The organism is Dyadobacter sp. 22481, from assembly GCF_052044875.1.
GTDB classification, from domain to species: domain Bacteria; phylum Bacteroidota; class Bacteroidia; order Cytophagales; family Spirosomataceae; genus Dyadobacter; species Dyadobacter endophyticus.
The window spans coordinates 1,900,705-1,958,375 of record NZ_JBQENV010000002.1 but is presented as its reverse complement, the minus strand read 5'-3'; the positions used below and the strand labels follow the sequence as shown (position 1 = coordinate 1,958,375).

The window sequence follows — 57,671 nt, the reverse complement described above, 5'->3', positions numbered from 1 at the left end:
CACCAAGGATGAATGGGACAGCTTCACCTTCGGCCTCAACGAATTGGGCAAAATCGCCAGCGACCGTGGTATGAAACTGGCTTTTCATCACCATATGGGCACTTGCATTCAAACTATCGAAGAGACAGACCGGCTGCTCAACGAAACAAACCCCGACCACGTGTATCTCAATTACGACTGCGGGCATTTCCACTTTGCAGGTGAAGACCCCGTGGCCGCGTTGCAGAAATACATTGGCCGCACGGCGCATATTCACCTGAAAGACGTGCGTCCGAACGTGCTGCAACGCGTGCACGACGAGCGTCTGAGCTTCCTGACGGCCGTCAAAAACGGCGTATTCACCGTACCCGGCGATTCTGAGGGCTGTATTGATTTCCCATCACTTTTCGCCATCATCAAAGAAAGCAACTACGCCGGCTGGATCGTCCTCGAAGCAGAACAAGACCCTGCCAAAGCGAACCCGCTGGAATACGCGATTATCGCGAGGAATTTTTTCAGAGGATTAACGGGGATTTAAGCACCCATTCCATTGTAAATCGCCATTGGTCCGGCAGGTAGTTTTGGATTTTTCAGAACCCGCCGAATCAATGGCGAAAGTTTTGTTAGTTCAAAATAGGTATTGCTTGGCATATTCAGGATCAGAACTGTAATAGTTGAAATAGAAAAATTCTGTTGATACCGGATGTTTTTGTCAAATGTCAGTAGAACCCGGAATCTCGCAGTGTTTGCCAGAGAAAGCAACGCAAAGTCCTTCAAACCATTCTAACCCATTTCCCTCACCGTACGAACTTTGTGTTCTGGGAATCCTGCTTTAATCTTTTGGGCAAATTTTGATCCAGTAACAGCTTCATACAACTGCTCGATGTGCTTCGATGACAGTAGCTTGTTCGCTGCTTCGAGTAACGCTACCGCTTGATCCCTTGTAACAGACGGGAAGTCATCCAGAAAATCATCGAGCGACACACCTGCTTCAAGGTGATCGAAAAGCGAGTCGATAGGCACCCTGGTTCCGCTGAAAACGGGCTGCCCACTCAATATCTCCGGGTCGATCGTGACAATCTCATTAATTCCCATATTCTTTTTACGTTCCATCTTGAAAAAGGTAACGACGTTGTAGTAACAAATTAGCAAACTTTTCGCGTTAAGCATTCCCGCCACCGCCACATTTCCCTCCCTGCCGACGTAACAGCATTATATTACCGAGTAACCAATATTGAAATACGGCCTATGGCAAATCAGTTTACGCTTTACTTTTAAACTGAACACTATGTTAAATTTCAAACGATTATATCTTCTCTATGTCCTGATCTTTGCGGTGGTGGCGGTGGGTTGTAAGGACAAGGACGTCGCCCCTGCCGTCCAAACCCTCGATTCTACCACCACGGCGGATAATCCCGATATTAACAGCTGGCTTTACGACGTCATGGACGATGCCTATTTCTGGTACAAAAACCTTCCGGCCAAAACCAGCCTCGACAACAGCATTGATCCGCATGACTATTTTGAAAAACTGGTATACCAGCGTGCTACTGTCGACCGTTTTTCGGCGGTTACCGACGATATCGATGCATTGCAGGACGAGTTCGATGGCATCAGCAAGATTTTCGGGATCAGCTATTCGCTGTCTTTTACTGATAACGGCAAGTCCAACATTGCCGCTTTCCTGAATTACGTGGTCAAGGGCAGCCCGGCCGAAATTGCGGGGCTAAAACGCGGTGATATTCTCATGAAAGTAAATGGGACACAGCTCACTTCGACCAACTACACATCACTCCTTAGTGGTAACGAAACCGCCACATTCACGTTGGGAGAACTTTCCGGTTCTGCTATTGTGGCAGGTAGCAAGACTGTTACTATGACCAAGGCACAGGTAAGCGAAGACCCCGTCCTGTTCTCGACAGTCATTTCAAAGCCAGCTTTGGGGAAAACGGTTGGTTACCTGGTTTACACCCAGTTTGTACCTGGAACCGACACGGATAAGTCGAAATATGACAATGAATTGCGCCAGGTCTTTGCGGATTTCAAAAGCAAGGGAGTGAATGAGCTCGTACTCGATTTGCGGTTTAATCCGGGAGGTTATCTCAGTTCGGCCGAAACGCTCGCGTCGCTGATCGGCCCGGGTGTTTCGAGTTCCAAAATATTTTACAAAGAACAATGGAACGACAAATACACCGCCTACTGGCAAAAAACGCAAGGGGCCGGTGCATTGAATTACACCTTTCTGAACGAGCCGAATAATATCGGTGGAAATTTAAGTCGGGTATTCGTGCTGACGTCCAATGGGACGGCATCCGCCAGTGAGTTGGTAATCAATGGCTTGAAGCCCTATATGAGTGTGATCAGGATTGGGGAGCATACTGCCGGCAAAAATTTATTCGGTCAGCTGATCAGCGATGACCAGAAACGTTGGAAATGGGGTGTTTACATTATGCTGGGTCAAACTGCCAATGCTAATGGCGAATCTGACTACGGCACTATAAACGGCATGACGCCCGATTATGAAGTCGAGGATTCGACCGTGCCCTATCTGCCTTTTGGTGATGAAAATGAAACACTGCTCCGCAAGGCATTGGACGTCATGGGCATTCCGGCCCCGGACGGCCAGCGCCTGGCTGCGACCACGAGCGTCGAGACGTTCCGCAAAATGCTTCACGACGACCTTCAAACGAAGGAAAACCGCATGATCCGCCGCGGAAACGTAAGAGCAATCCCTCAATAACTCTCACATACATATGGTTGTCTGGACCGGGCCTGCATTTGCGGGCCCGGTCCGTTTCGTGGCCGTTCCATCAAAAAAGCGGTCAGCTGGCATCGTTTTAGTTGCTTTTACTGTAATTTTGATTCCAATTTTTACTCACGTTCGGCACGCAGGCATGATATGAAGTTGAATGCTTTACATATCCTTTTAATTTTCTTCTCTTTCCTGCATTTTGCCCACGCGCAGACCGGCAGACACACTTATCGTTTTAAAAACGAATTCACCGTAGCGCAGCCCGAATGCGGCCCGAACCTTGTACAAGCGCAAGCGGCGGGCTCATGTGCAAGCGGGACCACGGCAGGTCGGTTTCTCGAAGAGGTGTTGCCTTGTGGCGGAAGACGGGCGGTGTATCACAACAATAGAAACTGGGGGCTGATGTATCCGAACACCGAAGGCCTCGTTTCAGAATCCTACACGATCCAGCTTTACCTGAGAGTAACAGACTGGGGTGAAAAGTGGGCCAGGATCATCGATTTCTCGAATGGTACCCGTGACGATGGTATCTATTTTAAAAATACTCCCGGAAGTACCGATCGCTGCCTGGATTTTTATCCGAACGGCATCATCGGAACCTGCCCCTATTTCAACACTTCCACCTACTATTTGCTGACTTTCACCCGTGATGGCGCGACAGGGCAAATGGAGGTGTATGTTGGTAATAACCTTTTTGCAACGTATATCGACAATAACAAAAATTATGTCGGCAAAGCCGGGGTACCCATTTACCTCTTCCGTGATGATAATGCTGTGACCTGCGAGTCGGGGGAGGCAAATTTTGCCTACATGGCCTTTCATGGCAAACACTTTTCAAAGGCCGATATCGATAAGTCCGTCTCGGATATCTGCTTCGAGGCCAGTATCAACTCATATGCTGATTTTTCCATTTCCCCTAGTCCGGTCTGCGGCCCCGATAGAAATGTGGAAGTGAGATATACGGGGTCTATTCCTTCACCCGGCACAGGTTACGATTTTAAATGGGACTGGAATGGAGCAAGGGTTATTTCGGGCTCCGGGATGGGGCCCTATCTGTTGAACTGGGCGGATGGCGGTACGAAGAATGTTACGCTTACCGTCATCAGTCAGGCGTGCGGTAACAAGCTGGACAACCGCAAACAGATTGTCATTAGTAATCCTTCTCTCACGACCGAGGTCACCTCCGGCACCTGCGATACCGGGACTGACGGCACGATTACCCTTACAGCTTCGGATGGCGTCTTACCCTATCAGTATTCCATCGATTCGGTCAGTTACCAGGCATCCAACATATTTTATGCACCGGCAGGTCATTACAGGGTGTTTGTAAAAGATGGCAATGGCTGTACCACCGCGCAAAATGCCGATGTGTCGTTCACCAGCGATATTACCGTTCGGACAATGCCTGACACCACTATTTGTGTCGGCCAATCGGTGACGCTGGCCACTACGAGCAACGGTCGGACGTTTTCCTGGGTACCACAAAACGGACTGGATAATCCCGGCGCGCTGGAACCGGTTGCCGCACCGGAAGCTACCACGCAATATATCATTACCGCTACCAAAGGTTTTTGTACTCAGACGGACACCGTTCAGGTACGTGTTTCACCCAAAATTGAGGTGAATGTGACGCCCGACGCTTTGATAGAGTATAATGTCCCTTTTCAGCTGAATGCGACTTCGCCTCAGATCCGCAATTACGCGGGCGCCACGTTCCTATGGACTCCAGCCGACGGACTCAGCGACGCCAGTATTCAAAGCCCTATCGCCGTTTTGAGGGAAAATCAGCAGTATACGGTCGACGTGACGTCCGAGCAGGGCTGCAAGGGCTCCGGCCAGGTGAAACTTTCCATCAAACGCCAGGAGAGTATTATTATTCCAACTGCATTTTCGCCCAATGGCGACGGCAAGAATGAAATGCTGGTACCGGTAGTGAACGATATCGCTACGATCCGGTATTTCCGTATTTACAATCGCTGGGGGCAGCTGGTGTTCTTCACCGACCAGCTAAACACCGGCTGGGATGGTACTTTCAAAGGCAGCACCGCCGTTTCAGGAACTTATGTGTGGCAAATCGAAGGTGTTTCGACAAAAGGGAAGGTGATTAGCAAGCAGGGGGCCGTGGCGTTGTTGCAGTAAAGAGGTGACGCCAAATGGTCCATGGTCTATGGTCATTTTGCAAATCGACCGCAGACCATGGACCATGGATTGTATTGCTTTACCGACTTATCCAGCTAAACTCATATTCCAGATCCGGAATGCGGGTACGGTCGGCTATTCTTCTGAGGCGCGCCGGAAGCGCCATGAGGTAATCTCTTGCTTTTTCCGCTTTTTCATTGATGTCACGCACAGAACCTATATTCCATTCGTTGAGCAGATCTTCGAGAATATCGATATAGTCCAGCGTTGTGTAAACGCCCAGGCGTTGCGCGGCGTCTGAGAAATGGGAGAATGTTTCGCCCATTTTCACACCGGTTTCCCGCATAAAATGCGCCGGCATCACGATTTTTTTCCTCATCATATCCTCCAAAGCCAGCAACAGCTCCGATGGATCGACTTCCAGAATCCGGTTTACAAAAGTTTTGTAAGCCTTTGCATGGCGCATTTCGTCGGAAGCAATTACCCCACATATTTTCGACAAATGCGGGTTACCAAATTTCTTCGCGAGTGTGGCCGTACGGCGGTGCGAGACATTGGTGGCAAGTTCCTGAAACGAAGTGTAAATGAAGTTTCGGTAAGGATCACGGTCGGTGCCGATATCGAAACCGTCGGCGATCAGGTATTGGGTAGAAACTTCCATAGCGCGCATGTTCACGCGGCCGGAAAGGTACAGGTATTTGTTGAGCAGGTCGCCGTGGCGATTTTCCTCGGCTGTCCAGGCACGTACCCATTTCACCCAGCCCGATTCAGGCTCGCCGACCTGGTTTACGCCGATCACGTCCATCAGCCAGGATTCGTAAGTTGGCAATGCCTCTTCCGTAATCGTGTCCCCGATCAGCACGGCAATGTAGTCATAAGGCAGATCACGGCAACTTTCCTGCAAAAGCTTCACTTCATGTAAAAAATTCTCCCTTGTTGCATCAGGCAGAAAGTCAGAAGGTTGCCAGTTTTCATCGATCGGTTTCAGGTATTCCGCAATAAGGCCGTCGAGGTCCTTGCCTATATGTTTCATTACTTCAAGCCTTTCGGCTGAAAGCGTAATATCCATTTGTATGTTGATTTAAACACTATTGACTATTTTACAAATAACGTGAATTATACGTAAGTTTTGAATGACAATTGTCATTTCACGCCCTAGAATTTGGAGTAACCAAAACAGATTTCGACTATTTTTGCAAAAAAAATAAGAATGAAAAAAATCCTCGATTACGTTCTGAGTACCCTCTACCTGATCCATTTCGGCCTCACACTCTTAGTTTTTCATGTCATACAGGTCATCGCATTCAACGTCTTTGGCAAAAAGGCGCACAAAGTGTCGGTCGACTGGCTTAATTTTTCTCTCACTTTCGGGCTTCATCTGACCGGTGCAAGTATCAAGCTCAAAAACCTTGCCCGGCTACCCGACGGCCGGCCTCTGATATTCATCGCCAACCATCAGAGCAGTTACGACATCTCGCCTGTTTACTGGTATATGCGAAAATATAGCCCTCGATTTGTTTCCAAAATTGAGCTGGCTAATGGTGTTCCCAGCATTTCCTACAACCTGCGCAAAAGCGGCGCGGCGCTCATCAACCGCAAAGACGGGAAACAGGCCATTACCGAAATCGCCCGCCTCGGCAAACTGATCCAGGATGAAAAGGCATCGGCAATCATATTCCCCGAGGGTACCCGCACCGCCAGTGGTAACATGAAACCATTTCAGCCTGGCGGCGTCGCTACCCTCTTGAAAAGAGCTCCCGATGCGCTCATCGTGCCCGTGGCCATTAACGGCACCGGCGCGTTCAACCCCAAAGGGATATTCCCGCTGAAATCTTTCGCGAAGCTCAGTTTCACCGTGCTGCCGGGTATCGAGCCGGCTGGCAGGAAGGCGGAAGAAATATTGAATGAAGCTCAGGAAGCCATTCGTGTGGCGATCGCTGGCTGATTTTCAAATGGTTAAAAACACTTCATTTTCGCTTAACAATCGTTAACAATCCCCATTTAAACCTCTGCGCCAGGTAGCCCTCTAACCCACGAAACTTAAAACTTTTGGGTTATGAAAAAGATACTTTTTGCCGCAGTGGTTCTCGCATTAGGATTCACCAATGCTTCCGCCCAATATGGTCCGCGTTACGATCGTGACGGCTACCACGACGGTTACAGTCGTGAAAGAATGTCGGACATCAACAGACTTCAAAGAGAAGCACGACAAAATATAGCCAATGGTGTACAATGGGGCACGCTCACTTCCCGTGAGGCCAACATGCTCATGAACCGTTACGAGAACATCCAGGACAAAGAACGGCATTTCGCCCGTCGGGGCCACCTGTCGAACCGTGAGGAAAGAATACTTCGCAACGACCTGCACGAGCTGATGTCGGATACCCGCCGCCTCAGCCGCGACCGTGATCGCTGGTCACGCGATGGTCGTCACAGAGGCCGATTCTAAGATATTGAAGGTTATAGTTGAAGGTTTAGGGTAATGCAAAAAGCACCGGGACGTTGGCCCGGTGCTTTTTTATTCGTTTTTGAAATACCTTACCAGTTTCACATGCGATTTTTCGAACCCTTCGCGCTGGTAGAACCTGTGCGCCTGCTCACGTGTAGCGCGCGAAGTGACCTCCATTTGAATAGCCCCCTCCTTTTTCGCGAATGCGGTAACATGCTCCATTAATACATTTCCAACTTTTTGCGAGCGGTACTCTGGCTCTACATACATTTCCTGTATTTCTGAAACCAACGCGGCATGATGCAGCAGCGGCTGAATATGACAGCTCACTATGCCAATCGGCTTCCCCTCGTGTTCGGCAAGGAAATAGGTAATGTTCGGGCTTGCCATGTTACGGTTGAAGGCCGCGTCGAATCCCAGCCGGTCGAGGATCATGTTTTCGAGGCTGCATATCATTTGATAAATGACCTCACGATCGGCCAGGGATGCGCGACGGATAATTACTGGTGCCTGCACGTGGATAACGGGTTGAGTTGAGCGGCGCAAATTACGCCGGGCGACGGGCAAAGGCAAGTGTATGGGTTATTTGTCTGGTCATATTAGCGGCCCTCGATCATTTGCCCGATCCTGATATTTATATTATTTTAATATTCGGTTACAAAATTTAAATTAGATTTGAAAAAACATCAATCCAGATAACTATGAGGCAAATTGTGCTGGCATTTGCGCTGATCATTTCTTTTCAAAGCCACGGTCAAATTACATTCATCGACAGTAATACTTCGTGGAGCCAGCTTTCAAAACAAGCAAAAGAACAGGACAAGCTTGTTTTTATTCACTTTGAAAACAGCGAATGCGTTCAATGCAACGAGGTCGCTTCCATGGGTTTTGGTAAGGAAATTCTTAAAAAGACATTTGACGAAGAATTTATCGCTATCCGCTGCAATGTAGGCACTGCCAACGGGCGAAATCTTGCACAAAAATTTAGGATTATGAGCTCGCTAATGTCGCTGTATGTGGATTCGGACGGCAACATACTGCATGTAAATAATGGTTCCACCGGCGATTCCTATACCTATCTGAATGGCGCCAAACTTGCACTCGACCGGAAAGGTAAAAAGCAGTTGCCCGATTATGAAAGAGAATACAAAGCGGGCGTCCGTGCTTCGGCATTTATGAGGAAATATATGGTTAAAAAGCAGGAATCGTCTATGGCGATCGATGATTTGCTCGACGAATATGTCGCCTCGCTCCCCACCGATTCACTTAGTAATTTCCAGACTGTCAAAGGCATATTTGAATTTTTTCCTGCTGTAAACAGTCTTGCCTATCAAACCATAAAAACCAAAACCCCGAAATCAATAACCGACAGCATATTCAACTCTGCCAAACCCAACGACCGCAAAGCAATGAATGAGGGTATCATTGAAAATTCTTTCCGGATTGCGGTGCAGAAGCGGGACAATGAAATGGCTCAACAAATCGCTGAGTTTGCAAGGGAATCACAAGGCAAAGACCGGTCGAAAGGTGAAATCGATTCCGCGAAATGGATGACTAAATATTACCACCGAACCGGCGACACACGAAAGTATTTTGAAAGCGCTATAAAGCTCGTTGAAACCAAATACATGCCGCTAACCATCGATTCGCTCGACGCAATGGACGACGCTGCATTTAAGGCGCAGCAGCACTTTTTCATATCCAAACGTGGCAAGTCGGACCGCGGCGCAGTGGTAAGATCCATGGCAATCGCGCCGCCTTCTCAGTTCATTTATCTCGAGATGAATGAACATGCCTATCAATTTTACGAATTAACACGAGACAAAGAATTGCTTGAAAAAGCATTGGCGTGGTCGAAAAGATCGTTGGATTTATCAAACGAAAAAAGGAAAAACGGCCATACTCCATATCGGTTAGGCGACCCGAACTTTATTGACACTTACGCACACATCCTTTACAAACTGGGCAGAAAAGACGAGGCCATCGAGTGGCAAACCAAAGCCGTGGAAGCACAGAAAGTTTCCGGTATGGCCTATGAGTCCTTTGAAATACGCCTCAACAAAATGAAAGAGGGCAAATTGTAGGGCACGTGTACCTGTTTTTCACACTACACAAACGCACTTTCACCCGTAATAGCCCGCCCGACGATCAGCGAATTGATTTCTTTCGTGCCTTCGTAGGAATAAATGGCTTCGGCATCCGCTACGAAACGGGCAATGTCATATTCGAGTAATATCCCGTTGCCCCCGAAAAGCTCGCGCGCATGATCGACGATCGAGCGCATGCGCAGGGTGCAGAACACTTTGGCGAGCGAAGCATGTTCATCGGCCAGATCGCCCGCGTCCTGTAATTGGGATAACCTGTAAACCATCGTTTGCATGGCGGTAAGGTCGCCCAGCATCGTTACCAACAGGTCTTGTACTAATTGAAAACCGGCAATCGGGCGTCCGAACTGTTTTCTTTCCATCGTATATTTCAAAGCCAGCTCATACGCGCCGCGCCCGCACCCTACCGCCTGCCAAGCTACGCCCGCACGCGTCATCCGCAGAACGTTGGCGGTATCCTTGAAAGAATTCGCATTTTGAAGGCGGTCGGCCTCCGGTACCCGGCAATCCGTCAGGGTGATCAATGCATTCTGCACCGTGCGCAGCGCCATTTTATCCTCCATTTTCTCCGCTTTGAAACCCGAATTTTGCTTCCTAACGATAAAGCCTTTCACTTGGTTGTCGTCCAGATTCCGCGCCCAGATAATTGTAATATCCGAGAAGGTGGCATTACCGATCCATTTCTTCTGACCGTTGATCACCCATTCGTCTCCTTCCCGTTTGCAGGTGGTGGTGAGTCCGCCCGCAACGCCCGAGCCAACTTCCGGCTCGGTAAGCCCGAACGCACCGATCAGCTCCATACGTTGCATTACAGGTAACCATTGCTGTTTCTGTTCCTCCGACCCACAGAGATAGATAGAGCCCATCGCCAGGCCGCTGTGGACACCGAAGAATGTTGAGACAGAAGAATCGATACGTGCCATTTCCATCGCTATGAACCCTTCCAGCAATGCCGAACGTCCGGCGCAACCATATCCGTGGTAAGTAAGGCCGCAGATATTCAGCTTGGCCATCAACGGAATGATATGCATCGGAAACTGTGCATTGTTCCAGTAATAGTTAGCGATCGGCTTGATTTCCGTTTCCATAAACTCCCGCACTTTGAGCTGTATTTCGCGTTCCTCCGGGCCGAGGGTCGATGTTAGTTCATAGAAATCTCCATTCACAACCGGCGGTGCTTTCTTCTTGCCTGAACCAGCCTGCATGAATTTCAGCATTTTACCAAGGTCCTCTTCACTCATTTTGGAAACGATACCCATCAACTGGTTGAGATCAACTTTCCGGGACAACCTGGCAACGGCTTCGATATCGATGGATTGCAGGAGGTTGCGTATTTGTGAAATGGATTTGAAAAGGTTCATACCGTTTGCTGGATTGTGATTTGATAAAGAGTCGGCCCATGACGGGGTTCTACTGCACCAATCTAAAAAAGTAGAGCTGCCGGGAATGAAATTTGCAGGTATCCGCCTAAACCTGAAAAACCATGAAAACACAACTCAATAATGTGGAAGGCGGCTCACCAAGCCAGGGCGGACCGAAAAGCAAATCGAAACAAAAAGATGATAGCCGGAAACCTTCCGGAGTCCTCAAACAGGAATCCATCGAGAAATCCGAAAAGGTTAACATGACCCAGAAGAAGGGCTACAACGAGACGCCGGAAACTGTTCCGGTGAAGGGCAAAAAGGCCTGATCGTACTTTATTTCATAGATGCTTCCAATGCGGCTGCCAGGTACACAAAAGGTGCATTCCAATTGATGGCGATCTCATTGGAAGCGTAAGAGCATTCATTGTCGGTAAATGATTCGTCCGCAAACTTGTTGGGATAACCGGCGCATTTGTCCTGCTGCCCGGGGTTGGGCCCGCCGGAAAGCAAGCCGGGAATCGGGTCTACGATTCCGTCGGCAATGGAGAGTCGCTGGTGTGGGTGCATTACCCTCTTAGATCCCGAACCTGTCAGGAAACAATAGCCTGTCGCATTGCGGCCGAGCAGGTAATCGAGGTTGCCGAGCGCTGCGTTAATATATTTCTGGTCTTTGGTCAATCGGTGGGCTTTCAGCAATGCAATACCCTGATTTGCAGCAACCGAGCTGCTACCCCAGGCATAGTCCTTTGCAATTTTGCCCATCACCGTGTTATAAGGCTGTTTTTCCAGATCGACGAGAAGCTGATCGGAATAATTCAAGACACTTTTCCGCAAAAGGCCAGACTGCTCAGCAGGCAACTTTAATTTTTCAGCGGAGCGAAGCAATGTATAGTAACCCAATGTTTTCACCTGACTCCAGGTAGGCGGCGCCATTGGTTGCTGTAATTCCAGGTCGATATCTTTAATATACTCCGGCTTGCCTGTACTCGCATACATTTCACAGGCGGCCCAAATCCATTCGTCTTTTACCGAACGGTCACCATAGGCTCCCGTAACCACATCCGGATCGAACTGCTTGTTCATTGCATCCTGATTGTACATCACCGCCGCATGCTTTTCAGCCCATTGCCAACCCTTCACTGCGGCAGTGGTGCATGAATCGGCCAGGCCGGGAAATTTATTGTTGAAATTTTTGAATATACGTGAAGCCTGCGCCATTACTGCCACCAGATCGAGCGTCGCTGCGGTGCCTTTCTGCACCACATAACGGGGATTTTTCGCAGCAACAGGCATTATCATTCCGTCAAAACGAGGGTTGGTGAGCTTGTGATACACGCCTCCATCGACCGGGTCCTGCATCGTAAGCATCCAGCGTAGGTTCCAAACCACCTCGTCCAGCAAATCGGGAACACCATTGTCGCTCTCCGGGATATTCGTATTGAAATCTTCGAAATAAAGGGGATAATCCTCGTACAACGACAGCAGGGTACCCATGGTAATGCCCGAATTGACAATGTATTTATTATAGTCTCCGGCGTCGTACCAGCCCCGGGTGGAAGCTATCAAGGTATTTTCGGGCCGTCCATCCGAAACTGCCGAAGCGTGGACCAGCACTTTGTTGTCGGGATGGCCGGCTAGCCTCGCCCACTTTCCAGCATACTTTTCGGGGAGATCAATGGAAGCGCGCTGATAGTAGAAGCCTTTCAGGGCAGCCTTCGCTACATCCCTATGGACTTGCTTACCGATATTGAACCTGGCCGATCTCCCCAATCCCGCTATTTCAATAACATAGGAACCGGGCTTCCTAAGACCACTAAAATCAGCCAGGCGGGTGTGCTTCCCTGAATGCTGACTGGTACGAACATTGCCCAGCTTGCCTTTTAAAACCGTTTTCCCGGTTTTGGCCTCTTTCACTTCAAATGCATCGGCTTCATCCGACACAACAACAGCCACTTTCGGCGCTGCCGGGTAAAACCCGATCTGATTCAATCGTATGGCGTCCGAATGCTGCTGCGCCCGCACGGGCGAGAAATACAAACCAAAGGCCGCGAGCGACACGGCCACATGCAGGAATAACTTCATGTATTCTTTTAAATGTTTACCTCAATCCTGCAATTCTTTTACAGGATGTTCAATGTTGGTGCCAGTGATCACCAGGCGGTGATACTCGCCCCACCGGCGGAGTTCCTCAATCAGCGGTTCCAGCGATTGGGCATGTCCCGTGCGCTCGTACTCGATTATCGGTGGAAACGAATCGTATACTTTTCGCTCCACCAGCAGGTTCATTTCCAGTTCTTTCAGCTCCTTCGACAGCATCCGCGGCGTAATATTCGGAATAGCATTCTGTAATTCCATAAACCGCTTGTGCCCGAGGCTCATCGCGATGAGGATCGAAATTTTCCATTTCCCGCTGATCACATCCAGTGCATCCCGCACCGGCAATATCATTTCCCGGCATTCCGGGTGATTTTCCTTGAAATTCTCTTTCATATTGTCACTCCTTCAAAACATAAACGATGTCCGTCAAAGGCATTTTAGCCGACGTTCTTCGGCCCCACGGCGTCGTAAACCACTACTTTTTCCCACAGATGGGAATATTGCTCAATGAATTCGAGATGGATCGGGTGCGTCTGGTAGATTTCTTCCTCAATGATATTTTTGAAAAAACACATCCAGGAAATCGTGTAATCTTTGACGATCACTGAGCGATTGGTAACCGCCGGCTTTCCGATATGTACATACTGTATCGTCGGAACCTTGGCCAGCTTGTGCAATCCTTCCAGTAACTGTGCCTCATGCTGGGCATTGTTAGGTTCTTTGAGATAAAAGAAAACATGGTGGATAAACAGCTCCTTCACTCTTTCCGGCCCGGCGGTAATACCAGAAACAGAGGCGAATGAAGCCAATCCCGCATTTTGCAGGAACGTTCTTCTTGATTGTTCTTCCATGAATTGAGAGCAAAAACAGACAACGGAGGTTTTTCCGCATTTCAACTTCAAGGATAACGCTTATTTACCCATTATCAAAATAGTTAACATGTCCTAAAATCCATCTTGAACTAATCTAATAAAAGTTAAAATTATTTACACATTTCAGTTCAGGTAAACCATTTAAGTAAGAGTCTTTCTACTTGAAACTATTCCATTTGACCTATTATGAAAATCACAAAACGAGACCTTGTCGTCGCTTCAATCTCTGTTTGCTGCACATTGAGTTGCATCGTTGCACGCCCTACGGCCAGTATTCTCGAATCATCAATTTTCGACTGGAACAACATCGCCGTCAGGGCGACGGCCACCGGATCCGTAAGAACCTTTTTTCGTTCTCAAACAGCTACGACAGACGAACTCGAATGCCACGTAACGACATTGAACCCCGGTGAAGCATCGCATCCGCCTCACAAACATCCGGAAGAAGAAGTGATTATTGTGAAGGAAGGCACCGTAGAGGCGCTCGTAAATGGAGAAAAAAAGAAAGTGGGGCCCGGCTCCGTCATTTTCCAGGCGTCCGATCAAATGCACTCGATCCGCAACGCGGGCAAAACACCAGCGACTTACCATGTGATCAGTTGGCATTCGCCCGGGACGATGGTGAAGTAGTTATTTCTTTTTGAAGAGGTGCTCGGAGACGGGCTGTTTTTCGAGAAGCCAAATACGCCATTCGTACTTCTGCTGGAAAAGCGATAAGCCAATTCATCAAGCTGGTCATACTCGTAACGTTCAAGGTTCATACCGACAGATTTCAGGGTAAAAAAATAGCCAGCGAAAAGTCGCTGGCTACCCTTTCAATCTGCTATGATACAAACTATTCCGTCTTCGCGTACGCAGCTGCGAGGTCGTTCAGGGTTGCATCTTTCAAATGCTCTGACGCAATTACCAGGCGGTAACGGAACGTCGTCGATTCACCTTTTTTCAGTTTGAAATTGAGTGTTTCCTTTCCGTCACTGAGTGCTTTCATTCCCAGCGGATTCACGGCGAACAGTCCGTAACCTCTCGCATGCCAGTAAGCCGGGTAACCGACGTTCTTAGGATGGTCGATCATCGCGACGCTGATGTTTTCGTCCTTGATCTTGCCCGTGAGGTTACACCAGATCGCACGTTTGCCCCAAACTGTTTCACCTTCTATTCCATTGCTGTTGCGGTAGTTGCCGGTAATACCCTCATTGTTCAATGCAGGTACTTTGGTAGCAATACCGCTCGCGTCGGTGAAGATCTCAGGCTTGTTCGAAGGCAGTTCGAGCTCGCGCGCTACGCGGATAGCGTACATCCCGTCTTTCACGTCGGGCATGCTCACTTCCGGTAAAACAGCCGTCAACGTCGTCGAACGGTCGATAATGCGGGTTTCGCCTTTGCCGCTGAAAGTGTATTTGGTTACTTCTTTCAGGGTTAGCGTACCGTCTTTATCCACCCAGTCGGCGGTTACGGTGAGCTCACCTTTGTCTTTTCCGCTTTTTACGGAAGTAATGCCGGTATGGATAATCGTTCCGTAAGCACGTTTTTCGTGGTTCACGGCATCGGAATTGTTCCAATAGTCGTTTCCGTTCACATCTTCATAGTTGAGCCAGATACCCACGTGGTGCGGGTGATCTACGCGCTCGCCTGCACGAGGGTCCAGTGGCCAGCCACGGGTGATCACCGTGCCCCTGGCCGTCGCTACCGGGTACAGGACGGCCTTTTTCAGCGTTTTTTCGCCGGGGTAATAGTAAGCCGTAAATGGCTTCCCGTCGATTTTCACTTCCACTTTTTTGTCCTTGTCATTCCGGACGAGATCAACCTTCTGCGCAAAAGCACTGCCAGTGCCTACAAATGCGGCAGCTGCCAATACCAAAGCAGTATGTTTTAAATTCACTGTCTGATCTTTTAAAATGTTAGCTAAGCACGATTTCCTTTTTCTTCGGATCCCAGTTCACACGTTTTCCGGTATGCAACGCCTGGGTAGCCATAATGTTCGCTACCGAGTGGTTGAAACCTACGCGGGCAGGCGCATTCGTTTCCTTGCGGCTGCGGATACACTCCATCCAGTTGCGCATGTGCAGCGACGTCATCGGATCGGCACCGGTGTTGGCGTCAGTCGCGATTTTATCGCCGGTTTTCAGGGACATTTCAGGAAGCAAGTTTGCCTGCAAGCCCATTCCTTTCGCATCTTTTTCCTTTAAGCCGCCTTCAGAAGTGATCTTGTTCGTGTCGAGGTTGATCATCCCGCCATTTGAGTAGTAGTATTCCTTCACGCCGCCTGCTTCGTTGTTGAAACGGGAAGAGTAGATCACCTGGAAACCTTTGCTCTTGTCGTCCACGGGACCGTACTCGAATGCCGCACTGAAAGTATCGACATTGGTGCGGCCGTCTTTCCAGGTGTAGATCCCCCCGTTGGCAACCACATTGCGCGGCGCGTCAAGGCCTGAGAACCAGTGTACGGTGTCGATCTGGTGGGCCATCCATTGTCCCGGAATACCCGATGAATATGGGTAGAATAACCGGAATTCAAGGTAGTAGCGTGGGTTCCATTCTACTTTCGGACGGTTCATCAGGAAGCGGTCCCAGTCGGTATCCTCTTTGCGGATTTGTGAAACGAGCTCCTTCCGTCTCCAACGGCCTGGCTGGTTCACATTCCAGGTCATTTCAACCGTAGTAATATCCCCGAATTTACCCGATTTGATATATTCGTAAGCCGCCCAATAGTTGGGAGCACTGCGGCGCTGCGAGCCTACTTGTACAATCTGTTTAGAACCTTCCACCGCTTTCAAAGCTACTTTTGCATCTTCAAGGGTTTCCGCAAACGGTTTTTCAACGTACACGTCACGCCCCGATTTTACAGCTTCCGCACAATGCAAAGCATGCTGAAAATCGGCGGTACTGATGATCACCGCGTCCACATCCTTGCGTGCGAGCAGCTCTTCGTTGTTTCTTGCCTTTACAAATTCACTGGCTGCATAGGGTTTCCCCTTCATGAATGCCTCCGCTTCGTCGCGGCGACGGTTCCACAGGTCGGAAACGCCCATAAACTCAAAGTTCAGTTCCTTGGCGTGATCCGAGAAGGAAGGTGCCAGCGAGCTGCGGAAACGGTCCGAGAAACCGATGATACCTACCCTGACGCGATCATTAGCTCCCACGATACGGCGGTAGCTGGCCGCACTGAAAGCATTGGTGCCTACTGCGACACCCGCAGAAGCCAGTGCTGCATTTTTAAGAAAATCCCTTCTACTGGTCATGATATTGGATTTGAATAATGTTGACTTTTTGACTGCTTTTGAGGCCGATTTACGGGCAATCGTTTCTAAATGTCGAACGCCCGTCTATCTACTGTATTTTTTTACGCTTTTTCCGCCGATTCGGGCTATTTGATTTCCTTCACTTTCAAACTGCGGAAAAACACATTATCCCCGTGATCCTGCAACAGCAGGTTACCCTGTTGCGACAAGCCGAAACCCTCGAATTTCGCAAATTTCGACCCTGCCACGAATTCTTTAAACTGCGGGGAGCCACGCACATATTCCACTACTTTATAGCCGTTCAGAAAATGCTGCACGGTGCCATCTTTCTGCACGACAATACGGCCCTGGTTCCATTCGCCGATTTTTTTAACTGCATTCCTCGGCCGATCCGCCGGGATCACGTCGTAAAACGAAGCAATGGTACGGTTGCCATTTTTGCCGAGTTTCGCATCCGGGTGACGCTCGTCGTCGAGCACCTGATATTCGCAGCCGATACCCGATTTGCCATTGGAATTGAACTTCTGGTCTACAAAATATTTCACGCCGCTGTTGGCACCTTCGGTAAGCTTAAATTCAAATTCATATTCGAATGCGGGGCCATAGAGCTTGCGGGTAACAATATCGTTACCGGTTTCGGAGCCGTCCGACTTGGAAATCTGAATGGTACCGTCCTGATAGTTCCATCTTTTGGCAGGAAAATCAGTGCCACCGTAAGAACGCCACTGGTCCACCGATTTACCATCATACAGTAATGAATAGCCCTGTGCTTTTTCCGAAGCGTCGAGGTTGTTGGGGATCAGGTTCACAATGCGCACGCTCGTCGCCGGGCTCGGTTTAAGCTTAGTAGTTTTGATGCGCACATTCTTCCAGCTCACCTGCGTGCCTTCCATTTCCTTGCTACCGATCGCGTGCACTTGCAGACAAATGAAACCCGAGGGTGTCATATCGTCGATTACATGTGCAACCGGAACACCATTCAGGAAAGTGCGTATCGAATTGCCGATCGCTTCGATGCGGTACTTGTTCCATGCGTCTCTTTTAAATGCTTTTTTGCCTTCCGGGTTCAAATCGAGCGGGTAAAGCCAACCGCGGCGTGCTTCGTCGTAAATCCCTGCCGAATATGCGCGGTCGCTCGGGTCGATCTCGACCTGGTAGCCATGCACGCGGCCATTCATGTATTCGGGTTTGGACAGGCTGCGGATCTGAATACCGGAATTCAGTTTATTATCGACCTTTACATCCAGTTCCAGGATAAAATCGCCGTAATCTTTTTCGGTCGTCAGGAATGAGTTAGGTGTACCCATCACGGAAGTCCCCACGATAGCCCCATCTTTTACTTCATATTTGGCCTGGCCATTAAGCTGTTTCCAGCCGGTAAGGTCCTTGCCATTGAAGAGGTCCTGCCAGCCGTCTTTCGACTTCTGTGCTTGAAGCGGCGCGGTAAAGAGGAACGCGGCCATTGCGACCAGCGGTAATCGAAATTTTCTCATTGTGTTGAATAAAGATGATGAATAACTGAAAAATGCGAAAGGGCATCCTATCTAATATCAGCTATTGCCATAATAACGAAATATTAATAAGAATACCCTTACAAATCCAGTTGAGGCTACACCGGATATTTTAAAACCTCGGTGATGTACTTTTTATTGATTTCGGCACAGATCAACGGCGATTTCTCGGGATCGGGGACGCCGTCGAGTTCTACCACCGCCCATCCTTTGAACCTGATCTTGTCCAATGCCTTGAAAACCGCCTGCACATCCACCCTGCCCTGCCCCAGTTCCACAAACTTGTAACCGCTTTTGGTATCCGCCGGTTTGGTATCTTTCAAATGCAATGAATGCAGAATGTCCTTGTATTTAACGATCGCCTCATGTGGCTCGCCTCCGCCCTGCTTGTAATGTGCAATGTCAAGCAGCAGTTTAATGTACCGCGGATCCATTGCCTGTACGATCACGTCTACCTCCTCGGGCGTCTCACCGAGTTGGTTCATATGGTTGTGATAAACCGCCTGCACACCCTGATCGGCGGTTTGCTTACCAATCTCGTTCATTACCTGCGCCAGCTTTTTCAGCTCTTCCACGGATGGTACACGGTCTTTCGGGCGTAAACTATTGGTAAGCTGCATGGCGTTACCACCCAGTGCTTTCACAAAACTCGCGTGCGCAACGTGCGTGTCCACGGTACTTTCAAATTTTGCAGGATCTATTTCTACATTCCCGCTCGAAAACATGCAGAGCGTCAAATTGTTCTTCAATAATGCATCTTTCAGTTCGGAAGGCTTATTGCGGTAAGGACCAAAGGTATTGGCCCGCAGTTGAATGCCTTTGAAACCCAGCCCGGTCAGATCGGCCATGGCTTGTTCGTCCTTTCCGCCCCAGGTAATGGCCGAATAGCCGATTTTTATATCTCCTTTCTTTACTGCGGCTTCCAGCCAACCGGCGCCTGCGGCAGTAGCGGCCACAGCGACTGAAGTGTTTTGTAGAAAATTCCGTCTGTTCATTTCAGGTTTAGATTAATGTAAAATCTATAACTCCCAGACGATATAAAACAACAATGACCCGCTATCTACGGGCCATTGCGTGTAAATTTATTTCGGGATTTCCGTTAGCGGCGGTACATTTCGCTCATAGCCCGCATATCCCTTGTTCTGATTGATCCTCGCCTGTGTGTTCCCATCGATCGCCGATTGCGGAATAGGCCACAAAACATGGTACGGGCTCATGGTGTATTCGTCGGCGTGGCGCGTTTTTACACCTTTGTTATAAAAATCATTTTTCTCCATCACCCTGTCATAGAAGTAATTATCATCGGAAAACTTATCAAGACTGTATGTCTTGCCGTTGGGCGCCGGCTTTCCGGTTTGAGCAAAAATATAGGCAATGCGGGTCAGCTCGGTCTTACGAGGCTCTTCAAAATAAAGTTCACGCGCGCGCTCGTCGAGGATGGTGCCAATATTGATTTTACCGGCAGCAAGCGGCGCGCAATTGGCGCGGGTGCGGACAGCATTGACATCATCGGCGGCTTTGGCCAGATCACCTTTCCACGCGTAGGCTTCCGCACGCAGGAGGTAGGTTTCGGCCAACCTGAAAACATACCAATCCGAGTTCCCGCCCTGAGGTTGTACGCGCAACGGATCTTCAACGAAGAGCTTATAGTTCGGCCAGTCGAACCAGCAGCGTATGGTATCGATCGTCAGAACAACCCCTTCTGCGTTTTTGAGTTGCAGGTTTTTACCATAGTAGCTATCATCGCCTTTCAATGCAGGATTGTTGTACAAAATATCCTCCATGCGTGTCCAGTTGCCGGGCGCGTGACGCAGGTCGTTTTTATCACCCCAGATCTGGTTCTGTGCGTAATCGGTTGGGCGCAAACGTCCGATCCCGCGGCCATATTTCACAACCTGGTCGATCTCAATGCCATAAGTGTCGATCGTGCCCCGTTTTCCATTCGGCGTGTTGATATTGTTGAACCAAAGCGGCACACAGTTCCGCATGATGAGCATCCCACCGTCGACATTGCCTTCGATATTCAGCCGGTCGATAACCAGCATTAACCCTTCGATATTAGCCGCGATTGCCTTGTTTTGCGGCCGGTGCAAATCCCATACCACATTCCGGCTGGCGTCATTGGCATTCACGCCGAAACGCGAGGTCATCAGCTTGTGTGTACCGCCGTCAATCACATTTGTTGCCGATTTGATCGCATCGTCAAACAATCCCAACGCGAGGTTGACCTTTGTAAGCAAATGACTTACCGAACCTTTGTTCACCATTCCCTTGTCCGTCACGACAGGCACCCATTGCTCGGCAAATTCGAGGTCTTCCTTCATCTTTTTAAGGATTACTTCGCGTTTTGTAGTCTGAAAATCAAGTTTCGGGCCGTTGATTTCATTCAAAATCAATGGAATATCTCCAAACTGCTGCGTCAGCCGATAATAGCGTGCCGCACGATGGAAGTAAGCAGCGCCCAGCACTTCGTTCCTTTCTTGCTCATTTTTATAAGTAGGCAAATCAATACGGGAAATGGCTGTATTGGCATATTTAATACCCTTGTAGCCTTCCAGCCAATACCAGCCGATTCGGTTATAATCGATATGGTTCAATTGGGCATCGGGTGTGATGAGCAGATTCAGGTTCTGTGCCGGCCCCGATTTATCGGTCGTCCCTTCCACGGCAATGTCGGAAAAGACCGATTCGGTAATCATCGGCATCGCGTCTCCATACCATTCCAGTCGTAGATTGCGCTCACACGCAACGAGTGTTGCTTTCAACCCGGCCAGGTCTTTAAAGGTCAGGTCGGGTTCGTAAAATGAAAGTGGTTCGGGTTTCAACCACGTTTCCTTGCAGGAGGTAATCGCCCCCACTGTGCCGAGCAGACCCAATGCGAGTATATATTTTAATGTTTGGTTAAACATGATCCTTACAGTTTTGTGTGATAGTGATTACAAGGTGATATCCAGCCCGATCGTGTAAATCCGTGGGCTCGGTACCGATGTGGCTATGCTTGCATTCGTAGCGCCGTTTGTCCCGTTCTCAGGATCCCAGTAGTTCCATTGCGGTGCCCAGAAGCCGATATTGCGGACATTACCATAGATCCGCAGGTTTTGCACGGCCACTTTTTGTGAAACGGCCTTGGGTACCGTGTAAGCCACCGACAAGTTTTCGAATCGCACGAAAGATTTGCTTCTGTAAACTGCATACCCCGTCGCCGACCCTTCGCTGGAATAGAGCCTCGCCCATTCATTCGAGCGGTTTCCTTCGGTCCAGTAAGGAAACACATACGAACTGGTGCGGTCCACGAAACCGTCGCGATTCTTCATCTGGTTAAATGTCGCTTTCTGTCCCCAGTAGGAGTAGATCATGAACGATACGTCCAGGCCCTTAAAGAGTTTGAACTCATTCCGCAAAGTCCATCTGAAACGTGGTGAAGTGTATCCGAGAAACTCCTTGTCGTCATTGGTGAACTTGCCATCATTATTCACATCTTTCAATTTAAAATCACCTGGTTTGACACCGTACTTCGCAGCTTCGGCTTCCTCTTCTTTCTGCCAGACGCCCAGGATCCGGTAGTTCCATATTTCGTCGAGCGCATGACCGATAAACCATCGGTTGGTTACATCGTCGGCCTCTTTACGGCCTGTCACCTTACCTGAGCCGTCTTTGATATCGACATAGTTGCCATACAAATGCACGATTTTATTGCGGTTCATCTGGAAGTTGAATGTACTGCGCCACGTGAAGTTTTCGCGGCGCATATTGTTGGAATTCAAACTGATTTCGAGTCCCTTGTTCTGCACTTCGCCGAGGTTGTCCCAAACGTTGTCAAAACCCAGCACATTCGGAAGCGCGCGTTTCACCAGCAAATCCTTTGTCGTCGATTTGTAAAATTCAATACTGCCGTCCACCACATTGTTGAATAATCCAAAGTCAAGACCGACATTCAGCGCATTTGTTTTCTCCCATTTCAAATTCGGATTTGCCATACGGCTCACGTACAGCTGGCTTACCTGATACACGGTGCCGTCGGGTTTCACATGCAGGTATTTGCCGCTTGCAAGATCGGCCAGGGCGTCGTAGCGTGGGATATCGCGATTACCATTGTTACCATACGAAACCCGTAACTTTCCATAATTCAGCCACTTGGAACTCAGAAAGCTTTCATCGGTAAACACCCAGCCCAATGCCGCCGATGAAAACACAGCCCGCGGGTTCTTCTGCCCGAAAGCGGAATAACCATCCCGCCGGCTCGATAGCGTGAGCATGTATTTGTCCTTGAATGAATAGAACAACCGAGCCATTAATGCGTCGGCGGTGCTGGTCTGGTCGTCGGTGTAGACCACCGGCAGCCCGCCTGCCTGGATATTGTGGTAACCCAAAACGTCCGTAGGCGCGAAGCCCTTGTTAGAAATACTGTCACGCCAGCTTTTAAAGCGTTCGGCATTGGCCAGGAAGGTGAGGTCAATCTGATGTTTTCCAGCAATGGTTTTGTTCCATTTCAGAATGTTATCGACCTGCCAGTTGAAAACAGTCGAATCCTTACGGGAGGCCCGGCCGCCCTCGGCAGCCCATTCGGCATGCTTGGCAGATTCGGCATTATAGCGGTGTGTATAGTCGAAACGGGGCGTAAAATTGATTTGATAAGTAAACCCAAGAGGCAAACTGACCTTGGCAAAAAGAACGGAATTCAATGTCTGGGCTCCCTGATCCCGTTTGATGAATTGGCGGGCATAATAGGGATGGTTACCACCGCTGGCTTCGCCGTTGGGCCGCCAGGCGTAGTTGCCGTTCGCATCGAACTCCGAGCCCCAGGGCGAAATGGTCCGCGCCAAATCGTAGTTTACCGGCACCTGGCTTTCATCTCGTCGGGCAAACTGCGTGTTCATGCCTACCGACAAATACTTGTTCACTTTGCCTTCAAGATTCAGACGCGCGCGAACCGTGCTGTATTTGTCGCCTACCACAATTCCCTCGTTATTGAGGTATCCCAAAGACATATAATAGGAAATGCGGTCGTTACGCCCCGAAAGGCTTACCGTATGATCTTGCCTGAAACCTTTCTGGAATACTTTGGAATACCAATCTACACTCTTGCCGTCCTTGTAGTTCTGAATTTCCGCCGGTTGCATCCCCAGCCGTTGGAGCCAGACGGTCGTCTGGTCGCCCTTGGAGCCGTCGAAGGCCAGCCACTGGTCAAGGGTTACGCCGGAAGGAAGATGGTTGGGGTCGGCAAAGCGAGCGGGGTCGGCGGTGGCATTAATGTTTCGCATTACCTCTTGCCGCCAGCTGATGAAACCTTGCGGGCTGAGTACCGGCTGGTTTCTGGCCACTTCTGCCAAGCCGAAGTTACTGTTGATGTTGATAACCGGCTTACCTTCCTTTCCTTTTTTAGTAGTAATCAAAATGACACCGCTGGCTGCCTTGGCACCGAAAACGGCCGACGAACTCGCGTCTTTCAGCACATCGATCGTCTCGATATCATTGGGATTGATATCTTCCATCCCGCCATAGTAGATCGTACCGTCGAGTACGATCAATGGGCTGGAACCTGCATTGATCGAGTTCTGCCCCCGCACAGAAACACTTCCCCCGCCCTTTGCGGAGGCTGAAAAACCGACATTCATTCCCGGCACGTTGCCGCGCAGCACATCTTGTACCGACTGGGGGTTTTCATTTTCTAGCCGGGTCGCATTCACCTGTGATACCGCGCCGGTGAGGTCACGTTTCTTTTGGGTTCCGTAGCCGACAACTACTACTTCATTGAGCGTTTTCAAGTCGGTTACAAGCAAAATATCGACTATACTCGCATTACCCATTTCCTGCTCCTGGGTGACATACCCGACGGCCGAAAAAACCAGCACTCCTGCATCTCCGGGAATCTCGATGGTGAACTTGCCCTCCGCATTGGTTGTCGTACCCTGGTTTGTTCCTTTGACAACCACCGTTACACCCGGAACAGGCGTATTTCCGTCTTTGGCCAGTACGGTGCCGGTAATAGTTCTGTCGGCTTGCATTACATGGCCAACCCTTGCGAGCGGACTCGCGACGACACTGGCGGGCACCGGCGGGTGCAGGCATATCGCACATATGCATACCCCGCTCATGCGCCGCAAAGAGGTAAAAAGTCCTTTTGTGATGTGCATAGGTTAGTGAATTAAGATGATGTTTTAGGTGAAATATAACACCCTGACGCCACCCATTCCAGCCTGTCTACGCTCACAAGCAGTCCTAATTTTTAACCGGATAGTACCAATGATTCACCGGCAATATTTTTTTATTTTCCCCTCTCCTAAAACAAAAAAGGATGGCTGCACATGGCAACCATCCTCTTGATTTTATTACTCCGGGAACCGATCAGTACCCTGGGTTCTGCGGGAATACCGATTTACCATCGGATGTTTTCGCACTGCGGTCGATCTGTGTTTGAGGGATAGGTCTCACCACATGATGCGCCGCGATAGCCGAAGCCTGAGGGTTGTATTTTTTAACCCTTTCCACGAGGAGGCCCCAGCGTTTCAGGTCCAGCCAGCGGGTTTGCTCGCCGGCCAGCTCCCTTGCACGTTCCTCAATAATCGTCTCCATCGTAAGGTCTTTCGCGTCAATGAGCATTTTGTCCTTTTTCCCAGGCCAGCCCGCACGGTATCTCACCATATTAATGGCTTCGGCAGCACCGGCTTTATCGCCCGATTGAAACAGCGCTTCTGCAAGCATCAGGTAGACATCCGCCAGACGCACCACGTAATAATCGCGGCTGCCCGGTTCGTAAGTCATATCAGGACGTTTTGAATCGAAAAACTTCTGCAAGGTCGGGAACAAAGCTTCCGAATACTTGCTAGGCACGAGTACCTGGTATTTTTTCGTCGCACGCACCTCTTTCGTCATTTCGTAACCTGGAATGAAGATGGCCGTATCGCCCGCCGCAAACGTCACTTTTGTTTTGGAATCATCAAACGAAGCCGCGTTATAAGTACCCGGGTTGTTGGAAAGCCACGTATCGCGGAATGTCTTCTTGTAACGCGAGTCGTTGACACGTTCAGCGAAAACAGTGTTGATCAGGTACTCGGTCGGTCTCAGGCGTTTGAAAGGCCGTCCCCAGTAAGTATCCCGTTTCATACCCGGTTGTACGTCGTACTGCATCCCGAAATAGAGGTGCAAACTGTTACCGGTACCGTTCGTCAATGCATCGCTGGTGTATTGCACGGCAAAAACTACCTCGGAGTGGTTCTGGTTGTTTTCATCGAACACAGCCGAGAAATCGTCTAGCAACTTATAGCCATATTTGGTTGAAACTTCTTTCAGAAGGTCCGCTGCCTTGGTGAAATCGTCCGCCGCTTTTTCGGTTGAATATCCTTTTGCCAGATACACTTTCGCCAGCAAAGCTTGCGCGTGAGGCTTGGTAGCGCGGCCATAGTCGCTCGACTGTGCCTTTGCTTCCAGATCCGTAACCGCCTCGCTCAAATCTTTGATGATCGCAGCATACATTTCAGCATCTGTGGCACGCTTAGTTTCCTTTGTCGGAAGCAGCGTTTCCGTCAGGCGAAGGTCTACACCTCCGTACTGTTGATGCAGGATATAGTAGTAATGTCCGCGCAAAAACTTCGCTTCCGCAATGCGCAGCTTCTTGACATTATCAGCGACGCCAACCACGTTCGGGGCACGCTCAATCACTGCGTTACACGTGTTGATACCTCTGTAAAGCTCATCCCAGGTCGTAGCGAGGTAATCCACCGTCGGGTTCAACTGTCCGTCATAGAAATGGAAACCCTTGTAGCCACCATCGGCGCCGGTTGCATAAATATCAGTGCCATACTCGCTCATGGTAAGGCCCTGTTGGGTTGCATAGTAAAAGCGCAGCGATGAATAGGCGGCCTTCACGCCATCTTCAAAACCTTTGGCGGTATTCAAATAATCGTTGCCAACGCCCGAGACTATCTTCTCTTCCAGCACATCCTTACACCCCTGCCCGGCAAACATCAGCGCCGCCATACCGCACACCACAATCGATTTTCTTATATTTTTCATTTGTCAATATCTTTTAAAATTTCAAAACCAGGCCCTAGAATTTCGCGTTCACACCGAATGTGATCACCATCGTAGCAGGGGTTATACCTGTACCACCCGCTGCAAGGCCGGTAGTTTCTGGGTCAACACCGTTGTATTTGCTCCGGTATTTCGCCCAGATGAAAGGCTGCTGGATGCTCGAATACAAGCGCAATGATTCCATTCCCAGCTTTTTAGACAGTTCCGGTGTGAATGTGTAACCCACGTTCACGTTTCTCAGCTTCACGAATGTTCCGTCAAAATAAGTAAGCGTGCTGCCATAAACCGGGAACTCCTGGTTGCTTTTCGGACGGGGAAACTCGTTGGTCGGGTTGTTTGGCGTCCAGTAATCCACCTTCATTTGTTGGTAACGACCAGCCAATGCATTGTTGTTTCTGTGGAACTCGCTGCGGATCAGGTTACCTACACGGGCAAAGAAGAAGAATGAGAGGTCGAAGCCTTTGTAGCTCAAACGGTTGGTGATACCACCGCTGAAATCAGGAACATCGGAACCGATGATCTCGCGGTCTTCGGCGTTGATCTTTCCATCGCCATTGATATCCTTGATTTTAATCTGACCCACTTCGCTCGCGAATGATTTCGCAGCATCAGCTTCGTTGGTTTGCCAGATACCCACTTTTCTGTAATCGTACACCGTGCTAAGCGGACGGCCGATAAACCAGCCATTACCCAGGTCGTCCACTTTTCCATTGTAAAGCGACAGGATAGCCTCGGTATTCTTGGTAAACGTGAAATCAGTGGTCCATTTGAAACCGCCGGCAGTGTTGACGTTGTTGGATGTCAGGCTCAACTCGATACCACGGTTGCGGGTCTCACCCACGTTGCGGGTAACCGCGCCGAAGCCGATAGATCCTGGCAACTGGTCGGACAGCAGCAATGCAGTAGTATTGGTTTGATAGAATTCCAATGAACCCTGAATCTTTCCGCGGACAAAGCTGAAATCGAGACCAACGTTGGAAGTAGCAGACGACTCCCAACGCAAATCGCCGTTTCCGATTGTTCCGGGACGGTAACCGTAAGCAGGATTCGTGTTCCATGCATAGCTGGTACGACCGAGGAACGCCTGTGTCTGATAAGGAGCCAAACCGGTGTTACCCACTTTCCCCCAACCTGCCCGGACTTTAAGTAAATCAATCCAGCTAACGCTTTTCAGGAAGCTCTCGTTGCTCAGGTTCCAACCGACAGCGACACCCGGGAAGTTACCATATTTGCTGTTTTCTCCGAAACGGCTCGAACCGTCACGTCTGATGGTCAGGGTAACAAGGTATTTGTCATTATAATCGTAATTCACACGACCCATATAAGAGTTGATCGTCCATTCCACCAGGGTACTTCCCGGCGAGAATACGGTCGTTGCGGCACCCAGGTTATAGAATGATTGTGTTTCAACCGGTACACCCTGCACGGAGGCTGCGAAACCTTCACCACGGTCACGCTGAATAGAGTGGAGCAATGTCACGTTCAGGTTGTGCTTACCACCGAATGTTTTGGAGTAGTTAATAATGTTCTCCAAAGTCCAGTTAAAGCCGAAAGTGTTAGCATTACTAGCCTGCGCATCTCCGCCTTTTCTGGCATTGGTTTGTGCTCCGATAAACCGGCCATAGCGGGTAATAGTGAAGTCAGGACCGAAGTTAACGCGGTATTTCAAGCCAGGTAGAATGCTGAACTCAGTGTAAAGGCTATTGAAAATCCGGTAGCGTTTCAGCTGATCCACCTGCGCGCCCTTCACCAGTTCCGCAAGCGGATTGGTAAGCAACGCATCGTTGGTGGGGGAGAAAATGAGTTTACCATTTTCGTCGTAAGGAACCGCCAGCGGGTTCTGGTTGATCGTCATCCCGTAGGTGTTCAGGTTTTCACCGTTACGGATGCTGTTCATCATGTAAGACGACAAACCTACTTTCAACCATTTGTTTACATTGTGGTCGATATTCGAGCGCAGCGACAGACGGGTAAAGTTCGCTTCTTTTACCACACCCTTGTCGCGGAAGAAACCTCCGGAAATGTAGAACTGCGTCCGGTCGTTTCCACCCTGGATACCCACTGAGTGATTCTGCATTACACCCGTTTTAACGACGAGGTCCTGCCAGTCGGTGTTGGTGCCGTTTGCGATACCTTTGGCGACGTTAGGGTCACCGCCGAGTACAGCCACTTTGGCGTCGGCCTCCGCATTGATCACACCAGTGGGGATCGCGTTGCCGGCTGCATCTTTATACCCACCCGTGGCACGATAGGCTTCCCGAACAAACTCCGCAAATTCGGATCCGCTGAAAAGCTCCACTTTATCGAGCGCTTTGGAAACACCTACATAACCATCGTAGCTGACAGTCGTCTTACCCTTTGGCGCACCGCGCTTGGTCGTCACGATGACAACGCCGTTGGCACCGCGCGAACCATAGATCGCCGTTGCGGTAGCATCTTTCAAAACCTCCATCGACTGGATGTCATTGGGGTTCATATCGTCGTAACCCGCTCCCAACGGAATACCATCCACTACATATAAAGGATCATTACCTGCATTAAACGAGCGACGGCCGCGGATCAGGATCTTCGGCACCGTTCCCGGCTTGGAACCCGACTGCGTTACGTCCACCCCGGCTGCACGGCCTTGCAGTGCCTGCCCGAGGTTGGTAATGGGCATTTCATTAATTTCTTTCGAACCGACCGAAGAAATCGCACCGGTCAGCTGGCTTTTCTTTTGCGTACCATAACCCACAACCACAACCTCTGTCAGTATTTTCTGATCACTGGACAGCACAATATCCACCACACTTTTATTGCCAACAGCAACTTCCTGCGTTACGAAACCCACTGCTGAAAACACGAGGACCGCATTGTCCTCCGGTATGCTCATCTTGAAAGCCCCATCGGCATCCGTATTGGTACCGGTTTTGCTTCCTTTCAGTACTACCGAAACGCCCGGGATCGGAAGGTTGTCCTCTACGGAGGTCACCTTTCCTGAAACTGCCCTGTCGATAACCCTGATGGCCGGGTTTGAAGGCCTCATTGCATAGACCTGCCCTGTAAAACCCGTCATCACCGCACCAGCCATTGCCCAACGCATCATACAGTGGCTAATACTTGTAAAGTTTCTTTTCATACGCATTGATTGTTTAACCATTAATAGTTCACCATAAACTGTCAATTCTGACGACCACTTGATAGATTCCCCCTTACAAATAATTATATTTTTCCCATCAATAGTTACAATGCACACGCAGTTACTTGGCGCAGATTTGTAACCAATCTGTTGAAATGTTTTATCTGGAAAGAGGTTCAGGGATGATAAGTATTTTTGATTTCCGGTAGTATGCCTTTTTGAACAATTCCAATAAGCCTATTTATTGTACTTATTATACCATTTGAAAATCAATTTGAGAATAGAGATTCGGGGAGAAAATTGAAAACGATCCGCGAAGTTTATTTATGCAATCGTTATCGGGAACGTTGCCAAAATAGACTCGTTCCAATATTTTATTATAAGATATTTACACAAAGAAATACAAAAATGCCATATCCGCTAGGCAGGCACTCTCCGAATATTGTATTTAAACAATATTAAGTAAGAGCTATTCCCAGCAGATATGGCAGGCAGGCTATTGATGAAGCAGTAATCTGACACTTATTTATAATGGTCCGGATTCTCGTCCTGCCACTCGTTGACACCGTCGCGGATACGGTTCCGGAAGGTCAGCGTGTCCTGGGCAAAAGAGGTTGTACCATCCTCATTTTCATATTTATAGCTTAAAAATAACTTACGATCCTGCAACAGTTTGGGCCGATTGAAAGTGCTGGGACCATCGGGTTTTACCTGGATCGCGGAGCCGTCGGCTTTGCTGATCCTGACGGCATTTCCATCGAGCGTAATCTTGAATGAGCCTTCCTGATCGCTGATCTTGTTGGTTACGAGTGCATCCGGAGCTACTGTTTTTAGCTTGAAAACCTTGGCTTCCGGCGACGGAATCGTGGTGTAGTACTTCACCGTTTTCACCACCTTGCCCGTAGCGTCCTTTACCGTCGTAACGCCACCGTGCCAGTAGTTCCCAAAAAGCATGTTCTCGTATTTGAGCGCCACCACAGCCGAGCGCTTCGCGTTAATGACCGAATCGGCGTCGGCGGAAGTGATGTAGAACGGTATGGCATATCCGGCGCGGATCGTGGCGGCGTCTTTCAGGAACCGCGCCGAATCGGCTTTGATCACCACGGCGCCCATGTGCGTACCGGCCTTGATCACCATCCTGGAATTGTCCGAGATGGTGAAATAGTCGGTCGGCAGCGGTTTGAGCGTATCGACGCCATTTACTGCCTCACGGATGTAGCCTGCACCGGCTTTCATAGCCTCCAATGCATCGCGATTGATCAGTGCGTCATCCAATTGGAAGCCTACGATGCGGTCCTGCCGGTTCTCGCGGACACCCGCTAGCGCAGCCCCTACCTCGATGCTCATCCCCTCACCTACCACGAAGGTCCGCACGTTGGTCTGGTACATGAAATACACCGAGGTATAGTCGAAATCCTTGATGTAGTCGTCATAGCAGGCGCTCAGGCCCATTGTCAGCCCAAGGGCCAAAGCAATTCTCTTTTTCATAGCATTCATGTTTATTTCCAGGTTTCCCAGCCATCGTTCTGTACCAGATTAGACATTCTCAGCATTTCGTCGTAGGGAATCGGCAGAAATGGCGAGGCGTACGACCGCGATTCCACTACTTTGTCGAGCTCGTATTGAAAACTACCATCTGCATTACGGGTAATTTTCGCCATTCTTACCGGCTTGTTCAGGTCGGTGAGGTTGGTAGTCCAGCGTCGCAGATCGAAGAAGCGCTGGCCTTCGAAGCACATTTCGAGCCTTCTTTCATTTTTGATAAATTCGTTAAAAGCTGCCTTTCCCTTGCCGGCCACCTCGGTGAAATATGGGTCTGTGTCAAAGCCTTTTCCGCCGTCCGTATTTTCCTTTTTACGAAGATATTCCATCGCATCTTTGGCCGACATACCATATTTACCTCCATCGGGGCCCTCCACCTGGTTGGCAGCCTCCGCGAACGTAAGCAGCATTTGCTCCCATCGTATAAAGAATTTCGAGTGCGGCTGACGGTTAATGGAGTTGTCCGACCAGTTGAGTCCCATAAACACCATTTTCTTGATGTGATAATTGGTACGGCTGTTCACCGCGGGCCCGGCGGCATCCTTTGCATTCTGCCAGTTTTCGAAGGTATACATCGTCTTGTCGCTGTTGATTTTCATGGCCTTCGCATTATTATGGAAGATCGTCGCATAAAAGCGAGGATCGCGGTCGGCATAGGGGTTGGCCGGGTCGTACTTGCTGCGCGGGTCGGTAATAGGATAACCATTCTTCATAGGGAACGCATCCACCAGGTCCTGCGTAGCCCCTACCGAGCCGGTTCCCTGAAAGCCGCCCGGATAGAACATCCGCTCCATCGCGTCGTTCGCATTGTTGTAGCGCGAGGACCAGACAATGCCCGGAAAGTTGGGATCGAACCAGTTGACGGCCTTCTTCACATTGAAACCATTGGTAACGGCATCGGTCTTCATTTTAAAATCGATCACCTCCTTCGCATTCTGTGCGGCGAGGTCCCAGCGGCTCACATCGTTCGATGGATTGAAGCGCGGGCTGGCCCAGGTGAGGTATACCAATGCTTTGATTGCCCTGGTGGTGATGCCATCCATGCGTCCCCAGTACCGACCGCCGGCATATGCCCGATCGTTGACGTTCTTGACGAGAAAATCGCGGTGCGCGACAGGCAGGTATTTATAAGCCGAGTCACAATCGGCGACGATCTGTTTCACGCATTCGTCGTAGGTGTTCCGTTTGAGATTTGTTTCCGCTTTCACATCGAGTGGGTCCAGCACGATCGGAAAGCCAAGCAGCTGTCCGCCGGCCATTCCGCCGAATTTTTGCAGCAAATCCCATTGGAACCACGCCCGCAGCGCATAAGCTTCGCCCTGCAAACGGTTTTTGACCAGACTATCCAGGTGTTTATCCACCAGGAAACGGGTGTTGTAACCGCGGCGGTCTTTCAAAAACAGGTTTACGAGGTATATCGACCGGTAGTTTCGGTCCCAATAGGTACGGAAAGGGTCCTGGCTGGTAGGCAATGAGCCCAGGGCAAGGCGCGTCAATGCGTGCGTAGTGCTGGTAATGACCACGTCGTCGGTAGCGCCGTCGAGGTACACACCCTCGTTGTCGTTGTAATTACGGGGCATCACGTCGTAGCATTGCCCCACGAGGCCCTGCACCATGTCCTGGTATTTCCAGATGTCGTCGGTGGTCCTGTTACCGTTCGGGTAAGGTTCGAGGTAATCGACGCAGGAGGCCAATGCAAATGCGGCAAGCGCCAGCGACAGGATGTTTTTGATATAAAATGATTTCAAATGCATAGCTCTGGCTTTAAAATGTCAGTTTAACCCCTCCGGAAAAAGTACGGAACAGCGGATAGCTGGTAATCCCCGAATTGACCGACTCGGGATCGACGTTTTTGATCTTCGAGAAAGTGAGCACGTTGGCCCCGCGCACATACACACGGATACCGCGCGCGGCGATGATGTTACCCACACGCACCGGCACATTATAAGCCAGCTCCACATTCTGAATCTTGAAAAACCCACCATCGCGGAGCCAGAAATCCGACGCCACGAAATTGTTGTTTACTTTGTAGTAGGTCAGCCGCGGATATTGCCCTCCGACGTTTTCCTTCACGAAATCAGAATAATTGTTATCACCCCAGCCATTCCAGAAATACTTGTTGGTGAAAGGTATCTGGTAAAATGCACGGCCGTTTCCGATGGCGGTCAGTTCGAGGTTGCGGAATGCGAGTTTCAGGTTCAATGCGTAAATCAAACGCGGAGACCCGTACCCGATCTGGCTCTGGTCGTTGTCGTCGACGATGCCGTCGCCGTTCCGGTCCAGGTATTTGAGGTCGCCGGCTTTCAGCTCATCGTCGTATACCTGCGGGACGACACCGGTTTCGGCATCCGTAGCAAATTTGCCGAGGTAGGTCTGTCCCCAGAAAGCATCCGTGGGCCTTCCAACGCGGGATTGGTAACCAAAGCGGTAATTGGATTCGTCCCATTTGAGGATTTTGCTGGTCTGCACGGTGGCATTACCGCCGATAGAAAATCGGACATCGCCCAAACGCTCGGTAAATTGCAATGCAGTCTCAACCCCCACATACCTGATTTTGTTATAGTTATACCATGGACGTGCAGTCGACACGCCTATTACCAACGGCAGCGTGTTCGCCAGCTGCGAGACGATGCCGTCGCGCAGGTTATTGAAATAGTTTATCTCAACGGACAACCTGCGTTTGAGGAACAATCCGTCGATCCCGATATTGAATTCCTTGCGTTTCTCCCAGGTCAGGTCCGGATTACCGATGCGCCCGGGCGTGGTGCGGTAAACCGAGTTGTCGGTATTACTGCCAAACCATTGTCCGGTCGAATACGGGCCGAATGCCGAACCCGTCGAATTCACGGCCCAGCGATCGAGGTAATAGAAAGGCGGAAGGAAGCTCTCATAGCCCAGCATACCCGCTTCGGCCCTGATTTTCAGGTAATCAATTCCCTTCAATCCAGAGAAAAAACCTTCTTCTGAAATCACCCAGCTAAACCCGCCGGCCGGAAAGAGCGCATAGCGCTTGCCTTTGTCGAAACTGTAAGTACCCGCATAGTTGAGCACGCCCTGGAACACATAGCGGTCTTTTAGCGAATACACGCCGTTAAAAACCGCATTCTGCTGCCGCTGTGGCTCTTCGATCCCGTTCCGTGACGATTTGCCTATATAATAAGTAAGGCCCGCCTGGATGCTGTGGGCATTCCAGCTTTTTTCGTAGCTGAGGCTTTCATAGATCACGAATCGCTGCGAATAGTAATCATGCAGCTTCGCCTGCCCGGCCATATCCACGCCGTCGTGTACTTTGGAAAGCCTGATCGTGTCCTGGCCCCCATCGGTTTTCCCCGGGGTCGCAATGTAGGCAATGTAATCCTCGGCCTTACCGATCCGCAGGCTATTGAAAAGGTTAAACCCTGCATAGGTGGTCGATTTCAGCCCCGGTACCAGCTCTTTCAGGTCGTAGTCAAAAGTCAGATTGGAAGCGCCCGTCCGCCCCGTTTCGGTGTAATAGCCATTGTGCATGAGGTTACCGATCGGATTGGTCTTGTAATTGGAACTTACCCCGTACCATGGTGCCACCGCATTGTCGCCGAAAGCCGCATACACCGGAAATGCAATCGGCGGTGTATTGGTAATGTCGTTGATAACGCTACTGAATTCCACGAGATCCAATGCGGTGTTTGTGTTACCATCGTCACTGGAGAAGTTGGAATTGTAACCATAGTTTGGCGACCGGCGCAAGGTAAGCCCACCGAAAAAGTCGAACTTCACTTTAATGAGCGGGTTGATCCTGATATCGATGTTCGACCGCACATTAACCCGGTTGTAATCCGATTTCGCCCCAATATTGTAAATGTCCCCTTCCCCGTTGTAGCCCAGGTAGGCATTGTATTGCACCGTTTCGTTCCCGCCCGTCGACGACAGGTTTACCCGTGTGAAAGGTTTGGAATTTTTCAGCATCATCCGCCGGAAATCCACGCTCGGGCGATAGAGATTATACGGGTCGTTCTTTCCGTATTCGGCAATGTCGTTTTCGTTGTAAAGGGGCGACAGGGCGCTGTTCGTTCGCGCGACGTTATTGAGCTGGGCATATTCCCCGCCCGACGCCCAGCCCGGGAACCTGTCGACCACGCTTACGCCTTGCTCGGCATTCACGCTCATTACCCGTTCGTGGACCTTCCCTCTTTTTGTTTTAATGTAAATAATGCCATCTGCTCCTCTCGGCCCGAGCATCGCTTTACCCACAATATCTTTAATGATCGTCACCGACTCGATTTCCTGCGGGTCCATCGGCATTTCCGTGATGTCGGTCGGAATATCGTCGATAATAAAGATAGGATTGCGCCCGCGTGTGGCTATACCGATCTTTTCGGTTATTCTGAAATTTCCCAGTTCCTCTTCTGCGGTAAGGCCCGGGGAACCATCATGTTCCACTACTTCCAGACCGTTGACGAGCCCGGCAAATGCATTACGGAGGTCGTTGGTGGGATATTTTTCAAGATCGGCGGTTTTCAAAGTCACATAGCTGCCGGTCGCCAGTCGCTTTGGCAAACTCATAAACGGCAAGGGAACGGCATCGTCGGACGTGGCAAAGAGCTTCGCTTTTTTCAGTTCTACCACGCTATTGGTTACGATATCGCCCACCAGCGATACCGATTTACTGTAACCATACGACGAAACCGTCACGAAGTCTCCCGGTAGCGCTTCAAAATCGAAATCACCGGTTGCATTGGTTTCTGCGTGGATCTGCCCCTCACCTACAATCACCGAGGCGTTGGGGATCGGGTTGCCGTTTTCGTCGGTCACTTTCAGGCTCACATTCACCGGCTTCGGCTTTGTGGCCGGTTTGTCCTGGGCCAGTGTGTCACCGCCCCACAGCAGGCACAGCATTATCACTCCGATAATCGCCTGCCCTATATAATGGATAATTTTGTTCATCATTCGTTTGAGCGTTACGGTCACCAGACTTCGTTAGGGACGAAATTTTTCATTTTGTACATATCCTCGGTATTGAACGGCAGATAGTACATGGCTTCTTTCCAGCGTGTCTGGCGATCGGCCGAGAGTGGCATGCGCGTATACTTGAAGCCCGTCGGGTAGGCGGTGCTCACCGGCACTTTTTCTACATCCATACGGTAAAGCGTGCCGCCCATTACTTTCGGGGCATCTTTCCAGCGGCGGATATCGTGGTAATAATGCCCGCCCTCGAAGCACAACTCGATGGTGCGCTCATTCTTGATTCGTTCGCGGAGCTTGTCCTTCGAGCCCGCGTACGCCTGCATCACATTGGGCATGCCCGCACGCGTACGTATGCGGTTGAGCGCCTGCAAGGCAGTCATGGACGCGCCCGGAGCCATACCGTTCGGGCCATATGCTTCGTTGGCGGCCTCGGCGTAGTTCAGGTACAGTTCCCCCAGCCGGATCAGTGGATCGGTGTATTGGGGGGAGGTTTTGTTATTGACACTCTGCTCACCCCAGGTTTTACGTTCATAGTAGCCGGTGCGCGTAATACCCGCATACGACTGGTCTAGAAGCTGCCCGTACGTGGCGACGCCGTCTTTGGTTTCGTAGTAAATTTTGGCATTGCCGTAACCCGGCACCGGTGCGCTGTTGTAAATAATATCAATATAAAAGCGCGGGTCACGGTCTTTGTAAGGATCTTGCTCACTGTAATGGCCTGCCGCAGCAGCGGCCTGGCGATCGGCAGGTGTATTTAAAGGTTCGCCCCATTTGGTTTCAAATTTGTCCACGGTATTCTGCGTGGGACATTCACCCGACCAGCCTGTTTTACCCCCACCGAAAACGCCATTCATCTGACCATTCAGATCGCCGTTGTTATAGACCTTTGTGCCCGCATACCAGGCCCAGAGTTGTTCATTCGAATAGGTTGTACCGATGTAATTCTTCTTGTAGTCGGCCAGTGAAAGTAAATCGTAGCCATATTTTTCAGCAATCTGAATGGCTTCCCAATTGGCTTTTGCGGCCGCTTCCCAGTCGGTATTACCTTGCTCGTTGTTTAGCGGGCTGGCAGCATACAACAATGCCCGCGCCTTGAACGCCTTCGCAGCAACGCCGGTAGGGCGCTTTTGCTCGGGGTTATTGAGGTGCCCTGTCACACCCGGCCCGGGGTCACGGCGCATGAGGTCGGCCTTGTCGAAATAGGCGGCGGCGGAGTCCATATCCATAGCGATCCGGATCAGCGTTTCGCGCTTCGAAAGCCTTGGAATGTCCCATTCATCGCCCTGGCCAAGCACTTTGTTGATATAAGGCATGGGGCCCCACAGCCTGAACAGTTCGAAATGCGCGAAAGCACGGATGAAATGCGCCTGTCCTTTGAAATCGTTGATATCCACCGGACTGGCATCTTTGAGCATCCCGATGTTTTTCAGGGTCATATTACATTTCCGAATGATAGAAAACATGGCACCCAAAATAGGTCGACGGGCCGGATCATAGGTCATTTTATTAATAATGGCCGAAATCTGACCACTTTTAATCACCTGTGCATCCATCACCCGCCCCATATCGCTCATATCCGTGAGCGACTCCATCGTATATTTCTGGTCCCAGAAATCGAAGTAGAGCGAATAGCCCGTTTTAATATTGTAAGGGCGCCAGTTGGTACCGTCCAGCTTGTTCCCTTCGTAAATGCCATCGAAAAAATTTTTGAAGTTCTCGTATTTCGAAAAAACATCCGCATCCGTCAGCCCCGACTCCGGCGCCTTGTCGAGATAATCTTCCACGCACGAAGCCAAAAGCAAAATGAACAGCACCGGTACACAGAGTATCGTAATTAATCTTTTCATCGTCTGTTGGTTTGGGTTAGAATGCAGCCCTGATGGCAAACTTTACACTGGTCATTTGGGGATAGAATCCCTGGTTGAAATCTTTCCTTTCCGGGTCGCCCTCAATGAGTTTTGTAAAGGTCCAGAGGTTATTGCCGGTCACGAAGAACACCAGGTTGGAGGTGCCGATCACACGCCGCAGAAATTTGGAATTGAATGTATACGACGCATATACTTCCCTCAATCTCAAATAATTGGACTTGCGCCAGAACCGGTTTTCGATCATAATATCAAACCCTCTGTCGGCCTCGCCTCCGCCCCAGAAAAGATTGTCGGTACTGCCGCCGCCGGAGTAATGCAAAGTGGCATGGTTCGCACCCGGATTGGTCGGTGTCCAGTAGTCGAGCTGCGATGCATGGACCCGCCAGTCACCCTTGATGAATTCCACTTCATAAGGCTGGTTGAATTCCACATATTTGCCCATATTGCCCTGGAACATGAGGTTGAAATCGAACTTTTTCCAGGAGAAACCGGCTGAAAATGAATAGGTAATGGGCGGATAATCCGAGCCGGGAATCGGATATTTGTCGAGGTTGGTCACCTTTCCGTCACCGTTGAAGTCCAGGAATTTGTAATCGCCTACATTCAACTTTTGCAGGTCGATGGCCGCGACATTGTTATGAATGTCGTCTACCGAGGTGTAATATCCACTCCCCGTCAATTCCACTCCGCTCAGCTGTGCGCCCAACGGCTTGCCGGCCGATTTCTGATAATCGGAAGCGTAAGGCAGGTCATCTTTGAAAAGAATACGGTTTTCATTGAACCCGAACAGCCCTTTTACAAAATAGTTGAGACCCGACGCAGTGTTGTTGCGATACTCCGCTTCCAGCTCGATACCATGCTTTTTAAGGCGGCCAAGGTTGAGCTCCTTAAATGAATTACCTACAACCATCGTCACGCTTCGCGGGTCGAGGAGCATTTTCTTACGGTTTTCGTCGAAAAGATCGACGCCGAATGTGAAAGTGTCATTCCAAAAGCCGAGTTCAATACCAAAGTCCCGTTTCCGTGCTTCTTCCCACTGTGACACGAGGTTCGGGCCGAGATCCTCGTGAATATATCCGGAATTATCTTTAAAATAGTCGCTCAGGTACAGCCACCGGTTCGTAGCGATATCGCTTCCCACCTTGCCATCCGAGTACCGCAGTTTCAACTTGCTGATCCAGGGAAGGCGGTCTTTAAAAAATTTCTCCTCCGATACGACCCAGCCAATGGCCCCCGACGGAAAGAAGCCATACCTTTTGCCGGGCGCGAACCGTTCCGAACCCGTGTATCCTACATTCACTTCAAGCAGATATTTCCCCGAATAATCGTAAGTACCCCGGCTCACCAACCCCTGGTTGAAATAGGGAAAACTGACTTCCCTGTCGCGTTGCTGGCGGTTCACCAGCACCAGCCCGGAGATGTTGTGTTTTCCGAACGAACGGTTATAGCTCGCCGACAATTCATAATATAAGTCTTTATAATAGCCCCCTTCCAGTGCACCGACGTTGATATCCAACGGCGCTTGCTCGAATACCTCATTCCCCTGCCCTGCCCTGAACCACGGATTTTCCTCGGTTCCTATTTTATCATAATTCAACTGATATTCAGGAAACGTGTACCGGCCCGTCAGCGACTGGTTTTTATAATAAGTACTCAGCGAAACCTTTCCTTTCATGGCCAATCCCTGCGTTACAAAATCCAGTTTCTGATCGAGGATCAGGTCGGTAAAGAGCTTCGAATCCAGATAACGATCGAAGGAACCCTGGTTCATGGAGGTGTAAGGGTTACCTGTAAACTCACCGAAGTTCATCGCCAGGCGGTCGCCCTGGGCGTTGGGATAATCGGGATCTGGCACCTGTGCGAGCACCCAGGCCGGGAAATAGGCCGGGTAGCGCGACGGCCCCGTCGAATAAAGATTGCGCCAGGGACTGCCGCTGGGCTGGTTTTTGATACCGGTCTCGCCGCCTACGTTCAACGACAACGTCGTAGAGCGGGTAAGGTTAAAATCGATATTGGTACGGTAGTTGAACCGGTTGTACCAATAGCGGGTGTCGTCGTAGCCTTCGTGGTAAGCTTTGAAAAAATCGCCCTGGTAGGAATAGCCTAGCGACGTAAAATACTTGATGAAATTCGTCCCGCCCGATACGTTGAAATTAGCATTGGCATTGGAAGCGAACGGTTTGGTCATCAGATCGAACCAGTTTACATCCGGGTAACGCAGACTGTTCAGCGGCGTGGACGGGCTCCTGTATTCATTCAGCGCGTATTGCGGGATAAGGTCGGTAAACTGCTGGCCATTCATCAGTGCCTGGTTGTACATCGACATCGTTTGGTAGGAGCTAATGTGGTCCGGAATGCGCGTGGCCTTCGCCAGACCGTAGGAGGCCGTGAAGTCAAGCTTTGGTTTGCCGATCGTGCCGCGTTTGGTCGTGACAATAATCACCCCATTCGCTCCTTTTGCGCCAAAAACCGCTGTGGCAGATGCATCTTTCAATACCGATATCGTCGCGATTTCATTCGGGTCCATATCGCGGAAATCGCGCTCCACGCCGTCGACCATTACCAGCGGCTGCGAACCGTTCCAACTCGAAAGCCCGCGTATGACGATCTCCGAATGATCGCTGCCCGGCTCGCCGCTTTGCTGCATTGTGAGCACGCCCGAGAGCTTGCCCGCGAGCGCATTGGTGACGTTGGACGTACCCGAGCGCATGAGCGCCTTATTGTCGACCTGCGAAATGGCGCCGACTACGCTCTCCTTCCGCTGGGTGCCGTAGCCTACCACCACTACCTCTTCCAACGCTTTGTTTTCGGGTATCAGCTTTACGTCCAATGACCGGCGGCCTGCCACTTGTATTTCCTGAGAAATATATCCTATATAACTGAATACCAGTACCGAAGCATTATTGGTAACCGTAATTTTGTATTTACCATCGGTATCGGTCGAGAGCCCGTTAAGTGTTCCTTTCTCGACTACGTTCACCCCCGGCAGGCCATTGCCGTTTTCATCTTTGATCACCCCGGTTACCGTCACCGTAAGCGAAGCGATCGCATTTTCCATTACCTCGCGCAGGCGCCGGGCATGATAGGCCTCCGCCGATCCGGTGAATGCTTCCGGTTTGCCGGTAGCCGATGCCTTAAATACCGAAGTGCCGTTCAGTACCTCGGTGACAGCATGCTTTTTGGCATTGGAAACGTAAATGGTTTCGTTGACTCTGCTGAAACTGAGGCTTGTTTCCCGCGAAATGTGCCTGAGCAATTTTCCCACGCTTGCTTGCGGGAAGCTGAGGTCCACGGTCTTATCCCGCACGAGTTTGTGATCGTACTGGAAATTAAAATTGGTTTTGTCGTTGATCACCACAAAGGCATCTTCCAGCGGCACGTTGTGCAGATCGATGGAAATGTAGATTTTCTCAATGCTCTGTTCCTGGGCTTTGCCGTCGGAAGCCGATAGCAAACCAGCAAAAATGCATTGCAAAACCGTCCCGATAAGCGCATACCTAGACATCGCTACAATTTGTCGTAGTAGTTTATATTGCATATTTTTGATCGTTTTGAATTTCACGTTCATTACACGTGGCTTTCTCCGTTACCTGATTGAGCGCCAACTCTTAGCACGGGAAAGTCACACGGACCGGTAATCAGCGATGGTTACCGGTTCTTTTTTAGCTGGTGTCAGACTGCATAGGCTGCTTTGGTTATTGAAGGTTTACAATGCTGTTGTTGACTTTGTATGAAAACCGGTTGGGGTAGCTCATTACGCCGAGAATATAATCCAGCGGCTTGTCCTGGAACTTGCCGCTGAACCGCCAGTCGGTATCCATGCGTACGCCCGGCGCGACCTCAAACTTCACACCATACCAGCGTTCCAGTTTGAGGATGGTTGAATGAAAATCCGACTTCTGGAAGTAAAGCATACCGTCCTTCCAGCCAATCTGCTCCTTTTCGTCGTAGATACTCACAATGAGCTCGCCGGCCTCCTTCTGAAAGGTTGCCATTTCGCTTTTGCTCAGGAAAACACAGGCATTCTGGTCTTCCGAGCCTATTTTGGCGTTCACCTTTACTTTCCCCTCCACCACCGCCACTTGTACCGCCTTGTTTTCGGGATAGGCGCGGATGTTGAACGAGGTGCCCAGTACCTTCGTCACCACTTCACCGGTAGTGATCACGAACGGGGCTTTTTCGTTTCTGGTTACGTCGAAAAACGCCTCGCCGGACAGGCTTACTTTCCGGATTTTTTCTTCAAATTCTTCGGGATAAGAAATCGACGACCCGGCATTGAGCGTTACGCGGGTGCCGTCAGGGAGCACGAGTTTCCGCTGCTGCCCGTTCACCGCCTTGTGCTCCACCGGTACAAAAGCCGAAGCCGGGGCATGGTGATAGGCCAGGTAGCGATTTACCAGGAAAAAAGCGCCCACGAGTACACAGGCTGCGGCCAACAACCTGAACACCCTACGAAGCGCAATGCGCCGGGGCTGGTCAACGGAAGGGCTCCTGACGTCAGGCGCAGCAATGGACGATTCCAACCGTTTCCATTGTTGTTCGATGTCATAGCTGGGCACCGGTCTCCCCTGGAAATGCAGGGCATAGACGATCTTCCGGGCTTTTTCGATTTCGGGGCGGTGGGACGGGTTGGCGAGGAGCCATTTTTCCCACAAATGATCATTTTCGGGGGCGGTGCCGTTGAGCCACGCACGGAAATCGTCGTCGAGGACGAAATCCTTGTAGCCGAACCGGTCGTATTTATGCGCTTCCAATAGGATAATATTTATTCTTTACTTTGATAAAGCCAGAACAAATACCAAGTGACCCTCGACCAGTTAATTTTTTTATAAAAATTTTTACATTTATTTCAAATACCTTCTAATCAGCCCCGGATCAAATCATTAATAACTTCTACACCCTCTACCATCGTCCCACCGGAGGCCAAGAGCGACAGGTAAACACCGAGTACGAAGGGCACATCCTTTCCTTGCGGCGCGAGGTCTTCATTGAGTGCGTCCAACGCTTTGTAAATAAGCTTATAAACGGCCCGTGTAGAGATATTCATGATCAGGGCGATCTCGCCAAACGACTGATCGTTGTAGAATCTGAGATACAATGCCTCTTTCTGGCGGGCGGGGAGATTTTGAATGGCTCTTTGAAGCGAAATCACATTTTCTTTCAGCGTCTGATCATGGATCATCTTCGTTTCCGTGGATAGTTCGACATGGAACAGCGAATCGTCGTCATCCAATGCGATCGTTAACAGGCTTGCCTTCGCCCTTTTAAGGACCAGCCTGCGGAGCGAAGCGAGCAGGTAATTCCGGATGGAATCTGAACTGCCCAGGAATGCTTTTCGCTCCCAGATATTCATGAAAAGGATCTGAATGCAGTCCTTAACCTCCTCCTGATCCTTATTGAAGCGCAGGCCGTAATTGAGCAGCGAGGGATAGTAATGCCGGAATATCTGTTCAAAAGCTTCGCCGCTTCCCGCTCGCAGCATGTTCCAGAGTGGTGAGGCCGACCCAGGCACGGCCGGTCCTGTCCCTTGCGGTTTCTGGTTGTTCGTCAGGTCAATAGCTTCCATGTTCGCTGAGATTGGCTAATTTCGGTCCGGGAAAAGCCATTGGCAGTATGTCACCGCACAATGATTTTTAGGTGACGCAGAATATGCCGATCACCCTTAAAAAGTCAACATTTTTCACGAAATAATAAAATCAGCGGCGGGGCAGTGGGCTCAATGGTTGCCCAATATAAAGTAAAAGATAAATAGCAGAAATGTAACCGACATCAGGATCAGGACGATATTGCCTGCCGAAAGTCTGCTAGCCGGCTGATCCAGGGCATTTTTTCTCGAATCGCGGTCGCCCATTATATCCAGCGAGCTCATAATGCGGCCCCAGATAGAGTTCACTTCCTGGCTGGAAAGGTTGTCGGGCTTCCAGTCAGAGGCGATCAGCACCAGTTCACGCGCTTTGGCGACGGTGTCCTTCCGAGCGGGATATTTAAGGATCCAGTTTTCCCAAAAAGAGCGGATAGGCGGATCATCAGGAAACCGGACCCATCTTATGAAGAGGTTTTCCATTGCCAACTCCTCAGCCGATAACTCTGAAAACGGTTTCATCGATATTAGTAGATTGAATTTTAGGGCTCTTCACATTTAAACCGGGATTCTGACCATCTCCGGTATTATATGTTTGTTAAGCTTTATGTGTAAAAAAGGAGGCGTTTGCGGGTTTATACTCACTTTGCCGGCATCGAAGGAATTATTTCAAAAATAGCCATCCTGTACTATGGGGTATCCCGAAATTTGGAATATGCACAGGCGTAGTAACTTAATTTCAAAGCAACTGTGTACCTTTGCGGCAAATTTCATGATGATATAAGTACCAAAACAGACACAATGACCTCGCATCAAATACGTCAGGCTTTTCTTGATTTTTTCCGCAGCAAAGAACATTTAATAGTACCCTCGGCCCCGCTGGTAGCCAAGAACGACCCCACGCTGATGTTCAACAACTCGGGGATGGCGCAGTTCAAGGACTTTTTCCTCGGGAACGGCACGCCGCCATCGCGCCGGATCGCGGATACCCAGAAATGTCTGCGCGTTTCAGGAAAGCACAACGACCTGGAAGATGTGGGTTTTGATACCTATCACCACACGATGTTCGAAATGCTCGGCAACTGGTCGTTTGGTGATTACTTCAAAAAAGAGGCGATCGCCTGGGCTTGGGAGTTGCTGACAGACGTTTACAAACTGCCGAAAGACAGACTGTATGTGTCGGTATTTGAAGGAAATGAGGCCGATGGTGTGCCGTTCGACCAGGAGGCGTGGGATCTATGGAAGGGCATCGTTGGCGAAGACCGCATTATCCTCGGAAACAAAAAAGACAACTTCTGGGAAATGGGCGATACAGGCCCTTGTGGCCCTTGTTCCGAAATACACGTCGACCTCCGCACACCTGCGGAAGTGGCAGCAGTTTCGGGTAAATCGCTCGTGAACAACGACCACCCGCAAGTGGTGGAAATATGGAACCTGGTATTCATGCAGTTCGAGCGCAAGGCCGATGGTTCACTGATCCCGCTCCCATCGACGCACGTCGATACCGGAATGGGTTTCGAGCGGCTTTGCATGGCTATCCAGCAAAAAACATCGAACTACGACACCGACGTTTTCCAAAACACAATTCAGGTGCTGGAAACGCTTTCGGGCAAAAAATACGGACAGAACGACGAGCCGTTCGCCGACATCGCCATGCGTGTGATCTCCGACCACATCCGCGCGGTTTCGTTCGCGATCACCGATGGTCAGCTGCCTTCGAACGTAAAGGCCGGCTATGTGATCCGTCGCATTCTCCGCCGCGCTGTGCGTTACGGATATTCCTACCTGGGCTTTCAGGAGCCATTCTTCCACAAGCTGGTGCCGGTATTGGCCGAGCAGTTCAAGGATGTGTTTACCGAACTGAGAGATCAGGAAGAATTTGTGACCCGCGTGATCCTGGAAGAAGAAAAGAGCTTCCTCCGCACACTCGAATCAGGTTTGAAAAGATTGGACAGCATTACTTCCGGCTTAAAAGAGAAAGGTATCAATACCATCCCTGGAGATGAGGTATTCGAACTGAGCGACACTTTTGGTTTCCCGGTGGACCTTACCGCGCTGATCGCCCGCGAGAAAAACTTCCAGATCGATGAAACCGGTTACCAGGATGCATTGGCCGAGCAGAAAAAACGCTCGCGCCAGGACGCTGCCAAAGAGGCTACCGACTGGATCGAGCTTCGCGAGTACGACGGCGTTGAATTCCTGGGCTATGATTTTGAAGAAACACACAGCCACATCGTCAAATACCGCAAGGTGAAAACCAAGACCGGCGAAGAATACCACATCGTACTCGACCGTACGCCTTTCTATGCCGAAATGGGTGGACAAGTCGGGGACACTGGCGAACTTCTTTTAAATGGGGAGAAAAAGGAGGAAGGAGGAAGGAGGATTGCGATTGTAGATACTAAGAAGGAAAATGACCTTTTTATACATGTTTCCCGTGATAAGGATTTGGACGAGGCATTGTCCGGAGCGGGCATTATTACTGCCAAAATTGATATCGACCGGCGCAATAAAATCAAATCGAACCACACGGCTACGCACCTGATGCTCTCGTCTATGCGCGAGGTGCTGGGCACGCACGTGAGCCAGAAAGGTTCTTTTCTGAACGACGAAGTACTGCGTTTCGACTTTGCCCATTTCTCGAAAGTGACCGACGAGGAGCTGCGGAAGATCGAAGACCGCGTGAACGAAAAGATCCGCGAAAATATCGCACTCGACGAAAGAAGAAACGTACCCATTCAGCAGGCGCTGGATGCAGGTGCTACGGCTACATTTGGTGAGAAATATGGTGATTTTGTCCGTCTGATTATCTTCGATCCTCAATTCTCTTTTGAGCTTTGCGGGGGTACGCACGTACCTTCGACGGGGGAGATTGGCGTGTTCAAGTTTATTTCCGAAGGCTCGGTGTCAGCCGGCGTTCGTCGTGTTGAAGCTGTGACGGGTGAAAAAGCCCTCGAACTGATGCGCCTCCAGGAAGAGACTTTAAATAAAATTAAAGACCTGCTCAAAAGCCCGACCGACCTGATCAAAGCCGTTGAAGGCCTGATCGAAGAACGTTCGGCATTGCAGAAGAAGATTGCAGCACTCGAAAACGAGAAGATCCAGGCATTGAAAACGACATTAGTGGAGAATATGGAAACCCACAGCACATTCAATCTGATCGTGCAGAAAGTGGACGTGCCGAGTGCCGATTCTTTGAAACAGCTCTCCTACGAGCTTCGCGACCAGGTCGAGAACCTGATCGCCGTATTTGGCGCTGAAATCGGCGGTAAGCCACAACTTTCGGTGTTCATTGCCGAGAATATCGTTCAGGAAACCGGACTGAATGCCGGCAAGATCGTGAAAGACCTGGCGAAAGATATCCGCGGCGGCGGTGGCGGGCAGCCTTTCTTTGCCACAGCGGGCGGTTCCGATGCAAGCGGACTGGATACTGCGCTGGAAAAAGCCAAAGACCTGTTTTAAACGGCCATCACTGCTTCTTATATAAAAAACAAGAGCGGCATCCTCGCGGAGCCGCTCTTGTTTTTTGCACTTCGTAAGTGCCAAATCAGTAGGTTATTCCTCAGCTTTCAACTGTCCTCTGATCTCACCGGTCGGATACTTGGCTGTATGAATGTTTACATAATACAAACCTGCCTTCAGATCGGCCACTTGTGCCTCGGTAAGGGTGTCTTTAAATGCGAAGGGTGTTTTGAAATCGGTGCCGAAGTCGATTACCACTGCACCTGTCGAATCGGGCGACCCCTTGTGGATGTGCCAGCCCGTTGGTAAGAACAAAGAGTCTGTCGACGCCGAATCTGACGCCGCCGAGTCGCTGTAAACGATGTTGAGACTCAAAATCCTCGACTCCTGGTCTAATGTACCATCTACTGAACCAGTAGCTGTTGATGGATTAGCGGGTACTTCGTTTGCACCGGAAAGCGTTGTGGACACTTTCAGTTCGGGCAATACGGGAGTTGGGTCTGCTGTCTCGTCGTCGTCATTACATGCAGCCACCATCCCGGCGATCACAAACACACCCATGAATGCTAATTTTCTCATAATGCTTTGTTTTAGTAAATAATTGGTTTGACCGCGCCGCCGTAAAATTATGGTTCCCGGCAAAACCAACCTTACCCAAAACACTCATCTTCAATTCTTTACAAAAACCATTTAAAGATCGCGGTTTGGGGAAAAGACCTACCCTTTGCTGAATATTACAACAATTTCAGGGCGTTGACCGGCTTTTGGCCGTCCCGCGAGTGGAACTTCCAGCGGTTATGCGACCACAGCCAGAGCTCCGGCTGCCGTTCTATCGTGTTTTCCAGGGCCTTATAATAATGTTCCATAATCCCCGCTTCGCCGAGCTCCCGCGCCTGTGAGGTAATGAGCCGGAATCTAAAATCGTATGAGTTCCGTTCCTTTTTGGTCACATCGAGGTACACGACCGGACAATTTCGCTGGACGGCAATGCGCGCCGCACCCGACTGCACGAAGGTTTTCCGGTTCATAAAATTGAGATAATATTTGCCCGACTCCGGGGGCCGTTGATCGGCAATAGTGACGAAAATGGCCGAAGAATCGGTATTCCAGCCCAATGTCCGGCGGTACCATTCCGATTTGGGGATCAGTACTACTCCGAAACGGCCTCTCAATTTCAACAACCAGCTATTCAACCATCTATTCGATACCGGTGAATAAGCGGCCAGTATCTGGCTCTCGGTTTGAAGGGGAAGCGAAAGCAGGTATTCCCAGCTTCCGTAATGCGACGCCATGAGTACAATGTGTTTATTTTCTTGCAAAAGCCGGTCGATCAATGCGGTGTTCTCGAAGTTGACCAGTTTCCCGAGGCTCCCCCGTGCTATTCCGCTGATTATGAACGGCTCGACGATCAGGTCGGCCAGGTGGCGAAAATAGGCTGTGACCATTTGGCGGATCTCCTTTTCGGAGCGTGTCGGGAAGCAGCGGGCCATATTCAGCAGCACCATATGGCGGCGATAGGGCCATAGTTTGAACAGTACCAGGAAAATCAGGTCCGAAAGGGAACGCCAGCCCCATAGGGCCAGCCTGAACCGCAGCGCTCGCATCAGAACAAGAACTGCACGCCTGCGTTAACCCCTACGAAAAGCCCCTGAAAATCTTTGGAACTGTTGTTTTTCCAGATATACTTTTTGATAAAATCATAGTCATTCTCGCGCTCGTAGGATACATAATTGAGCGTCGGTCCTGCGAATGCTTCGAAGCCGTTACCTAACTTCAATGCAGGCAGGATGCGTAGTGAATTCTTGTTGTAATGCCCTCCGTCAAAGTCGGTAAGCGTATGGCTTATGGCTTCCAGGTTAATACGTAAGGGACCGCCCAACCGGATGTGTGCGCCCAGGCCCCCTTCGGCAGCGTACATCGCTTTGGCATTGTTCCTGAAATTGTATCCTATGCCTGCGATCCCGTAAAGCACACGCCCTCCCGAGCGGAAGGAAACAATGCCGGTCATCGTTTCGTCGATCGTGACGGCAACCGATTTTTCCCCGTTTTTGATAAAGTTGAAGATTGCGATCGGGTAATCGCTGCTATCGGCAATGTTGATGAGCCCTGCGAGCTGGACTCCCCTCACCTTTTTCGCTACGTTGGCAAAACCGCCGATCTGGACATTTACATCGCCGGCTTTGTTCAGAAACCCGGCCACCTGGGCTCCTTTCACGTTTTTACGGGCAATGTTGGTAAATCCGGCAAGCTGGGCGGCACCTGCGTTTTCGGCCAGGTTCATAAATCCTGCCACCTGCGCGCCTTTGGCCTCATGCCCTACAATATTCGCAAAGCCCGCCAGTTGCACACCGTCCGCGTTGTTGCCTGTTACGTTGGCCAGCCCAGCCAGCTGCGCCCCACCGGCATCGTTGCCGATTACATTCGCTACGCCGGCCATCTGTACACCGTGGGCATTTTCCTTTACTACGTTGGCGACGCCCGCCAGAGCAACGCCCGTCTCTCCCTTTGAAAGTCCGGCAATTACATGAAGGGAAAACCGGTTGGTAATTGAAGCGGCCTGTTTACCATTAGAACTTATCGGGTAGATAAAACCAATATGCGCCGGAGCTGTATCGCGCCCAATTGCACCCTGCTGGGCGGCATCCTGCTGGGCGGCACCCTGCTGGGCGGCACCCCGCTGGGCGACAGAACGGAACGAAAGGGCTAGTAACAACAGTATGCTGAGGATGGCTAGTCTGGATGGAATAAAGCGCAAATTTTTCATGGGTAATGCATTTAAAAGAATTGGAAGTTGAATTGCACACGCTCCCGGCTTCCCTGCAGGCCTTCAATTCGACCGGTTCAATCCGTATGCATCTAACCGACAACCAGAATGCTGCTTACCCTAATTTTTTGTCAAAAAAATAAACACCCATAGCGCCGTTTCGACATATCAACATACCTCTACAAACTACATTCGCCATCTAGACAGATTTATAGAAATAATTTTAATGAAATACCCGTAACTCTTTAAATATTTATATACATTTAGCCAAATTGTCACATTTCTCACACTCAACCCCAATCTCTATGACTAAACGTTATCTGCTTTTTTGTCAGTTGGCATTACTTCCAACTCTGGCCGCACAAGCTCAGTTTACAGTAGGAGTCGATGGTTTCTTTATTGGACAGAATACTCAGGTCTTTATCGACAGCCTTACGCTAAACCCGAGCGTCGACTTTTCGCTTGTGTCGCAAACACTCACGATCACGCCGACACCCATTCCCGGAGCCCCGCCCAGCATCGCGAGAGTTTACAACCTTACCACACCTGTTAATTTCACAGGCGTGGCAGGCTTCTTCTACCGGGCTTCGGAGCTCAATGGTAACACCGAGAGCACATTGCAGGTCAACCACGGCAATGCAAATTTCGTTTCGACCACCGGAAGCACCGTCAACGTAATTCAGCACTACATTTCCAACACCCTGCCGCTCACCAATTTTACATCACTCACCGCCGCGCAGGAAGGTGCATTACCGGTAAACCTGGTCGACTTCAAGGTAAAACGTGTGGAGAATGCGACAGTGCTTTACTGGCAAACTTCGGAGGAAAAAAACAGCGATCATTTCGAAGTCCAGCAAAGCGAAGATTTACGAAAATGGAATGCATTGGGTATTGTTAACGCGGCGAACGAGAGCTCGCAGCAGAAAGATTACTCCTTCCCGGATGTCACGGAGCGGTACGGAACGCAGTATTACCGGCTGAAAATGGTGGATGCTGACGGCAGCTTTGCTTTCAGCAAAATCGAGTCCATCCGGCTGGGTTCTTCCGGGCTGATCAGTGCTTATCCCAATCCTGTGGTGGACAAACTTCGTATTGGTTCCAAAGAAGCGCTCGCGAGCGTGAAAGTGACCGATCTGGCGGGCCGTTCGTTCCTCGAACTATCAAAGCCTAAGCCCGGGCAGGAGTTCAGCATGAAAAACTATCCGGCCGGTACCTATTTCGTGAAGGTTGAAACGGCGGACGGTAAAGTTCAGGTTGTAAAAATCATTAAACAGTAAACCTCGCATCCTTATGAAAAACATATATTTAGTTCCTATCTCTTTCCAAAACATCAAAAGAGGCCTGCTAAGTTGCCTCCTGGCCCTGTTTGCATTCACTGTTCAAGCACAGGTAGGTATTGGAACCATCAGTCCTCATCCCAGCGCACAACTTGAAATTCAAGCCCCGCTCAAAGGTTTATTGATTCCGAGAATGCCCGAAGCCTTCCGTATACTTATCCCAACCCCAGCCACGGGTCTATTAGTGTATCAAACAGACGGAGCAGCACCAGGCTTCTATTATTTTGACGGGGTTATCTGGCAGCCTTTGAAATCCGCAGCCTCGTCTGGCGGAGGTGCAATTATCCCTTATGCCTCCGGCGCTCCTGCTGTAATGACGACAGTATTGGGAGGCCTGCTCAATACAGGCACAGTACTCGGCTTCGGGTCTTCCGCGACGGGTGTAACGGCATTGGGTGGATTCATAGATGGAACGTCGCTTATCAACATGGCCTTTACAGTTCCCCGCGCAGGTACCGTTTCCTCCATTTCCGGCACTTTCAGCAGTACTGCCGCGGTAGTCCTGATCGGATCGACCGTTACCATCCGGGGACAGTTGTATCAGGCTCTCCCAGGCACTAACACCTTCGTCGCCGTTCCTGGTGCTACCGTGGACATGGCCCCCGCCGCAACCGGTGTTATTAGTGTCGGCACGGTATCGTCAGGCACAACCGCCCTTGCTCCATTTCCCGTTGCAGCAGGCACGAGGCTATTGCTCGTATTTTCAGCCAGCGTCACAGCAGGACTTGATATCGCCACTGTTATCACAGGCTACGTCAGTGCAGGTGTGGGGATAGATTAAATAATGCGTCCTGAAGAATCTAAAAGCCCTGGCCGCGAGGTTCAGGGCTTTTGATTTAAATTACAATTTTCCGTATCGCCAGCTGATGCCCGCCTGAAAGCCGATCCAGGACGAAACTTTGTTGCTACCCAGATCGATTTTTGGGTAGCCCGATGGTGGAAATTGCTTGTAACCTCTTCCGGTTTCAACACCGTCATGGTCATAAATCGAGTAGGAAGGCCCGCCGAAAAGCATGAAATGTTTATTGAACTTGTAAGTAGCAGCAATCTGTAAGCGGTACAACGACGGCATGGTCTCCCAATTCCCCAGATAAAGATTCTGATTGAGTATCTCTACGAAGAAACCTGCCTTTTTGAAAGGAAAAAACTCACGACCGAAACCGGCACCGAAGGTTCGTATTTTTTTATCGCCGTTCAAACCCGTACCGGCCATCAGCAGGCTGTAAAAACGGTGCGTCCCCATTTTCCAGGCCACATTAAACGGCGCCACGTCGGTCGCATACACCGAAATATTGGAAGTACTTTTCCTGACGATATTGACAAGGCCGATACTTGCGCCGGAAGAGCTGTCGGCGATATTGACAATGCCTATTTGTACGCCCCGCATTATTTTGGCATAATTGAATGGCGCAAGCTGCACTCCCCTGATATTCCTGGCCATGTTGAGCCCGCCGGAAATCTGCGTCGCACGGACCGAATCGCGCGCGTTGTTGGCTGCACCGGCAATTTGTACTCCCTCAAAAATACCGCGTACCTGGTTGTAGCCACCGGATATCTGCGCGCCGTGGCCTCCGTTGCGGATCAGGCTGATAGTCCCTGAAACCTGTGCTCCTGCAATCCCGCCTCCGGCCCTGCTCAAAAAACCGCTTATCTGCACACCGTCGACGCGTTTTCGCACCATCCCGCTAAAACCGGAGATTTGCACGCCATTCAGCGAATCCAGCACATTATTGCTAAAACCGGCTATCTGCACACCATTGACATGCCCCGATACCACATTGAATGCTCCCGCAAGCTGCACATAGCGCACGTTCTCTTTTGAAATATTAAATCCACCCGCAATCTCGACCCCATTTACCCCCGCCGTATAGCCACCCGCGACATTTAGCGAAAACTTGTTGACCACCTGCGCACTCATACGCCCGTGCGTGCCCAGCCCGGGCGTAAGCGATGCCTGGTAGGGCAATGCGACAAAAAACTGGCCGATATTACGGCTCTGCGCGCGGAGGCGCTGAGAAAGGAAAAGGCGCCCCAGCCAGGTAGATTCGCCTTCGGAATAACGAACGATAAGCGGGTCGAGGTCCACGGCCTTTTGCTGGATACGCATTGTCCGCGCCGATTCGTCGGTGCTGTTGATGACCATGGTCGTATCGCCGTAACCTACCTTACTGACGGTCAGATAAATGGGAAAGGACCGTTCTTTAATACGCAGCCTGAAACCGCCGTCATCTTCCGAAAGCGTCGACACAAGCAGTTGCCGCGAGTAGACGCTCGCGTAATCGACCGGCTTCCCGGTTTCATCGTCCAGAATGAGCCCGCTGATATGAAAGGATTTTTCCCTGGGCACCGGCAGGATGATCAGGTAATCGCCTTTTTCCTTGTACTGAAATCTGTTTTGAAAAAGTTGGTCGAGCACTTGCCGTACAGGTTCCCGGGCGGCATTTAATGTAACAAGGCTGTCGCCCGCGATCAGGTTACTATTGTAGGAAAAATAGAATTTCCCTTGCTCGCTTATGGATTTCAAAACAGCAGAAACCGGCTGCCCCTTTACAGAGATATCAACCGGTTTATTCAAAATTTGCTGCGCAAAACATCCGCTCGGGACCACTACCAATATCACAGCCAGCCGTAAAATACTTCGTAATATAGAATTCTGATTCATCCCGAAAGATAAGGCTATTTCAAAATGATCTGGTCGCCATGGTGTTCAACTTTGAGTGAAAGGGTTTCGCTGACGACACCGAGGATACTTTCAAGTGAATGCTGGTCAAAAGTAGTATTGATCGGCAGGTTCTTCAATCGCTGGTTGCCGATCACGATGTCCGCATCGTAGGCTTCATTCAGGATTTCAACCAGTCGCCAGAGGGGCGTACCGTCGCAAAACAGCCTGCGGGTACGGTAGTAATTATGGAATTGGTCCGCGGTAATACCTTTGCGCATCTCAGCATTAGCCTTCACGATCGTCGCTTCCTCGCGGGGTGTAATGCGTACCCGCTGCGTGTCCCTCGAAACCTCGACAACGCCCGTCTCCACGATCACCTCCGTTTTCTCGGCATTATCCTTCACATTAAAAGAAGTACCCACCACTTTCACCGTCACATCATTGACTGAAATCAGAAACGGCTTCGATTTATCAGGTTTTACGTCAAAAAATGCTTCTCCTGTAAGTGTTACCGGGCGAGTTGTTCCTGCAAATTCCTGCGGATAGCTGATGCTCGATTTTCGGTTAAGGGTTACGATCGAACCATCCGGCAGCGTGTCGGTGAGCGTCTGCATCCCGGAACTGATCGTCAGCATTTCATGGGAAGAACTACGCGTCGCGAGGAGATAGCTCAGCCAGCCTACGCCGGCTGTCATGAGCACCATCGCCACCATCCGCAGGATCCGGAATACCGGTTTGGGGTACATCGGTATTACCTCTTTTTCCCGCTGTTTGGCCGTACGCGCTTTGAACCGTTCCCAAGCTGCGTTTTCGTCCACGGTACTCCTGCGCGCGAGGCGTTTGCTCTCCGTCCAGATGAGTTCGAAATGCTCGAAATACCGCTGGTTATCATCATCGTCGAGCAGCCATTGTTTGATCTCGATCTGCTCCGCAACGCTGGCCTCGTCGAGCATCGACTTCACCAGCAATTCATCTATGTTCGGGTTGTGTTCTGTTTTCATGACTGATCAGCTGAGGAAAAAAAGTAAAAAGGAAGCCGGAAGAAAATCGGCCAGTTTGCCCCGTAATAGCCGCAATGCTTTGCCCATTTGGTTCTCGACCGTTTTGACGGGCATTTGAAGTCGGTCTGCGATTTCCTGGTATTTCAATTCTTCGAACCGGCTCATCTGGAAAATCGTCCGGCATTTCTCCGGCAGCTCCCGCAATGCAACGTCCAGGCGCGTTTCGAGCTCCGACAGTTCGAGGGCATGGGAGGCGCTGGCAGTCTGCTGCTCCTGATGCATCGTATAATCGCGGTGGGCCTCACGCACTTTCAGGTGTTTGAGATAATTCAAACTTTCGTGGTATACCGACCGGTAGAGGTATCCGCTGACCGACTCGCGGATATCGATATGGTCTGTTTTCTCCCACAACCTGCAAAACACATTCTGGACCATCTCCTCGGCCATGATATCGTCCTTCAAAATGGTGCAGGCATAGGCGTGCAGTCCTTTGAAATGCTTTTTGAAAACTTTCTCGAACTCCGATTCCCTGTCCCTGCTCAAAACCGTTACGTGGTCATCCGCGAAGGCTGCATTCATTGCATCGACTGGTTTATGTAAAAAAATAAGCGCCCGACTCGGGTTGTACAATGAATTGACAACCGGCCGGGCGCTTACCCTAAATTTTCCCCAAAAAATATTCGGGCTTATGTTCTCAGCTTGTTACTTTTTCTTCGCTGCCTTGGTGGTATCTGCTTTGCTTGTTTTATAACGTTTGTCGGGCGTACCGTCTTTTTTGAGGTGTTTGTTTTCCTTATAACGTTTGTCGGGCGTACCATCCTTTTTCAGTTTCGCTTCTGTCTTCTGTTTTTCTGCTGTGGTTTGCGCAAAAATCGGCGTCGCCACCGCCATCAACGCCAGCAACATCCAAGCTTTCAGGTTTTTCATAGTTGACTGTATTTATGTGATTGATAGTTTAAAGTGGGGCTAAGTTACAATTCCTGAGGAAAATGCAAGCGGCAAAAGTCTCGAAAAAAGGAAGTTTAATGAGGATTTAATACTACTACAAGCTGTTACCTTTTTAAGAAGAGTACGTACCAAGAGGAATGTTAACACAAAACATTCTTCAAAATGAAAAATCAAAGACTTATTGTTAGTGATCAGGAGATTAGCGTGCTGGGCAAGGAGAACGGGGATTTTATTTCCCTGACGGACATCGCACGACAGAAAAATGCGGCGACGGGGCTTGTGATCTCGCACTGGCTCAGTACCAGGTTTACCGTCGAGTTCATCGGGTTATGGGAGCAGCTGTACAATCCCGATTTTAATGTTACTGAATTCGGTAACATTAAAAATACGGCTGGGGCTAACGGATTTGTTTTGAGCGCCAAACAGTGGATCGAGAAGACCAATTCGATAGGGCTGGTCTCTAAGCCGGGTCGATACAACGGCGGTACATTCGCACACCGGGACATTGCCTTCGAATTTGCGTCCTGGATCTCAGCATCCTTCAAGCTTTACCTGATTAAAGAATTTCAACGACTTAAAGAAGAGGAAAACAAACGACTGGAGCTCGACTGGAACTTGCGGCGGAGCCTTGCGAAAATCAATTACACCATTCACACAGATGCCGTCAAAGAGAATCTGATCCCCAAAGAGCTTGATCCTATTGCAATAAGCAAGATTTATGCGGAGGAAGCTGATATTCTGAATCTGGCATTATTCGGTATCACTGCGCGAGATTGGGCTAAAATCAATCCGGCGCGAGGTAATCTGCGCGATTCGGCGACGCTGGAACAGCTCGTTGTGCTCTCCAACCTGGAAAGCATTAATGCCATGCTGATTGGCCAGGGCAAGCTGGCCACAGAGCGGGTGATAGCGCTCAACCGGGTTGCAATTATTCAGATGAAATCGCTGGTCGGAAATCAGTCATTGCAAAAAGCCGCTCCTTTATTAAATCAACCAAAATGATAATTATTACTTTTGCATAAATGAAATTTATACAACATTCAAAATGAACATCCAGCAACTGGAATATATCGTCGCAGTAGACAACCACCGCCACTTCATCCAGGCGGCCGAGCATTGCAATGTCACCCAGCCTACCCTCTCGATGATGATCCGGAAACTGGAAGAAGAATTATCCGTTAAAATCTTTGATAGGACAAAGCAGCCAATTGTCCCTACCGGCATCGGGCGCGAGATCATCGACCAAGCCAAAACGATTTTACGCGAAACGTCCCGGATCAATGAAATAGCGAAGCATTTCAACGGCGACCTGTCAGGAGCATTGCACGTCGGCGTGATACCGACCATAGCGCCCTATTTGCTTCCGCATTTTGTGAATCCGTTTATTTCAAACTTCCCGGATATCAAGCTACATGTCTCGGAAATGATCACCGACCGGATCATTACCGAGCTTAAAATGGGCAACCTCGATGTAGGTATTATCGCTTCCCTTTCAGAGGAGAACAGTTTACAGGAAATTCCGCTGTACAAGGAACGGTTTTACGCCTACGTTTCAGAAAAAACAGACTTGTATTCCAAGCAATATATCCTCCCTACCGACATCGAACCTAACGAGCTCTGGCTTCTGGAAGAGGGCCATTGCTTCCGGACGCAAATCCAAAAGCTGTGCGAACTGAGCCGCAGCAGCCAGTTCGGCAGCAGTTTCAGTTACCGTTCGGGCAGCATTGAAACGCTCATCCGAATGGTCGAACGGAACGGTGGCATCACCATTTTGCCCGAAATGGCGGTGATGGAGCTATCCGAGGAGCGGCAGAAGCATATCCGCCACTTCCGCTTCCCCGAGCCCGCGCGCGAGGTATGCCTGGTCGTCAACCGCGAGCAGATGAAAGCACGGCTCATCGATGCG

Annotated in this window: 43 protein-coding genes (2 of these 43 only partly in view); 13 read left to right on the top strand and 30 right to left on the bottom strand. The window is 50.1% G+C overall.

The window, feature by feature from the left end:
- Positions 1 to 517, top strand: partial view of a myo-inosose-2 dehydratase gene (iolE, locus tag ACTJJJ_RS18290; protein WP_188932612.1) — the 3' portion only. Its footprint begins 386 nt before the window's first position; the window shows 517 of its 903 coding nt (coding positions 387–903); its start codon lies beyond the left edge, outside the window; the stop codon is at positions 515 to 517.
- A 245-nt stretch (positions 518 to 762) separates the two neighbouring features.
- Here iolE and ACTJJJ_RS18285 read toward each other — a convergent pair whose 3' ends face one another.
- Complete coding sequence (locus ACTJJJ_RS18285) at positions 763 to 1,131, bottom strand: DUF433 domain-containing protein (protein ID WP_440702608.1); 369 nt, start codon at positions 1,129 to 1,131, stop codon at positions 763 to 765.
- Between the two features lie 136 nt (positions 1,132 to 1,267).
- Between ACTJJJ_RS18285 and ACTJJJ_RS18280 the strand changes: the two genes are divergently transcribed.
- Together ACTJJJ_RS18280 and ACTJJJ_RS18275 are read left to right on the top strand one after the other, a co-directional pair.
- Positions 1,268 to 2,719, top strand: coding sequence for a S41 family peptidase (locus ACTJJJ_RS18280; protein WP_440702607.1), 1,452 nt, complete (start codon positions 1,268 to 1,270; stop codon positions 2,717 to 2,719).
- A gap of 159 nt (positions 2,720 to 2,878) precedes the next feature.
- The gene (locus ACTJJJ_RS18275) at positions 2,879 to 4,870 is read left to right on the top strand and encodes a gliding motility-associated C-terminal domain-containing protein (protein ID WP_440702606.1); all 1,992 of its coding nucleotides are present in this window, start codon (positions 2,879 to 2,881) and stop codon (positions 4,868 to 4,870) included.
- A gap of 79 nt (positions 4,871 to 4,949) precedes the next feature.
- Here the strand turns inward: ACTJJJ_RS18275 and ACTJJJ_RS18270 are convergent, their stop codons facing one another.
- Positions 4,950 to 5,939, bottom strand: coding sequence for an acyl-ACP desaturase (locus ACTJJJ_RS18270; RefSeq protein WP_426293603.1), 990 nt, complete (start codon positions 5,937 to 5,939; stop codon positions 4,950 to 4,952).
- A 141-nt stretch (positions 5,940 to 6,080) separates the two neighbouring features.
- Here ACTJJJ_RS18270 and ACTJJJ_RS18265 point away from each other — a divergent pair, with 141 nt between their 5' ends.
- Positions 6,081 to 6,815 (top strand): lysophospholipid acyltransferase family protein, encoded by a 735-nt coding sequence (locus ACTJJJ_RS18265; RefSeq protein ID WP_440702605.1) that lies wholly within the window; start codon positions 6,081 to 6,083, stop codon positions 6,813 to 6,815.
- 111 nt (positions 6,816 to 6,926) lie between these two features.
- Positions 6,927 to 7,319: a hypothetical protein gene (locus ACTJJJ_RS18260; RefSeq protein WP_188932619.1), complete on the top strand. Its 393-nt coding sequence runs from the start codon at positions 6,927 to 6,929 to the stop codon at positions 7,317 to 7,319.
- Between the two features lie 69 nt (positions 7,320 to 7,388).
- On the opposite strand, the gene ACTJJJ_RS18255 is transcribed toward ACTJJJ_RS18260, so the two are convergent.
- Positions 7,389 to 7,835 (bottom strand): GNAT family N-acetyltransferase, encoded by a 447-nt coding sequence (locus ACTJJJ_RS18255; protein ID WP_440702604.1) that lies wholly within the window; start codon positions 7,833 to 7,835, stop codon positions 7,389 to 7,391.
- Positions 7,836 to 8,020: 185 nt separating this feature from the next.
- On the opposite strand from ACTJJJ_RS18255, the gene ACTJJJ_RS18250 reads away from it, so the two are divergent.
- Entirely contained in the window at positions 8,021 to 9,403 is a 1,383-nt protein-coding gene (locus ACTJJJ_RS18250; protein WP_440702603.1) for a thioredoxin family protein, read from the top strand.
- Positions 9,404 to 9,426: 23 nt separating this feature from the next.
- On the opposite strand, the gene ACTJJJ_RS18245 is transcribed toward ACTJJJ_RS18250, so the two are convergent.
- Positions 9,427 to 10,785 carry an acyl-CoA dehydrogenase family protein gene (locus ACTJJJ_RS18245; RefSeq protein WP_188932627.1) on the bottom strand — a complete coding sequence of 453 codons (1,359 nt, stop codon included), beginning with the start codon at positions 10,783 to 10,785 and terminating at the stop codon, positions 9,427 to 9,429.
- 122 nt (positions 10,786 to 10,907) lie between these two features.
- Here ACTJJJ_RS18245 and ACTJJJ_RS18240 point away from each other — a divergent pair, with 122 nt between their 5' ends.
- Positions 10,908 to 11,114, top strand: a complete 207-nt coding sequence (locus tag ACTJJJ_RS18240; protein ID WP_188932630.1) for a hypothetical protein — start codon at positions 10,908 to 10,910, stop codon at positions 11,112 to 11,114.
- Between the two features lie 7 nt (positions 11,115 to 11,121).
- Here the strand turns inward: ACTJJJ_RS18240 and ACTJJJ_RS18235 are convergent, their stop codons facing one another.
- From ACTJJJ_RS18235 to ACTJJJ_RS18225, 3 genes are read right to left on the bottom strand one after another with little or no spacing between them, the layout of a single operon-like run.
- Complete coding sequence (locus ACTJJJ_RS18235) at positions 11,122 to 12,870, bottom strand: glycoside hydrolase family 9 protein (protein WP_440702602.1); 1,749 nt, start codon at positions 12,868 to 12,870, stop codon at positions 11,122 to 11,124.
- Between the two features lie 21 nt (positions 12,871 to 12,891).
- On the bottom strand, positions 12,892 to 13,278 hold the full coding sequence (locus ACTJJJ_RS18230) for a winged helix-turn-helix transcriptional regulator (protein ID WP_440702601.1): 387 nt from the start codon (positions 13,276 to 13,278) through the stop codon (positions 12,892 to 12,894).
- Positions 13,279 to 13,322: 44 nt separating this feature from the next.
- Positions 13,323 to 13,736, bottom strand: a complete 414-nt coding sequence (locus ACTJJJ_RS18225) for a Dabb family protein (protein ID WP_188932636.1) — start codon at positions 13,734 to 13,736, stop codon at positions 13,323 to 13,325.
- A 207-nt stretch (positions 13,737 to 13,943) separates the two neighbouring features.
- On the opposite strand from ACTJJJ_RS18225, the gene ACTJJJ_RS18220 reads away from it, so the two are divergent.
- A complete protein-coding gene (locus ACTJJJ_RS18220) occupies positions 13,944 to 14,387 on the top strand; it encodes a cupin domain-containing protein (RefSeq protein WP_440702600.1) in 444 nt (147 codons plus the stop codon).
- 205 nt (positions 14,388 to 14,592) lie between these two features.
- On the opposite strand, the gene ACTJJJ_RS18215 is transcribed toward ACTJJJ_RS18220, so the two are convergent.
- The 16 genes from ACTJJJ_RS18215 to ACTJJJ_RS18140 form a co-directional block, all read right to left on the bottom strand.
- Positions 14,593 to 15,615 (bottom strand): PmoA family protein, encoded by a 1,023-nt coding sequence (locus ACTJJJ_RS18215; RefSeq protein ID WP_426295908.1) that lies wholly within the window; start codon positions 15,613 to 15,615, stop codon positions 14,593 to 14,595.
- Between the two features lie 40 nt (positions 15,616 to 15,655).
- Positions 15,656 to 16,996 carry a Gfo/Idh/MocA family oxidoreductase gene (locus ACTJJJ_RS18210; protein WP_426293597.1) on the bottom strand — a complete coding sequence of 447 codons (1,341 nt, stop codon included), beginning with the start codon at positions 16,994 to 16,996 and terminating at the stop codon, positions 15,656 to 15,658.
- Positions 16,997 to 17,121: 125 nt separating this feature from the next.
- Positions 17,122 to 18,489: a 3-keto-disaccharide hydrolase gene (locus tag ACTJJJ_RS18205; protein ID WP_188932642.1), complete on the bottom strand. Its 1,368-nt coding sequence runs from the start codon at positions 18,487 to 18,489 to the stop codon at positions 17,122 to 17,124.
- A 116-nt stretch (positions 18,490 to 18,605) separates the two neighbouring features.
- Complete coding sequence (locus tag ACTJJJ_RS18200) at positions 18,606 to 19,502, bottom strand: sugar phosphate isomerase/epimerase family protein (protein ID WP_440702599.1); 897 nt, start codon at positions 19,500 to 19,502, stop codon at positions 18,606 to 18,608.
- A gap of 87 nt (positions 19,503 to 19,589) precedes the next feature.
- Positions 19,590 to 21,416, bottom strand: a complete 1,827-nt coding sequence (locus tag ACTJJJ_RS18195; protein WP_440702598.1) for a RagB/SusD family nutrient uptake outer membrane protein — start codon at positions 21,414 to 21,416, stop codon at positions 19,590 to 19,592.
- A 27-nt stretch (positions 21,417 to 21,443) separates the two neighbouring features.
- Entirely contained in the window at positions 21,444 to 24,641 is a 3,198-nt protein-coding gene (locus ACTJJJ_RS18190) for a SusC/RagA family TonB-linked outer membrane protein (RefSeq protein WP_440702597.1), read from the bottom strand.
- A 211-nt stretch (positions 24,642 to 24,852) separates the two neighbouring features.
- Positions 24,853 to 26,520 (bottom strand): RagB/SusD family nutrient uptake outer membrane protein, encoded by a 1,668-nt coding sequence (locus tag ACTJJJ_RS18185; RefSeq protein WP_426293593.1) that lies wholly within the window; start codon positions 26,518 to 26,520, stop codon positions 24,853 to 24,855.
- A 34-nt stretch (positions 26,521 to 26,554) separates the two neighbouring features.
- Positions 26,555 to 29,608 carry a SusC/RagA family TonB-linked outer membrane protein gene (locus ACTJJJ_RS18180; RefSeq protein ID WP_426295907.1) on the bottom strand — a complete coding sequence of 1,018 codons (3,054 nt, stop codon included), beginning with the start codon at positions 29,606 to 29,608 and terminating at the stop codon, positions 26,555 to 26,557.
- Between the two features lie 570 nt (positions 29,609 to 30,178).
- Positions 30,179 to 31,144 carry a DUF1735 domain-containing protein gene (locus ACTJJJ_RS18175; protein WP_188932652.1) on the bottom strand — a complete coding sequence of 322 codons (966 nt, stop codon included), beginning with the start codon at positions 31,142 to 31,144 and terminating at the stop codon, positions 30,179 to 30,181.
- A gap of 11 nt (positions 31,145 to 31,155) precedes the next feature.
- Positions 31,156 to 32,952: a RagB/SusD family nutrient uptake outer membrane protein gene (locus ACTJJJ_RS18170; RefSeq protein WP_440702596.1), complete on the bottom strand. Its 1,797-nt coding sequence runs from the start codon at positions 32,950 to 32,952 to the stop codon at positions 31,156 to 31,158.
- 10 nt (positions 32,953 to 32,962) lie between these two features.
- A complete protein-coding gene (locus ACTJJJ_RS18165; RefSeq protein WP_440702595.1) occupies positions 32,963 to 36,124 on the bottom strand; it encodes a SusC/RagA family TonB-linked outer membrane protein in 3,162 nt (1,053 codons plus the stop codon).
- A 17-nt stretch (positions 36,125 to 36,141) separates the two neighbouring features.
- Positions 36,142 to 37,989, bottom strand: a complete 1,848-nt coding sequence (locus ACTJJJ_RS18160; RefSeq protein WP_188932656.1) for a RagB/SusD family nutrient uptake outer membrane protein — start codon at positions 37,987 to 37,989, stop codon at positions 36,142 to 36,144.
- 16 nt (positions 37,990 to 38,005) lie between these two features.
- Positions 38,006 to 41,548 (bottom strand): SusC/RagA family TonB-linked outer membrane protein, encoded by a 3,543-nt coding sequence (locus tag ACTJJJ_RS18155; protein ID WP_440702594.1) that lies wholly within the window; start codon positions 41,546 to 41,548, stop codon positions 38,006 to 38,008.
- Between the two features lie 157 nt (positions 41,549 to 41,705).
- Positions 41,706 to 42,764 (bottom strand): FecR family protein, encoded by a 1,059-nt coding sequence (locus ACTJJJ_RS18150; protein WP_440702593.1) that lies wholly within the window; start codon positions 42,762 to 42,764, stop codon positions 41,706 to 41,708.
- 110 nt (positions 42,765 to 42,874) lie between these two features.
- Positions 42,875 to 43,576, bottom strand: coding sequence for an RNA polymerase sigma factor (locus tag ACTJJJ_RS18145; protein ID WP_440702592.1), 702 nt, complete (start codon positions 43,574 to 43,576; stop codon positions 42,875 to 42,877).
- A gap of 150 nt (positions 43,577 to 43,726) precedes the next feature.
- Positions 43,727 to 44,113: a hypothetical protein gene (locus tag ACTJJJ_RS18140; RefSeq protein ID WP_188932662.1), complete on the bottom strand. Its 387-nt coding sequence runs from the start codon at positions 44,111 to 44,113 to the stop codon at positions 43,727 to 43,729.
- Between the two features lie 279 nt (positions 44,114 to 44,392).
- Here ACTJJJ_RS18140 and alaS point away from each other — a divergent pair, with 279 nt between their 5' ends.
- On the top strand, positions 44,393 to 47,053 hold the full coding sequence (gene alaS, locus ACTJJJ_RS18135; protein WP_440702591.1) for an alanine--tRNA ligase: 2,661 nt from the start codon (positions 44,393 to 44,395) through the stop codon (positions 47,051 to 47,053).
- A gap of 93 nt (positions 47,054 to 47,146) precedes the next feature.
- Here the strand turns inward: alaS and ACTJJJ_RS18130 are convergent, their stop codons facing one another.
- From ACTJJJ_RS18130 to ACTJJJ_RS18120, 3 genes are all read right to left on the bottom strand, one after another.
- A complete protein-coding gene (locus ACTJJJ_RS18130) occupies positions 47,147 to 47,632 on the bottom strand; it encodes a CHRD domain-containing protein (RefSeq protein ID WP_188932666.1) in 486 nt (161 codons plus the stop codon).
- Between the two features lie 155 nt (positions 47,633 to 47,787).
- On the bottom strand, positions 47,788 to 48,657 hold the full coding sequence (locus ACTJJJ_RS18125) for a lysophospholipid acyltransferase family protein (RefSeq protein WP_426293584.1): 870 nt from the start codon (positions 48,655 to 48,657) through the stop codon (positions 47,788 to 47,790).
- On the bottom strand, positions 48,657 to 49,817 hold the full coding sequence (locus tag ACTJJJ_RS18120) for a hypothetical protein (protein ID WP_440702590.1): 1,161 nt from the start codon (positions 49,815 to 49,817) through the stop codon (positions 48,657 to 48,659). The genes ACTJJJ_RS18125 and ACTJJJ_RS18120 overlap by 1 nt, the downstream gene beginning before the upstream one ends.
- 305 nt (positions 49,818 to 50,122) lie before the next feature.
- Here ACTJJJ_RS18120 and ACTJJJ_RS18115 point away from each other — a divergent pair, with 305 nt between their 5' ends.
- Together ACTJJJ_RS18115 and ACTJJJ_RS18110 are read left to right on the top strand one after the other, a co-directional pair.
- The gene (locus ACTJJJ_RS18115) at positions 50,123 to 51,094 is read left to right on the top strand and encodes a T9SS type A sorting domain-containing protein (protein WP_440702589.1); all 972 of its coding nucleotides are present in this window, start codon (positions 50,123 to 50,125) and stop codon (positions 51,092 to 51,094) included.
- A gap of 13 nt (positions 51,095 to 51,107) precedes the next feature.
- Positions 51,108 to 51,935 (top strand): exosporium glycoprotein BclB-related protein, encoded by an 828-nt coding sequence (locus tag ACTJJJ_RS18110; RefSeq protein ID WP_440702588.1) that lies wholly within the window; start codon positions 51,108 to 51,110, stop codon positions 51,933 to 51,935.
- A gap of 60 nt (positions 51,936 to 51,995) precedes the next feature.
- On the opposite strand, the gene ACTJJJ_RS18105 is transcribed toward ACTJJJ_RS18110, so the two are convergent.
- The 4 genes from ACTJJJ_RS18105 to ACTJJJ_RS18090 form a co-directional block, all read right to left on the bottom strand.
- Positions 51,996 to 53,729, bottom strand: coding sequence for an STN and carboxypeptidase regulatory-like domain-containing protein (locus ACTJJJ_RS18105; protein ID WP_229222221.1), 1,734 nt, complete (start codon positions 53,727 to 53,729; stop codon positions 51,996 to 51,998).
- 101 nt (positions 53,730 to 53,830) lie between these two features.
- Positions 53,831 to 54,817: a FecR family protein gene (locus ACTJJJ_RS18100; RefSeq protein ID WP_440702587.1), complete on the bottom strand. Its 987-nt coding sequence runs from the start codon at positions 54,815 to 54,817 to the stop codon at positions 53,831 to 53,833.
- Between the two features lie 6 nt (positions 54,818 to 54,823).
- Positions 54,824 to 55,396 carry an RNA polymerase sigma-70 factor gene (locus ACTJJJ_RS18095; RefSeq protein WP_440702586.1) on the bottom strand — a complete coding sequence of 191 codons (573 nt, stop codon included), beginning with the start codon at positions 55,394 to 55,396 and terminating at the stop codon, positions 54,824 to 54,826.
- A 123-nt stretch (positions 55,397 to 55,519) separates the two neighbouring features.
- Complete coding sequence (locus ACTJJJ_RS18090; RefSeq protein WP_188932676.1) at positions 55,520 to 55,744, bottom strand: hypothetical protein; 225 nt, start codon at positions 55,742 to 55,744, stop codon at positions 55,520 to 55,522.
- Positions 55,745 to 55,927: 183 nt separating this feature from the next.
- Here ACTJJJ_RS18090 and ACTJJJ_RS18085 point away from each other — a divergent pair, with 183 nt between their 5' ends.
- Both ACTJJJ_RS18085 and ACTJJJ_RS18080 read left to right on the top strand, forming a co-directional pair.
- Positions 55,928 to 56,767: a KilA-N domain-containing protein gene (locus tag ACTJJJ_RS18085; protein ID WP_440702585.1), complete on the top strand. Its 840-nt coding sequence runs from the start codon at positions 55,928 to 55,930 to the stop codon at positions 56,765 to 56,767.
- 43 nt (positions 56,768 to 56,810) lie between these two features.
- Positions 56,811 to 57,671, top strand: the 5' portion of a protein-coding gene (locus tag ACTJJJ_RS18080; RefSeq protein ID WP_440702584.1) for a LysR substrate-binding domain-containing protein. It continues 72 nt past the right edge of the window; only the first 861 of its 933 coding nucleotides appear in the window; it begins with the start codon at positions 56,811 to 56,813; the stop codon falls past the right edge of the window.

Excerpts from the sequence above, each read along its gene's own strand:
- ACTJJJ_RS18120 (WP_440702590.1), bottom strand. The coding sequence starts at position 49,817 with ATGAAAAATTTGCGCTTTATTCCATCCAGACTAGCCATCCTCAGCATA.
- ACTJJJ_RS18165 (WP_440702595.1), bottom strand. The coding sequence starts at position 36,124 with ATGATGAACAAAATTATCCATTATATAGGGCAGGCGATTATCGGAGTG.
- ACTJJJ_RS18085 (WP_440702585.1), top strand. The coding sequence starts at position 55,928 with ATGAAAAATCAAAGACTTATTGTTAGTGATCAGGAGATTAGCGTGCTG.
- ACTJJJ_RS18140 (WP_188932662.1), bottom strand. The coding sequence starts at position 44,113 with ATGAAACCGTTTTCAGAGTTATCGGCTGAGGAGTTGGCAATGGAAAAC.
- ACTJJJ_RS18240 (WP_188932630.1), top strand. The coding sequence starts at position 10,908 with ATGAAAACACAACTCAATAATGTGGAAGGCGGCTCACCAAGCCAGGGC.
- alaS (WP_440702591.1), top strand. The coding sequence starts at position 44,393 with ATGACCTCGCATCAAATACGTCAGGCTTTTCTTGATTTTTTCCGCAGC.
- ACTJJJ_RS18160 (WP_188932656.1), bottom strand. The coding sequence starts at position 37,989 with ATGAAAAGATTAATTACGATACTCTGTGTACCGGTGCTGTTCATTTTG.
- ACTJJJ_RS18190 (WP_440702597.1), bottom strand. The coding sequence starts at position 24,641 with ATGCACATCACAAAAGGACTTTTTACCTCTTTGCGGCGCATGAGCGGG.
- ACTJJJ_RS18245 (WP_188932627.1), bottom strand. The coding sequence starts at position 10,785 with ATGAACCTTTTCAAATCCATTTCACAAATACGCAACCTCCTGCAATCC.
- ACTJJJ_RS18205 (WP_188932642.1), bottom strand. The coding sequence starts at position 18,489 with ATGAGAAAATTTCGATTACCGCTGGTCGCAATGGCCGCGTTCCTCTTT.
- ACTJJJ_RS18095 (WP_440702586.1), bottom strand. The coding sequence starts at position 55,396 with ATGAATGCAGCCTTCGCGGATGACCACGTAACGGTTTTGAGCAGGGAC.
- ACTJJJ_RS18155 (WP_440702594.1), bottom strand. The coding sequence starts at position 41,548 with ATGCAATATAAACTACTACGACAAATTGTAGCGATGTCTAGGTATGCG.
- ACTJJJ_RS18280 (WP_440702607.1), top strand. The coding sequence starts at position 1,268 with ATGTTAAATTTCAAACGATTATATCTTCTCTATGTCCTGATCTTTGCG.
- ACTJJJ_RS18090 (WP_188932676.1), bottom strand. The coding sequence starts at position 55,744 with ATGAAAAACCTGAAAGCTTGGATGTTGCTGGCGTTGATGGCGGTGGCG.
- ACTJJJ_RS18260 (WP_188932619.1), top strand. The coding sequence starts at position 6,927 with ATGAAAAAGATACTTTTTGCCGCAGTGGTTCTCGCATTAGGATTCACC.
- ACTJJJ_RS18170 (WP_440702596.1), bottom strand. The coding sequence starts at position 32,952 with ATGCATTTGAAATCATTTTATATCAAAAACATCCTGTCGCTGGCGCTT.
- ACTJJJ_RS18235 (WP_440702602.1), bottom strand. The coding sequence starts at position 12,870 with ATGAAGTTATTCCTGCATGTGGCCGTGTCGCTCGCGGCCTTTGGTTTG.
- ACTJJJ_RS18125 (WP_426293584.1), bottom strand. The coding sequence starts at position 48,657 with ATGCGAGCGCTGCGGTTCAGGCTGGCCCTATGGGGCTGGCGTTCCCTT.
- ACTJJJ_RS18100 (WP_440702587.1), bottom strand. The coding sequence starts at position 54,817 with ATGAAAACAGAACACAACCCGAACATAGATGAATTGCTGGTGAAGTCG.
- ACTJJJ_RS18200 (WP_440702599.1), bottom strand. The coding sequence starts at position 19,502 with ATGAACAGACGGAATTTTCTACAAAACACTTCAGTCGCTGTGGCCGCT.
- ACTJJJ_RS18180 (WP_426295907.1), bottom strand. The coding sequence starts at position 29,608 with ATGGCTGGTGCGGTGATGACGGGTTTTACAGGGCAGGTCTATGCAATG.
- ACTJJJ_RS18270 (WP_426293603.1), bottom strand. The coding sequence starts at position 5,939 with ATGGATATTACGCTTTCAGCCGAAAGGCTTGAAGTAATGAAACATATA.
- ACTJJJ_RS18145 (WP_440702592.1), bottom strand. The coding sequence starts at position 43,576 with ATGGAAGCTATTGACCTGACGAACAACCAGAAACCGCAAGGGACAGGA.
- ACTJJJ_RS18220 (WP_440702600.1), top strand. The coding sequence starts at position 13,944 with ATGAAAATCACAAAACGAGACCTTGTCGTCGCTTCAATCTCTGTTTGC.
- ACTJJJ_RS18275 (WP_440702606.1), top strand. The coding sequence starts at position 2,879 with ATGAAGTTGAATGCTTTACATATCCTTTTAATTTTCTTCTCTTTCCTG.
- ACTJJJ_RS18195 (WP_440702598.1), bottom strand. The coding sequence starts at position 21,416 with ATGTTTAACCAAACATTAAAATATATACTCGCATTGGGTCTGCTCGGC.
- ACTJJJ_RS18115 (WP_440702589.1), top strand. The coding sequence starts at position 50,123 with ATGACTAAACGTTATCTGCTTTTTTGTCAGTTGGCATTACTTCCAACT.
- ACTJJJ_RS18130 (WP_188932666.1), bottom strand. The coding sequence starts at position 47,632 with ATGAGAAAATTAGCATTCATGGGTGTGTTTGTGATCGCCGGGATGGTG.
- ACTJJJ_RS18185 (WP_426293593.1), bottom strand. The coding sequence starts at position 26,520 with ATGAAAAATATAAGAAAATCGATTGTGGTGTGCGGTATGGCGGCGCTG.
- ACTJJJ_RS18175 (WP_188932652.1), bottom strand. The coding sequence starts at position 31,144 with ATGAAAAAGAGAATTGCTTTGGCCCTTGGGCTGACAATGGGCCTGAGC.
- ACTJJJ_RS18210 (WP_426293597.1), bottom strand. The coding sequence starts at position 16,996 with ATGACCAGTAGAAGGGATTTTCTTAAAAATGCAGCACTGGCTTCTGCG.
- ACTJJJ_RS18225 (WP_188932636.1), bottom strand. The coding sequence starts at position 13,736 with ATGGAAGAACAATCAAGAAGAACGTTCCTGCAAAATGCGGGATTGGCT.
- ACTJJJ_RS18230 (WP_440702601.1), bottom strand. The coding sequence starts at position 13,278 with ATGAAAGAGAATTTCAAGGAAAATCACCCGGAATGCCGGGAAATGATA.
- ACTJJJ_RS18265 (WP_440702605.1), top strand. The coding sequence starts at position 6,081 with ATGAAAAAAATCCTCGATTACGTTCTGAGTACCCTCTACCTGATCCAT.
- ACTJJJ_RS18110 (WP_440702588.1), top strand. The coding sequence starts at position 51,108 with ATGAAAAACATATATTTAGTTCCTATCTCTTTCCAAAACATCAAAAGA.
- ACTJJJ_RS18250 (WP_440702603.1), top strand. The coding sequence starts at position 8,021 with ATGAGGCAAATTGTGCTGGCATTTGCGCTGATCATTTCTTTTCAAAGC.